The 54451-nt window shown below is 69.2% G+C and carries 56 protein-coding genes, 1 tRNA gene and 2 pseudogenes (1 of these 59 cut by a window edge); 42 read left to right on the forward strand and 17 right to left on the reverse strand.

Annotation, left to right across the window (positions count from 1 at the left end; translation table 11 throughout):
• Positions 1-68: 68 nt before the first annotated feature.
• From tuf to ACK4TH_RS01540, 13 genes and pseudogenes are all read left to right on the forward strand, one after another.
• A pseudogene (gene tuf, locus ACK4TH_RS01480) lies at positions 69-392 on the forward strand (elongation factor Tu); the annotation flags it as partial.
• A 10-nt stretch (positions 393-402) separates the two neighbouring features.
• Positions 403-714: a 30S ribosomal protein S10 gene (gene rpsJ / locus ACK4TH_RS01485; RefSeq protein WP_058615886.1), complete on the forward strand. Its 312-nt coding sequence runs from the start codon at positions 403-405 to the stop codon at positions 712-714.
• 157 nt (positions 715-871) lie between these two features.
• The gene (gene rplC / locus ACK4TH_RS01490; protein ID WP_068606878.1) at positions 872-1531 is read left to right on the forward strand and encodes a 50S ribosomal protein L3; all 660 of its coding nucleotides are present in this window, start codon (positions 872-874) and stop codon (positions 1529-1531) included.
• Positions 1532-1542: 11 nt separating this feature from the next.
• Positions 1543-2163, forward strand: coding sequence for a 50S ribosomal protein L4 (gene rplD / locus ACK4TH_RS01495; protein WP_068606876.1), 621 nt, complete (start codon positions 1543-1545; stop codon positions 2161-2163).
• On the forward strand, positions 2160-2474 hold the full coding sequence (gene rplW / locus ACK4TH_RS01500) for a 50S ribosomal protein L23 (protein WP_068606874.1): 315 nt from the start codon (positions 2160-2162) through the stop codon (positions 2472-2474). The genes rplD and rplW overlap by 4 nt, the downstream gene beginning before the upstream one ends.
• A 2-nt stretch (positions 2475-2476) precedes the next feature.
• Positions 2477-3301 carry a 50S ribosomal protein L2 gene (gene rplB / locus ACK4TH_RS01505; protein ID WP_409621672.1) on the forward strand — a complete coding sequence of 275 codons (825 nt, stop codon included), beginning with the start codon at positions 2477-2479 and terminating at the stop codon, positions 3299-3301.
• An 11-nt stretch (positions 3302-3312) separates the two neighbouring features.
• A complete protein-coding gene (gene rpsS, locus ACK4TH_RS01510; protein ID WP_409621675.1) occupies positions 3313-3588 on the forward strand; it encodes a 30S ribosomal protein S19 in 276 nt (91 codons plus the stop codon).
• A gap of 6 nt (positions 3589-3594) precedes the next feature.
• Positions 3595-3927, forward strand: coding sequence for a 50S ribosomal protein L22 (gene rplV / locus ACK4TH_RS01515; protein WP_185974540.1), 333 nt, complete (start codon positions 3595-3597; stop codon positions 3925-3927).
• Positions 3928-3943: 16 nt separating this feature from the next.
• Positions 3944-4804: a 30S ribosomal protein S3 gene (gene rpsC, locus ACK4TH_RS01520; protein WP_068606868.1), complete on the forward strand. Its 861-nt coding sequence runs from the start codon at positions 3944-3946 to the stop codon at positions 4802-4804.
• 2 nt (positions 4805-4806) lie between these two features.
• The gene (gene rplP / locus ACK4TH_RS01525) at positions 4807-5223 is read left to right on the forward strand and encodes a 50S ribosomal protein L16 (RefSeq protein WP_068606866.1); all 417 of its coding nucleotides are present in this window, start codon (positions 4807-4809) and stop codon (positions 5221-5223) included.
• Between the two features lie 14 nt (positions 5224-5237).
• On the forward strand, positions 5238-5435 hold the full coding sequence (rpmC, locus tag ACK4TH_RS01530) for a 50S ribosomal protein L29 (RefSeq protein WP_300845800.1): 198 nt from the start codon (positions 5238-5240) through the stop codon (positions 5433-5435).
• A 10-nt stretch (positions 5436-5445) separates the two neighbouring features.
• Positions 5446-5709, forward strand: coding sequence for a 30S ribosomal protein S17 (rpsQ, locus tag ACK4TH_RS01535; protein WP_300845798.1), 264 nt, complete (start codon positions 5446-5448; stop codon positions 5707-5709).
• 131 nt (positions 5710-5840) lie between these two features.
• Complete coding sequence (locus ACK4TH_RS01540) at positions 5841-6356, forward strand: peroxiredoxin (RefSeq protein WP_409621680.1); 516 nt, start codon at positions 5841-5843, stop codon at positions 6354-6356.
• 18 nt (positions 6357-6374) lie between these two features.
• On the opposite strand, the gene ACK4TH_RS01545 is transcribed toward ACK4TH_RS01540, so the two are convergent.
• Complete coding sequence (locus tag ACK4TH_RS01545; RefSeq protein WP_409621683.1) at positions 6375-6896, reverse strand: GNAT family N-acetyltransferase; 522 nt, start codon at positions 6894-6896, stop codon at positions 6375-6377.
• A gap of 46 nt (positions 6897-6942) precedes the next feature.
• The gene (locus ACK4TH_RS01550) at positions 6943-7632 is read right to left on the reverse strand and encodes a cytochrome b/b6 domain-containing protein (protein WP_409621685.1); all 690 of its coding nucleotides are present in this window, start codon (positions 7630-7632) and stop codon (positions 6943-6945) included.
• An 88-nt stretch (positions 7633-7720) separates the two neighbouring features.
• On the opposite strand from ACK4TH_RS01550, the gene ACK4TH_RS01555 reads away from it, so the two are divergent.
• On the forward strand, positions 7721-8164 hold the full coding sequence (locus tag ACK4TH_RS01555; RefSeq protein WP_409621687.1) for a c-type cytochrome: 444 nt from the start codon (positions 7721-7723) through the stop codon (positions 8162-8164).
• Positions 8165-8183: 19 nt separating this feature from the next.
• Here ACK4TH_RS01555 and ACK4TH_RS01560 read toward each other — a convergent pair whose 3' ends face one another.
• Positions 8184-8684: a TlpA family protein disulfide reductase gene (locus ACK4TH_RS01560; RefSeq protein WP_409621690.1), complete on the reverse strand. Its 501-nt coding sequence runs from the start codon at positions 8682-8684 to the stop codon at positions 8184-8186.
• 189 nt (positions 8685-8873) lie between these two features.
• Here ACK4TH_RS01560 and ACK4TH_RS01565 point away from each other — a divergent pair, with 189 nt between their 5' ends.
• The 3 genes from ACK4TH_RS01565 to ACK4TH_RS01575 are packed head-to-tail and all read left to right on the forward strand — an operon-like array spanning position 8874 to position 15591.
• Positions 8874-9248, forward strand: coding sequence for a response regulator (locus ACK4TH_RS01565; RefSeq protein ID WP_409621692.1), 375 nt, complete (start codon positions 8874-8876; stop codon positions 9246-9248).
• A 15-nt stretch (positions 9249-9263) separates the two neighbouring features.
• A complete protein-coding gene (locus ACK4TH_RS01570; protein WP_409621695.1) occupies positions 9264-14636 on the forward strand; it encodes a PAS domain S-box protein in 5373 nt (1790 codons plus the stop codon).
• A complete protein-coding gene (locus ACK4TH_RS01575) occupies positions 14623-15591 on the forward strand; it encodes a diguanylate cyclase domain-containing protein (protein WP_409621698.1) in 969 nt (322 codons plus the stop codon). The genes ACK4TH_RS01570 and ACK4TH_RS01575 overlap by 14 nt, the downstream gene beginning before the upstream one ends.
• An 18-nt stretch (positions 15592-15609) precedes the next feature.
• On the opposite strand, the gene ACK4TH_RS01580 is transcribed toward ACK4TH_RS01575, so the two are convergent.
• Together ACK4TH_RS01580 and ACK4TH_RS01585 are read right to left on the reverse strand one after the other, a co-directional pair.
• Entirely contained in the window at positions 15610-17982 is a 2373-nt protein-coding gene (locus tag ACK4TH_RS01580) for a methyl-accepting chemotaxis protein (protein ID WP_409621701.1), read from the reverse strand.
• Positions 17983-18045: 63 nt separating this feature from the next.
• Positions 18046-18483 carry a thioredoxin family protein gene (locus ACK4TH_RS01585; protein WP_409621704.1) on the reverse strand — a complete coding sequence of 146 codons (438 nt, stop codon included), beginning with the start codon at positions 18481-18483 and terminating at the stop codon, positions 18046-18048.
• A gap of 32 nt (positions 18484-18515) precedes the next feature.
• On the opposite strand from ACK4TH_RS01585, the gene ACK4TH_RS01590 reads away from it, so the two are divergent.
• The 4 genes from ACK4TH_RS01590 to ptsP are packed head-to-tail and all read left to right on the forward strand — an operon-like array spanning position 18516 to position 21538.
• The gene (locus ACK4TH_RS01590) at positions 18516-19109 is read left to right on the forward strand and encodes a hypothetical protein (RefSeq protein WP_409621706.1); all 594 of its coding nucleotides are present in this window, start codon (positions 18516-18518) and stop codon (positions 19107-19109) included.
• Positions 19110-19129: 20 nt separating this feature from the next.
• On the forward strand, positions 19130-19576 hold the full coding sequence (locus tag ACK4TH_RS01595; RefSeq protein ID WP_409621709.1) for a PTS sugar transporter subunit IIA: 447 nt from the start codon (positions 19130-19132) through the stop codon (positions 19574-19576).
• Positions 19545-19814 (forward strand): HPr family phosphocarrier protein, encoded by a 270-nt coding sequence (locus ACK4TH_RS01600; protein WP_409621712.1) that lies wholly within the window; start codon positions 19545-19547, stop codon positions 19812-19814. The genes ACK4TH_RS01595 and ACK4TH_RS01600 overlap by 32 nt, the downstream gene beginning before the upstream one ends.
• Positions 19811-21538: a phosphoenolpyruvate--protein phosphotransferase gene (ptsP, locus tag ACK4TH_RS01605; protein ID WP_409621715.1), complete on the forward strand. Its 1728-nt coding sequence runs from the start codon at positions 19811-19813 to the stop codon at positions 21536-21538. Before ACK4TH_RS01600 ends, ptsP begins: the two co-directional genes overlap by 4 nt.
• A 44-nt stretch (positions 21539-21582) precedes the next feature.
• Here the strand turns inward: ptsP and ACK4TH_RS01610 are convergent.
• From ACK4TH_RS01610 to ACK4TH_RS01625, 4 genes and pseudogenes are all read right to left on the reverse strand, one after another.
• A pseudogene (locus tag ACK4TH_RS01610) lies at positions 21583-22185 on the reverse strand (DDE-type integrase/transposase/recombinase).
• Between the two features lie 213 nt (positions 22186-22398).
• Positions 22399-23376, reverse strand: a complete 978-nt coding sequence (lipA, locus tag ACK4TH_RS01615) for a lipoyl synthase (protein ID WP_409622099.1) — start codon at positions 23374-23376, stop codon at positions 22399-22401.
• Between the two features lie 96 nt (positions 23377-23472).
• Complete coding sequence (gene lipB / locus ACK4TH_RS01620) at positions 23473-24153, reverse strand: lipoyl(octanoyl) transferase LipB (protein ID WP_409621718.1); 681 nt, start codon at positions 24151-24153, stop codon at positions 23473-23475.
• On the reverse strand, positions 24150-24416 hold the full coding sequence (locus ACK4TH_RS01625) for a YbeD family protein (RefSeq protein ID WP_409621721.1): 267 nt from the start codon (positions 24414-24416) through the stop codon (positions 24150-24152). The genes lipB and ACK4TH_RS01625 overlap by 4 nt, the downstream gene beginning before the upstream one ends.
• 182 nt (positions 24417-24598) lie before the next feature.
• On the opposite strand from ACK4TH_RS01625, the gene ACK4TH_RS01630 reads away from it, so the two are divergent.
• From ACK4TH_RS01630 to ACK4TH_RS01680, 11 genes are all read left to right on the forward strand, one after another.
• A complete protein-coding gene (locus ACK4TH_RS01630; protein WP_409621724.1) occupies positions 24599-25180 on the forward strand; it encodes an ATP synthase subunit I in 582 nt (193 codons plus the stop codon).
• A 3-nt stretch (positions 25181-25183) separates the two neighbouring features.
• A complete protein-coding gene (atpB, locus tag ACK4TH_RS01635; protein ID WP_409621727.1) occupies positions 25184-26053 on the forward strand; it encodes a F0F1 ATP synthase subunit A in 870 nt (289 codons plus the stop codon).
• A 47-nt stretch (positions 26054-26100) separates the two neighbouring features.
• A complete protein-coding gene (gene atpE, locus ACK4TH_RS01640) occupies positions 26101-26346 on the forward strand; it encodes a F0F1 ATP synthase subunit C (protein ID WP_043702567.1) in 246 nt (81 codons plus the stop codon).
• 105 nt (positions 26347-26451) lie between these two features.
• Complete coding sequence (locus ACK4TH_RS01645; protein WP_068607357.1) at positions 26452-26922, forward strand: F0F1 ATP synthase subunit B; 471 nt, start codon at positions 26452-26454, stop codon at positions 26920-26922.
• Positions 26923-26952: 30 nt separating this feature from the next.
• Positions 26953-27483, forward strand: coding sequence for a F0F1 ATP synthase subunit delta (locus ACK4TH_RS01650; RefSeq protein WP_409621731.1), 531 nt, complete (start codon positions 26953-26955; stop codon positions 27481-27483).
• A 45-nt stretch (positions 27484-27528) separates the two neighbouring features.
• Positions 27529-29085 carry a F0F1 ATP synthase subunit alpha gene (gene atpA / locus ACK4TH_RS01655; RefSeq protein ID WP_409621734.1) on the forward strand — a complete coding sequence of 519 codons (1557 nt, stop codon included), beginning with the start codon at positions 27529-27531 and terminating at the stop codon, positions 29083-29085.
• Between the two features lie 34 nt (positions 29086-29119).
• Positions 29120-29989, forward strand: coding sequence for a F0F1 ATP synthase subunit gamma (gene atpG / locus ACK4TH_RS01660; protein ID WP_334165978.1), 870 nt, complete (start codon positions 29120-29122; stop codon positions 29987-29989).
• A 44-nt stretch (positions 29990-30033) separates the two neighbouring features.
• Positions 30034-31443, forward strand: a complete 1410-nt coding sequence (gene atpD / locus ACK4TH_RS01665; protein WP_409621737.1) for a F0F1 ATP synthase subunit beta — start codon at positions 30034-30036, stop codon at positions 31441-31443.
• Positions 31444-31560: 117 nt separating this feature from the next.
• Positions 31561-31977: a F0F1 ATP synthase subunit epsilon gene (locus ACK4TH_RS01670; protein ID WP_068607348.1), complete on the forward strand. Its 417-nt coding sequence runs from the start codon at positions 31561-31563 to the stop codon at positions 31975-31977.
• A 6-nt stretch (positions 31978-31983) separates the two neighbouring features.
• A complete protein-coding gene (locus ACK4TH_RS01675) occupies positions 31984-33006 on the forward strand; it encodes a YheT family hydrolase (protein ID WP_409621741.1) in 1023 nt (340 codons plus the stop codon).
• Positions 33007-33043: 37 nt separating this feature from the next.
• On the forward strand, positions 33044-33610 hold the full coding sequence (locus ACK4TH_RS01680) for a DUF2946 family protein (RefSeq protein ID WP_409621744.1): 567 nt from the start codon (positions 33044-33046) through the stop codon (positions 33608-33610).
• Here ACK4TH_RS01680 and aroQ read toward each other — a convergent pair.
• Positions 33547-34020, reverse strand: coding sequence for a type II 3-dehydroquinate dehydratase (gene aroQ, locus ACK4TH_RS01685; protein ID WP_409621747.1), 474 nt, complete (start codon positions 34018-34020; stop codon positions 33547-33549). The two genes, ACK4TH_RS01680 and aroQ, sit on opposite strands and share 64 nt — an antisense overlap.
• Positions 34021-34065: 45 nt before the next feature.
• Positions 34066-34575, reverse strand: coding sequence for a c-type cytochrome (locus ACK4TH_RS01690; RefSeq protein ID WP_409621750.1), 510 nt, complete (start codon positions 34573-34575; stop codon positions 34066-34068).
• Between the two features lie 166 nt (positions 34576-34741).
• On the opposite strand from ACK4TH_RS01690, the gene ACK4TH_RS01695 reads away from it, so the two are divergent.
• Positions 34742-34817 (forward strand) — tRNA-Arg (locus ACK4TH_RS01695).
• A gap of 109 nt (positions 34818-34926) precedes the next feature.
• On the opposite strand, the gene ACK4TH_RS01700 is transcribed toward ACK4TH_RS01695, so the two are convergent.
• Positions 34927-36270: a glutamine synthetase family protein gene (locus tag ACK4TH_RS01700; RefSeq protein ID WP_409621753.1), complete on the reverse strand. Its 1344-nt coding sequence runs from the start codon at positions 36268-36270 to the stop codon at positions 34927-34929.
• 165 nt (positions 36271-36435) lie between these two features.
• Here ACK4TH_RS01700 and ACK4TH_RS01705 point away from each other — a divergent pair, with 165 nt between their 5' ends.
• From ACK4TH_RS01705 to gap, 7 genes are all read left to right on the forward strand, one after another.
• Positions 36436-37635: a threonine ammonia-lyase gene (locus tag ACK4TH_RS01705; RefSeq protein WP_409621756.1), complete on the forward strand. Its 1200-nt coding sequence runs from the start codon at positions 36436-36438 to the stop codon at positions 37633-37635.
• 75 nt (positions 37636-37710) lie between these two features.
• A complete protein-coding gene (locus ACK4TH_RS01710; protein WP_409621759.1) occupies positions 37711-38739 on the forward strand; it encodes a ligase-associated DNA damage response exonuclease in 1029 nt (342 codons plus the stop codon).
• Positions 38736-40448, forward strand: a complete 1713-nt coding sequence (locus ACK4TH_RS01715; RefSeq protein WP_409621762.1) for an ATP-dependent DNA ligase — start codon at positions 38736-38738, stop codon at positions 40446-40448. Before ACK4TH_RS01710 ends, ACK4TH_RS01715 begins: the two co-directional genes overlap by 4 nt.
• Complete coding sequence (locus ACK4TH_RS01720; RefSeq protein ID WP_409621765.1) at positions 40445-42970, forward strand: ligase-associated DNA damage response DEXH box helicase; 2526 nt, start codon at positions 40445-40447, stop codon at positions 42968-42970. Before ACK4TH_RS01715 ends, ACK4TH_RS01720 begins: the two co-directional genes overlap by 4 nt.
• Positions 42967-43707, forward strand: coding sequence for a ligase-associated DNA damage response endonuclease PdeM (pdeM, locus tag ACK4TH_RS01725; RefSeq protein WP_409621768.1), 741 nt, complete (start codon positions 42967-42969; stop codon positions 43705-43707). Before ACK4TH_RS01720 ends, pdeM begins: the two co-directional genes overlap by 4 nt.
• A gap of 40 nt (positions 43708-43747) precedes the next feature.
• Positions 43748-45838: a transketolase gene (gene tkt, locus ACK4TH_RS01730; RefSeq protein WP_409621771.1), complete on the forward strand. Its 2091-nt coding sequence runs from the start codon at positions 43748-43750 to the stop codon at positions 45836-45838.
• Between the two features lie 40 nt (positions 45839-45878).
• On the forward strand, positions 45879-46901 hold the full coding sequence (gene gap, locus ACK4TH_RS01735; protein WP_409621774.1) for a type I glyceraldehyde-3-phosphate dehydrogenase: 1023 nt from the start codon (positions 45879-45881) through the stop codon (positions 46899-46901).
• A gap of 41 nt (positions 46902-46942) precedes the next feature.
• On the opposite strand, the gene ACK4TH_RS01740 is transcribed toward gap, so the two are convergent.
• Both ACK4TH_RS01740 and ACK4TH_RS01745 read right to left on the reverse strand, forming a co-directional pair.
• Positions 46943-47695, reverse strand: coding sequence for an SPOR domain-containing protein (locus ACK4TH_RS01740; RefSeq protein ID WP_409621777.1), 753 nt, complete (start codon positions 47693-47695; stop codon positions 46943-46945).
• On the reverse strand, positions 47689-48540 hold the full coding sequence (locus ACK4TH_RS01745) for a biotin--[acetyl-CoA-carboxylase] ligase (protein ID WP_409621780.1): 852 nt from the start codon (positions 48538-48540) through the stop codon (positions 47689-47691). Before ACK4TH_RS01745 ends, ACK4TH_RS01740 begins: the two co-directional genes overlap by 7 nt.
• A 145-nt stretch (positions 48541-48685) precedes the next feature.
• Between ACK4TH_RS01745 and ACK4TH_RS01750 the strand changes: the two genes are divergently transcribed.
• A complete protein-coding gene (locus ACK4TH_RS01750) occupies positions 48686-51388 on the forward strand; it encodes a DNA topoisomerase III (protein WP_409621783.1) in 2703 nt (900 codons plus the stop codon).
• 23 nt (positions 51389-51411) lie between these two features.
• Positions 51412-52068, forward strand: a complete 657-nt coding sequence (locus ACK4TH_RS01755) for a glutathione S-transferase family protein (protein ID WP_409621786.1) — start codon at positions 51412-51414, stop codon at positions 52066-52068.
• Here ACK4TH_RS01755 and ACK4TH_RS01760 read toward each other — a convergent pair.
• The 3 genes from ACK4TH_RS01760 to ACK4TH_RS01770 all read right to left on the reverse strand — a co-directional run.
• Positions 52047-53444 carry a sensor histidine kinase N-terminal domain-containing protein gene (locus tag ACK4TH_RS01760; RefSeq protein ID WP_409622102.1) on the reverse strand — a complete coding sequence of 466 codons (1398 nt, stop codon included), beginning with the start codon at positions 53442-53444 and terminating at the stop codon, positions 52047-52049. The two genes, ACK4TH_RS01755 and ACK4TH_RS01760, sit on opposite strands and share 22 nt — an antisense overlap.
• A 73-nt stretch (positions 53445-53517) precedes the next feature.
• Positions 53518-54192: a response regulator gene (locus ACK4TH_RS01765; protein ID WP_409621788.1), complete on the reverse strand. Its 675-nt coding sequence runs from the start codon at positions 54190-54192 to the stop codon at positions 53518-53520.
• A 25-nt stretch (positions 54193-54217) separates the two neighbouring features.
• On the reverse strand, positions 54218-54451 hold the end of the coding sequence (locus tag ACK4TH_RS01770) for a MarR family winged helix-turn-helix transcriptional regulator (protein WP_409622105.1). The gene runs 297 nt beyond the window's last position; the window shows 234 of its 531 coding nt (coding positions 298-531); the start codon falls outside the window, past its right edge; the stop codon is at positions 54218-54220.

The following is a 54451-nucleotide window of genomic DNA, read 5'->3' on the forward strand; positions in this document are numbered from 1 at the left end:
TCTGGGCAGCTTCCAGTTCAGCGGCGACGCCGTGACGCAGCCCGTGGGCACGATGAGCGGTGGCGAGAAAGCGCGGCCAAGTGCTGGCCAAGCCCGGCTCGATCACGCCGCACACCCACTTCACGGGCGAGGTGTACGTGCTGAGCAAGGAAGAAGGCGGTCGCCACACGCCGTTCTTCAACAACTACCGGCCGCAGTTCTACTTCCGCACCACCGACGTCACGGGCTCCATCGAGCTGCCCAAGGACAAAGAGATGGTGATGCCGGGCGACAACGTCTCGATCACGGTCAAGCTGATTGCGCCGATCGCGATGGAAGAAGGCCTGCGCTTTGCGATCCGCGAGGGCGGCCGCACCGTCGGCGCCGGCGTCGTCGCCAAGATCATCGAGTGAGGCCGCGGTCATGAACAAGCAAAAGATCCGCATTCGCCTCAAGGCCTTCGACTACAAGCTGATCGATGCCTCCGCGGCCGAGATCGTCGACACCGCCAAGCGCACCGGCGCCATCGTCAAGGGCCCCGTGCCCCTGCCGACGCGCATGAAGCGCTTCGACATCCTGCGCTCGCCGCACGTCAACAAGACCAGCCGCGACCAGTTCGAGATCCGCACCCACCAGCGTCTGATGGACATCGTCGATCCCACCGACAAGACGGTGGACGCGCTGATGAAGCTGGATTTGCCGGCCGGCGTGGACGTCGAGATCAAGCTGCAGTAATCCGCAGCGCTTGACGCCGCGAAGCCCGCAAGGTAAACTTGCGGGCTTCGCTCTTTTTGCGGGCGAAGCAAACCTGTAACCTGCCCGCGCTTTCAGAAAGTTTTTCTGGGGGCGGGCCATCAGCCCCGGCCAATTGCAGTCGGGAACGGAGAAAACAATGAGTCTGAGCAACTCTCTCGGGTTGTTGGGCCGCAAGGTGGGCATGATGCGTCTGTTCACCGAGGACGGGGACGCGGTGCCCGTCACGGTGGTCGATGTGTCCAACAACCGGGTGGCACAAGTCAAGACCCAGGCCGCCGACGGCTACGACGCCCTGCAGGTGGCGTTCGGCAAGCGGCGTGCCACGCGGGTGACCAAGCCCATGGCCGGTCACTTCGCCAAGGCCGGCGTCGAAGCCGGCGAAATCCTCCAAGAGTTCCGCGTCAGCGCCGAGGTGGCGGCCAAGTACGCTCCGGGTGCGGTCATCCCCGTCGCCGAGCTGTTCCAGCCCGGCCAAAAGGTGGATGTGCAGGGCACGACCATCGGTAAAGGCTACGCCGGCACCATCAAGCGCCACAACTTCGGCTCGCAGCGCGCCTCGCACGGCAACAGCCGTTCGCACAACGTGCCGGGCTCGATCTCCATGGCGCAGGACCCGGGCCGCGTGTTCCCGGGCAAGCGCATGACCGGTCACATGGGCGACGAGACCGTCACCACCCAGAACCTGGACGTGGTGCGTGTCGACGCCGAACGTCAACTGCTCCTGATCAAGGGGGCCGTTCCGGGTGCCAAGGGCGGCTTCGTGACCGTCCGTCCGGCCGTCAAGGCTGCCAAGTAAGGAGCGAACGGATGCAAGTCGAACTCCTCAACGACCAGGGTCAGGCCGCGTCCACCGTGGACGTGCCCGAGACCGTGTTCGGTCGCGAATTCAACGAAGCGCTGGTGCACCAGCTGGTCGTGGCCTATCAGGCCAACGCCCGCCAGGGCACGCGCGCCCAGAAGGACCGTGGTGCCGTCAAGCACACGACCAAGAAGCCGTTCCGCCAAAAGGGCACCGGCAACGCCCGTGCCGGTATGGCCTCGTCGCCGCTGTGGCGCGGGGGCGGCAAGATCTTCCCGAGCAGCCCCAACGAAAACTTCAGCCAGAAGCTCAACAAGAAGATGTATCGCGCCGGCATGGCCGCCATCTTCTCGCAGCTGGTGCGCGAAGGCCGTCTGTCGGTGGTCGAGGGCCTGAAGGTCGATGCGCCCAAGACCAAGCTGCTGGCGAGCAAGCTCAAGGCCATGAACCTGAACTCGGTGCTGGTGATCGCCGACGAGGTCGATGAGAACCTGTACCTGGCGTCGCGCAACCTGCCCAACGTGCTGGTCGTCGAGCCGCGCTACGCCGACCCCGTGTCGCTGGTGCACTACAAGAAGGTGCTGGTCACCAAGGGTGCGCTCGACCAACTCAAGGAGATGTTCGCATGAGCCAGCCGAAGTTCGACGAAGGTCGCCTGATGCAAGTGCTGGTGGCGCCGATCATCTCGGAGAAGGCCACCCGTGTCGGCGAAAAGGCCAACACCGTCCTGTTCAAGGTGCTGCGCGATGCCAGCAAGCCCGAGATCAAGGCCGCGGTGGAGCTGCTGTTCAACGTGAAGGTGCAGGATGTCAACGTCCTGAACCAAAAGGGCAAGGTCAAGCGCTTCGGCAAGACCATCGGTCGCCGTGACCACGTGCGCAAGGCCTATGTGACCCTGGCCGAAGGTCAGGAGATCCAGTTCGGCGGAGAGGGTGTCTGATCATGGCAGTCATCAAGATGAAGCCGACCTCGCCGGGCCGTCGTGGCATGGTGAAGGTCTCGCGCGATAACCTGTACAAGGGCCCCGGTTACGCCCCGCTGCTGGAGCCGCTGGCCAAGACCGCCGGCCGCAACAACAACGGGCACATCACCGTGCGCCACAAGGGCGGCGGTGCCAAGCACCACTACCGCGTCGTGGACTTCCGTCGCAACAAGGACGGCATTCCGGCCAAGGTGGAGCGTCTGGAGTACGACCCCAACCGCACCGCGCACATCGCGCTGCTGTGCTACGCCGATGGCGAGCGCCGCTACATCATCGCGCCGCGCGGCATCGAAGTCGGCCAGACCGTGGTGAGCGGGGCCGAGTCGCCGATCCGCGTCGGCAACACGCTGCCGATTCGCAACATCCCCGTCGGCTCGACCATCCACTGCATCGAGCTCAAGCCGGGCAAGGGCGCGCAGCTGGCGCGCTCGGCCGGTGCTTCGGCCGTGCTGTTGGCGCGCGAAGGTGTCTATGCCCAGGTGCGGATGCGCTCGGGCGAAGTGCGCAAGGTGCACGTGGACTGCCGCGCCACCATCGGCGAAGTCTCCAACACCGAGCACAGCCTGCGCCAGCTCGGCAAGGCCGGCGTCAAGCGCCACATGGGCATTCGCCCGACGGTGCGAGGCGTGGCGATGAACCCGATCGATCACCCGCACGGTGGTGGTGAGGGCCGCACCGGCACCGGCAAGCCGCCGGTCGATCCGTGGGGCAACCTGACCAAGGGTTACCGCACCCGCAGCAACCGCCGCACGCAGAACATGATCGTGTCGCGCCGCAAGAAGTAAAGGGTTGAGCCATGTCTCGTTCTCTGAAAAAAGGTCCCTTCGTTGACCATCACCTGATGGCCAAGGTCGAGAAGGCGCAGTCCGCCAAGGACAAGAAGCCCATCAAGACCTGGTCGCGGCGCTCGACGATCCTGCCCGAGTTCATCGGCCTGACCATTGCCGTGCACAACGGCAAGCAGCATGTGCCGGTGTACGTGACCGAGCAGATGGTCGGCCACAAGCTGGGCGAGTTCTCGCTGACGCGCTCGTTCAAGGGCCACCCCGGCGACAAGAAAGCCAAGAAGTAAGGATTGATCATGGAAACCCGCTGTATCGTTCGCGGCGTGCGCCTGTCGGCCGACAAGGGCCGGCTGGTGGCCGACCTGATTCGCGGCAAGAAGGTGGACCAGGCCCTCCAGATCCTGACCTTCACGCCCAAGAAGGCTGCCGGCATCATCAAGAAGGCGCTGCTGTCCGCCATCGCCAACGCCGAGCACAACGACGGTGCCGACATCGACGAGCTGAAGGTCAAGACCATCCACGTCGAGCAGGGCACGACGCTCAAGCGCTTCACGGCGCGCGCCAAGGGCCGCGGCAACCGCATCAGCAAGCCGACCTGCCACATCTACGTGACCGTCGGCAACTGACCAGGAAAGGAAGACCATGGGGCAGAAAATCCATCCTACCGGCTTCCGTCTGTCGGTCAGCCGCAACTGGGCCAGCCGCTGGTACGCCAGCAACCGCGAGTTCGCCGGCATGCTCGCCGACGATATCAAGGTGCGTGAGTACCTGCGCGAAAAGCTCAAGAACGCCGCCGTCTCGCGTGTCGTGATCGAGCGTCCCGCCAAGAACGCGCGCATCACCATCTACTCGGCTCGCCCGGGCGTGGTGATCGGCAAGAAGGGTGAGGACATCGAACGCCTGAAGAAGGACCTCGCCACGATGCTGGGCGTGCCGGTGGCCGTCAACATCGAAGAGATCCGCAAGCCCGAAGTCGACGCGCAACTGATCGCCGACTCGATCACCCAGCAGCTCGAAAAGCGCATCATGTTCCGCCGCGCCATGAAGCGCGCGATGCAGAACGCCATGCGCCTGGGCGCGCAGGGCGTCAAGATCATGTCGTCGGGCCGTCTGAACGGCATCGAAATCGCGCGTACCGAGTGGTACCGCGAAGGCCGCGTGCCGCTGCACACCCTGCGCGCCGACATCGACTACGGCACCTCGGTGGCCAAGACCACCTACGGCACCATCGGTGTCAAGGTCTGGGTCTACAAGGGCGACAACCTGGGCCGCAACGACGTGCCGTCGTTGGACAGCACGCCGCGTCCCGACGATGAGCGCCGTCCCCGCGGCCCGCGCCGCGAAGGGGCCCGTCCCCCGCGTGGTGGCGCCCGCCGGGGTGGCAGCAATGCGGCGCCGGCCGACGGCAGCGACAAGCCGGCCGAGGCCACCGCACAACCCGCCGTTAAGCGCGTTCGTTCCGACGCACCCGCATCTGCAGCAGCGGACGGCAAAGGAGAATAACCATGTTGCAACCTGCTCGTCGCAAATACCGCAAAGAGCACAAGGGCCGCAACACCGGGGTCGCCACCAGCGGCACCACGGTGGTGTTTGGCGACTTTGGCCTGAAGGCCACCGACCGCGGCCGTCTGACGGCGCGCCAGATCGAGGCCGCTCGCCGTGCCATCAGCCGTCACGTCAAGCGCGGCGGCCGCATCTGGATCCGCGTCTTCCCGGACAAGCCGATCACCAAGAAGCCGGCCGAGGTTCGCATGGGCAACGGCAAGGGCGGTGTGGAGTTCTACGTGGCCGAGATCCAGCCCGGCAAGGTGCTGTACGAAATCGTCGGCGTGCCCGAGCAGCTGGCGCGTGAGGCGTTCCAGCTCGCGGCGGCCAAGTTGCCGCTGCGCACCACGTTCGTGACGCGCATGCTGGGCCAGTGAGGAAGGAGCACACCATGAAATCCGCTGAACTGCGCCAAAAGGACGTCGCCGCTCTGCAGGCCGAAATCAAGTCGCTGCAGAAGGCCCACTTCAACCTGCGCATGCAGAAGGCCACGCAACAGCTCGGCAACACGGCTGCGCTGCGTCAGACCCGCCGGGCCATCGCTCGCGCCAAGACCATCCTGGCCGAGAAGCAGGCCGCCGGCCAGTGAGGAGCACACCATGACGCAAGCCAAACTCAAGCGCACGCTGATCGGCAAGGTCGTCAGTGACAAGCGCGCCAAGACCATCACCGTGCTGGTCGAGCGCCGTGTCAAGCACGAGCTCTACGACAAGATCGTGATCAAGTCCAGCAAGTACCACGCCCACGACGAAAAGGGCGAGTACAAGCTGGGCGACATCGTCGAGATCACCGAGAGCCGTCCGCTGTCCAAGACCAAGAACTGGGTGGCCACGCGCCTGGTGCAAAAGGCCGCCGAGGTCTGATGCGCCGTCGCGGCGGCGGCCCGGATGGCTGCCGCTGGCTGGCTCCCATGCCAATGACCGGCCTCGTTGCCGGGTCAATCCGGGCGACCGACAATGCGGTCGCCCGTTTTTATTTGCGAGGAGTAATCGAGATGATCCAGGTTGGTGACACCCTGCCCGACGTGACCCTGATGGAGTACTGCGAGACGGAGGGCAATGGCTGCAGCATTGGCCCCAACCCTGTGCCCGTGCGCGCCGCCGCGGCTGGCAAGACGATTGCGCTGTTTGCCGTGCCCGGCGCTTTCACGCCGACCTGCTCGGCCAAGCATGTGCCGGGCTACATCGAACGCTACGACGAGCTGCGCGCCGCCGGCGTGGACGAAATCTGGTGCGTGAGCGTCAACGACCCCTTCGTCATGGGGGCGTGGGCCCGTGACCAGGGCACGGCCGGCAAAGTGCGCATGCTGGCCGATGGCAGCGCGCAGTTCGCCCAAGCCACGGGTTTGACGCTGGATCTGACGGCGCGCGGCCTGGGGCTGCGCAGCAACCGCTACTCCATGCTGGTGCAGGACGGGGTGGTCAAGGCGCTCAACATCGAGGCGCCGGGTCAGTTCGAGGTCAGCGACGCCGATACGCTGCTGGCGCAGGTGCGGCAATTGCGCGGATGATGCCGCGCCCGTGCGCGGTCAGAAGCTCAGCTTGAGGTAGTGCGCGCCCGGCAGGGGGTTGTGGTAGTAGGGGGGAATTTCCTCGAACCCCATCTCGTGGTACAGGGCGCGCGCGGCCTCCATGTCGCGCAGCGTGTCCAGCAGCACGCAGTCGTAGCCGCTCTGCTGCGCCAGCAGCAAAATCTGCTCGACCAGTTGGCGGCCCAAGCCAAATCCCCGGAACGCCCGCCGCACGAACAAGCGTTTCATCTCGCAGGCGTTGCCGTGGTCGCTGTCCAGCAAGGGGCGCAAGGCGCAGCAGCCAGCCGCTTCGCCGTCCACTGTGGCCAACACCAGCGCCCCCAGCGGGGGCGCGTAGGCGCCCGGCAAACCCGCAAGCTCATCTGCGAACCCCTGAAAACACAGGTCGATGCCGATGTCGTCCTGGTACTCCAGGAACAGGGTGCGAATGTGCTCCAGCGGCGCGCCTTCGGCGACGGTCTGCAGGCGAATGTCCGGCGCAGCGCCGGTGGGTGCGACCAAGGCGGAATCGTCGACCATGCGCCAATGATAGGGGCATCCGCCGCGCCGGGCGAGGGGGCCGTCCTCAGGGGGTGCCCAGGTTCACCACGGCCACCGTCGCCGCGACACTCGCCGCCGCTACCGCCACCGCCAGCAGGCGTTGCCGCCAACCGTCCGCACTGGCTGGCGTGTCCGGCGGCAGGGCCTTGTCGCCGTGCAGCATGGCCGGCAGCAGCGACTTGCCGCGCCGCAGCCGATAGTAGGCAATGGCCGCAATGTGCAAGGCGACCAGCCCCAGCACCAGCAGCTTGCCCCAGCCTTTGTGATAGGCCGTCGCGGCATACGCGGTGTCGGACGCGACGAAGCGCGCCAGCGGCCCCACGAAGGCGATCTCGTCGTCGCTGATGAGGCCGGTGCCCACCTGCGCCGCCAGCACCGCGAGCATGGCCAGTACCGACAGCGCCCCCAGCGGCGAGTGCCCGACCTCGTCGTGCGGGCGGCCGCGCCCGCGCAGGTAGTCCAGCACCGCGCCGGGCCCGCGCACGAAATGCCGAAAGCGCGACCAGCGACCGCCGACCAGCCCCCACAGCAGGCGGAACATCAGCAGCGCCAGTACCGCATAGCCCAGCCGCTGGTGCCAGGTCATCCAGTTGCCGCCCAGATTGCCGGTGACGACCAACCCCACCACGGCCGCAACCAGCAGCCAGTGGAACAGCCGGGTCGGCAAATCCCAGACCCGCACGGGGATGCGGTGGGGATGGGGGGTAGAAGTCATGGCGAACTCCCTGGTCGTGGCAATGTCACAGCAAATGCTTGAATATCAGCATACACTGGAGTTCCCGCTGTCCCGTTGGAGGTTTTTCATGAAGATTCGCATCCTGGTCGCCGCGGCGGCCGTGCTCCTCAGTGGTGCTGCCCATGCGCAGTTCCAAAAGCCGGAGGACGCCGTCAAATACCGCCAGTCGGCGTTCACCGTCCTGGGCGCCCATTTCAGCCGCATCGGGGCGATGGCGCAGGGGCGCGCGCCCTTCGATGCCAAGGTGGCGCAAGAGAACGCGGCCATCGTCGCGGCGATGTCCAAGCTGCCGTGGGCCGGTTTCACGCCCGACACCGAGAAGATCAAGAGCCGCACCAAGCCCGAAGCCTGGATGGAGATGGACAAGGTGCGCGCGGGCGCCGACAAAATGGTCAAGGCGATCGCCGATCTGGAGGCCGCCACCCGCACGGGCAGCCTGGATGCGGTGAAAAAGTCGTTTGGCGATGCGGCGGCCACCTGCAAGGCCTGCCACGACGCCTACCGCGAATGATCTGCCCGCCGCGCAGCCCTCAGCCTTCGGCGAGCAGTTTGTCCAGCAGACTCGCCAGTGCCGCAAAATCCGGCTCGCCGACGTAGCGTTTGACGATGCGCCCCTGCCGGTCCACGATGTACGTGGTGGGCGTCAGTTTGACCTCGCCCCAGTGGCGCGCCAGCGTGCCGTCGCTGTCGAGCGCCACCTTGAACGGCAACTGGCGCGTCCGGGCGAAGTTGGCCACCCATTCAGGCGGGTCGTAACTCATGGCGACCGCGACCGTTTCGAAGCCGCGCGCGGCAAAACGCCGGTGCGTCTCGATGAGCTGCGGCATTTCCTTGACGCAGCTGACGCAGGTGGTGGCCCAGAAATTGACCAGCAACACTTTGCCGCGCAGATCGGCGCTGGTCAGGGTGCTGCCGTCCAGCAGGCGAAAGGTGGACTCGGGGGCGCGCTCGGCGGACGTGCAGCCAGCCAAGCCCCCCACCGCAGCGAGTAGGGGCGTCGCCAGCAGCCAGGGGCGAATACGGGGGGTCATGCGCGAAAATCCTTGCGACGGTAACAGCATTGAACCACAGTCCGGCAGGTCACATCGCGCCCGGGACTGTGGCGTTTGTGAAACCGATGTCCCGAAAAAGTTCGAATTTGCCCCCGTTGCGGGCATGACGGGCTTGCCGCCCGGGGGAATGCGGGCACAATCCGCGACACGACCGCAACCGCTTCCCCCTTGCGGCCGCTGCGTGTGCTGGTGGCCGATGACAACCCCCTCAACCTGCGGCTGGCCACGCGCATTTTGCGCGAGATGGGGCACAGCGGGGTGCTGGTCCCGGATGGGCGCAAGGCGCTGGAGGCGCTGCGGGCCCAGACTTTCGATGTGGCGCTGTTCGACGTCACGATGCCCGACATGGGCGGACTGGAGGCGTTGGCCGAGCTGCGGACATGGGAGCGCTCGGGCCGCCGCCGCACGCCCGTCATCATGGTGACCGCCTACGACCTGCCCGAAGACCGCCGACGCATGCTGGACGCGGGCGCTGACGGCTATGTGGCCAAGCCGTTGGACGCCGAGCGGCTGCAGGTCGAGCTGCAGCGCGTGCTGGGCTGAAACCGCGGGGCCGCCATGCAACGTTTGGGCAAGCGTGACGGTCGAGCCATCCGGGGCAGCGGTTGGTTGGCCGTGCTGGTGGCGCTGCTGGTGATGGCGTTCGGTTTGGGGGCGGCGTTCTGGATTGAACAGCGGACGCGCGCGGAGTTGCAGGCGCATCTCGAGTATGAGCTCGAGACCGCGCAGAGCCGGTGGTCCGGCGTGGTCGAGCGCTATGGCGCGCTGCTGCTGGGGGTGCGCGGCTGGCTGCATGCGCATCCCCAAGCCGATTGGCGCGAGGCCCGCGCCTACATCGGCCCGCTGGAATTGGCGGAGCGCTACCCGGCTGCCAGCGGCGTAGCGTTCGTGCGCCGCTTGCCGGCCGACGGCGTGACCGAGTGGCTGAATCAGGCGCGCCAGCGGGGCATGTCGGTGGAGGTGCGCTACCGCACGCTGAGGCCGCTGCAGGATGCCAATGGCGACCGCTTCGTCATCGACTGGATCGAGCCATCGGGGCAGGAGCATCTGATCGGGCTGGAGTTGGGCTCCGACCCAGTGCGGCGCGAGGCGATGCAACGCGCCGCCGCCAGCGGCGACCTCGTGGTGACCGCGCCGCTGCGGCTGGCCAATACCGAGCAGGTGGAGTACGGGCTGCTGTTCGTGCTGCCGGTCTACCGCAGCGGGTGGATGCCAGCGTCCGTCGAGCAGCGGATGGCCGATTTGATGGGGTTTGCCGTCATGGGTGTGCCGGTGGCCGAACTGGCGCGAGAGTCGGGGCTGTTGAGTGAACGCTACGACTGGCACTGGGTCGATGCAGACGCATCGCTCGCCGCCGCAAACGCCCCACCGGGGCAAGCCGTCGCGCCGGATGCGGGGGATGGCTCCGCCGGCGTGGAGCTGCTCGATGGGGATGGCCACGGTGGCCACGCCATGCTCGCAGCGGGGCATGACTGGCGCGGGGGGGCGTGGGCCGGGGCGCACCGCCCAATCGAACTGGCCCAGCGCCGCTACGAGTTGTTCGTGCGCAGCACCCCCTTGCTGGAACGCCAGTGGCAGCCGGTGGCCGCGCCCATCATTGGTGTGGGGGCGTTGCCGATCGCGCTGTTGGCGGGCTGGGCCACGATGGCGGTGTTCCGCTTGCGCCGCGCCGAGCGCGATCGGTTGCAGGCGCTGGAGTCGGATGTCAATCGCCTGTCGCTGGTGGCGCGCCACACGCACAACGCCATCATCTTCACCGACCGCGCGGGGCGCATCACCTGGGTCAACGCTGCCTGCGAAGAACTGACCGGCTACACGCGCGAGGAGCTGCTCGGTCAGATCCCGGCCCGGCTGCTGCAGTCGCCGGCCACCGACCCGCAGGCGGTGGCGGTGCTGCGCGATGCGATGCGCCGCGGCGTCGGCTGCGAGGTCGACATCCTCAACCGCAGCAAGGACGGGCGCGAGTACTGGGTCTCGATCGAACTCGTGCCGCTGCACGACGAGGCCGGTGCCTGCAACGGCTTCATGGCGGTGGAGATCGACATCACCGAGCGCGTGCGCACGCAGGAGCGGCTGCAGGTGGCGCTCGCGGAGGCCGAGACGCTGATGGCCACCGTGCGCCAGCACGCCATCGTCAGCCAGGCCGCGCCGGACGGCACCATCGTCGATGTCAACGAGGCCTTCTGCGCCATCAGCGGCTACACGCGCGAGGAGCTGATCGGTGCACCGCACAACATCATCAACTCCGGCCACCACGATGCGGCGTTCTGGGCCGACTTCTGGGGCACGATCGGCAGTGGGCGCCCCTGGCGCGGCGAGATCTGCAACCGCGCCAAGGACGGCCGGCTGTACTGGGTCGACAGCATCGTGGCACCCCTGTTCGACAGCGGCGGCGGCATCGCGCGCTACCTGTCGATCCGCTTCGACATCACGCCGCGCAAGCAGGCCGAGGCGGCGCTGCAGGCGTCGCAGCAGCGGCTTGACAACATCCTGCGGGCCACCGGGGCCGGTACCTGGGTGCTCGATCCCACCACCGGCGAGGCCGAGGTGGACGAGCGCTGGCTGCGCATGCTGGGCCGCCCCGAGCCCGCGCCGCTGCGCATCGGCATGGCGACCTGGGCCGAGCATGTGCACCCGGAGGATTTGCCTGGGGTGATGCTGGGTCTGCATGGGCATGTGGAGGGCCTGAGCGACGCTTTCGAATACACCCTGCGCATGCGCCACACCGACGGTCGCTGGCTGTGGGTGCGCACGCGCGGTCAGGCCTTCGAGCGCGGCGCCGACGGACGTGCCACGCGCATCTATGGCACCAACCTCGACATCACCGACGTCAAGGTTGCCGAGGAAAGCGCCGCGCGCGCCGAGCGGCTGCTGCGCAGCGCCATCGAGGCCATCGGCGAGGGCTTTGCGCTCTACGACCCTCAGGACCGGCTGGTGTTCTGCAACGAGCGCTACCGCGAGCTCTACTCGGTGGCCGCGCCGTTGATGGAGCCGGGGCGCACGTTCGAGGAGATCATCCGCTACGGCGCCGAGCGCGGCGAGTACGCCGAGGCGATCGGCCGCGTCGAGGCCTGGGTGGCCGAGCGCCTGGCGCAGCACCGCACCGCCGACCGCGACGTGATCCAGCATCTGGCCAGCGGCCGCGTCCTGCGCATCATCGAGCGGCGCACGCTCGACGGCTACGTGGTGGGCTTTCGCGTCGACATCACCGAGCTGGAGCAGGCACGCGCCGAGGCCGAGGCCAACCGCGAGCTGCTGGTCAGCGCCCTGGACGCGGTCGGCGCGGCGGTGTCGGTGTTCGACGCCCAGGAGCGGCTGGTCTGGGCCAACGAGCGCTTCTACCGGCTGCACGCGCAGCTGTCGGACATCCTGCAGCCGGGTGTGACCTTCGAGACCTTCATCCGGGCCGGTGTCGAGCGCCGCAGCATCGATCTGCAGGGCGAGGACCCCGAGGCGTGGCTCGCGCAGCGGATCGCGGACTTCCGCGCCGGTACCACCGACCGCACCGTTCACCGCCCCAACGGCCAGGCGCTGCGCATCGTCGAGCGCCTCACGTCAACCGGCCTGCATGTGGGCCTGCGCTACGACGTCACCGACATCGAGAACGCTCGTCGCGCCGCCGAGGAGGCCAGCCGCGCCAAGAGCCAGTTCGTGGCCAACATGAGCCACGAGATCCGCACGCCGATGAACGCGGTGCTGGGCATGCTGCAGCTGCTGCTGGGCACGGCGCTGGATGCACGCCAGCGCGACTATGCGGACAAGGCCGAGTCGGCGGCCAAGTCGCTGCTGGGCATCATCAACGACATCCTGGACTTCTCCAAGATCGAGGCGGGCAAGCTCGAACTCGACCCGGGGCCGTTTGCGGTCGATCGCCTGTGGCGGGATCTGGCCACCATCATGGCCGCCAACCTCAAGGGCAAGCGGCTGGAGCTGCTGTTTGATCTGGACCCCGCCATTCCGCGCGTGCTGGTGGGCGATGCCATGCGGCTGCAGCAGGTGCTCATCAACCTGACCGGCAACGCCATCAAGTTCACCGCCGAGGGCAGCGTCACGCTGCAGGCGCGGCTGCTCGAGCGTCATGTCGAGCCGGACGGCGCCGAGCGCGTGCGGCTGCGGCTGGCGGTCATCGACACTGGCATCGGCATCGCGCCGGAGGCACAGGCGCGGCTGTTTTCGGCCTTCACGCAGGCGGAGAGCTCCACCACGCGGCGCTTTGGCGGCACGGGGCTGGGGCTGGCGATCAGCCAGCGGCTGGTGCAGATGATGGGTGGCACCATCACGGTGGACAGCGCGCCGGGGCGGGGCAGCACCTTTGCCTTCGAGATCGAGCTGCCGGTGGCGCGCGACGTGCCGGCGGCGCTGGCCGCCGAAGCCATTCCGCGCGAACTGGCGGCGCTGCGCTGCCTGGTGGTGGACGACCACCCGCTGGCGCGCGAGCTGCTGTGCGGGGCGGTTCGCCAGCTTGGCTGGAGTTGCACCGCGGTGGCCGATGCCGAGGCCGCGCTGCAGCAGGTACGTGCAGCCGAACGTCCGTTCGATGCGGTGTTCGTCGACTGGTCGCTGCCGGGCATGGACGGGCTCGCGTTGTCGTTGGCGCTGCGCCAGGACGTGCCGCCCGACCGCCGTGCCGCCATCGTCATGGTCACCGCCAGCGGCCGCGAGGTGTTGGCGCAGGTGCCGCCGGAGCGCCAGGCGGCGCTGGACGGCTTTCTGGTCAAGCCGGTCACCGCGTCGATGCTGCTGGAGGCGGTGCGCGCCGCGCGCGCGGCGGCTCAGGGACAGGCGCCCGCCGCCGCGCCCACGCCGGGCGCCCGGCGTCTGGCCGGTATGCGCATCCTGGTGGTGGAAGACAACGCCATCAACCAGCAGGTCGCGCGCGACCTGCTTCGGCGCGAGGGCGCCGAGGTGACCCTGGCCGAACACGGCCAGCAGGCGCTGGACGTGCTCAAAGCCCACCCGGACGGCTGGGACGTGGTGCTGATGGACATGCAAATGCCGGTCATGGACGGCCTGCAGGCCACGCAGGCCATCCGCCAGCGCCTGGGGCTGACGGCATTGCCCATCGTGGCGATGACCGCCAACGCCATGGCCAGCGACCGCGAGGCGTGCCTGGCTGCCGGCATGAACGACCACGTCGGCAAGCCATTTGCCATCGACCAACTGGTGCGCGTGCTGCTGCACTGGGCGCCGCACGCGGTGCGCTCGTCCGCCGCCGGCGCCGAGGCCGAGCCGCCCGCCCCTGCCCCCGCCGAGGCCGCCGTGAGCGCGCCGTGGCCCGAGGCCGAGCGTGTGGACGTTCCGGCGGCGCTGGCCCGCCTGGGCGACGACCCGGCGCTGTACGCGCGCATCGTGCGCGGCTTTGTGCAGGGGCTGGCGCAGACCCAGGCGCAGCTGCAGGCGCAACTGGACGCCGGGGCCGACGAGCGGCTGGCCGCGCTGCTGCACACGCTCAAGGGCACCGCTGGCACGGTGGGGGCGGTGCGGCTGGCCGAGCGCGCCGCCGAGGCCGAGCGCGCCGTCAAGGCGGCGCTGGCCGACCCGACGGCCCCGCGCGTGCCGCTGCCGCCGTGGTGGGCGCCGCTGGCCGAGGAGCTCGGCGCCACCGAGCGCGCGCTGCAGCACGTGCTGGCCGAGCTGCAGGCGCGCGGGCTGATCGCCGCCGAAGCGCCCGCGGGCGAGCAAGCCCAGGAACAAGCCGACCCGGCGCGCTGGCGCGAGACGCTGGAGCGCCTGGCGGCGCTGCTGGCCGCCAGCGACATGGAGGCGCTGGAGGTGCACGATGCGCTGCTGGCCGAGTCGGCGGTGGCGCAGGACGAGCGCTGGGCCGCGCTGCACCGCGCGATGGAGGCGATGGACTTCGAGGCGGCGCAGGCGGCGGTGCAGGCGCTGCTGCAGGCCGCGTCGCCGGAGGGGCACGATGGCGCCGCTTGACGCTGCCGCCCCGGCCTGGCCGGCGCGCAAGCCGCGCCTGCTGCTGGTGGACGACCAGCCGGTGCATCTGCAGGTGCTGTACCGCACGCTCGCGGCGGAGCACCAGCTCTTCATGGCCACCGGCGGCGAGCAGGCGCTCAAGGTCGCACGCGAGCAGCTGCCCGACCTGATTCTGCTGGACGTCGTGATGCCGGGGTTGGACGGCTTTGCGGTGCTGCGTGCGCTGCGCGCCGAGCGCGATACCGCCGACATCCCGGTCATCTTCGTCACCGCCCACAGCGGCGAGGACATCGAGACGCAGTGCCTGGAGGCCGGCGCGGTCGACTTCATTCCCAAGCCGGTCAATCCCAGCGTCGTGCGGGCTCGGGTCCACACGCACCTCACGCTGAAGTTCCAGTCCGACCTGTTGCGCGCGCTGGCCTTCGTCGATGGGCTGACGGGCGTGGCCAACCGGCGCCAGTTCGACGAGCGGCTGGCGGTGGAATGGGCGCGCGCGCAGCGCCACGGCAGCGTGCTCAGCCTCATCCTGGTGGACGTCGACCACTTCAAGGCCTACAACGACCACTACGGCCACCAGGCCGGCGACGACGCGCTGCGGCGCGTGGCCGGCTGCTTGCGCGAGCATGTGCGCCGCAGCACCGACTTGGTGGCGCGCTACGGCGGCGAGGAGTTCGCCTGCCTGCTGCCCGACACCGCGCTGGACGACGCGCGCCGGCTGGCGGAGCAGCTGCTGGAGGCGGTGCGCGCCCTGGCGATCCCACACCGCCACGGCAGCCCGGGCGGGGTGCTGACTGCCAGCTTTGGCGTGGCCACGCGTGCTGGTCCGCCCCAGCCCGGCTGGCAGCCGGCCGCCCTGCTGGGCTTGGCCGACGCCCAGCTCTACGAGGCCAAGCGGCTGGGCCGCGCGCGCGTGTGCGCCGCTGCCCTGAACGATGACGGGCACGGCACCGGCTGATGCACGCCCGTTGCCCGTTCAGGCGCCGCTGGCATGGGCTTGGCGCAGCCGCTCGCTGACCATGCGGTAGGCCCCTACCCCCACCAGACGCTGGGCATCGACCGGCAGCACATACGAGGTCTTGGCCCGGATATCGCCCGTGACGGGGTTGACGATGGTGTAGTCCACCCAGCCGCCGCCCCGCTCGATGCGATACCACGCATCTCGCAGCAGGCGTTCGGCATCCAACCCGGGCGCCGCCGACAACGGCGTGCCGGCCTTGGCGGGGTCGGCCGAGTGCACGCGGTAGATGCCGTCGCGGTCGAAGACGAACACATACAGATCACGGTCCACCCACTGCGCCGGCTGGGTGTGGAAGTCCCGCTCCGCTTGGGCATAGCCCACGCGCTGGATGTGCGCCAACGCGCGTTGGGCCATCGCCTTAGCCTCGTCTGCGGTGCCCAGCCGCAGGCGGATGTTGCCCACCGCGTCGGCCATGTCCTGCGCCCGCTCGATCAGCCGCCGCGAACGGTGCTGCGTACGCTCCACCAGCGCCGAATTTTCGGCGGTCACGGCATCCAAGTCGCCCACGGCGGTGACCACTTCGCCCAGTGCCGTGCTTTGCCGCTCGCTGGCGTGGGCGATCTGGTCCATGCGGGTGGAGACCTCGCGGATGCGCCCGAGCAGTTCGTGCATCACCGCGTTGACCTCGCCGATGGCGTGCACCGACGCGCCGACGCGCTGGCGCGAGGCCTCGATCAGACCGCGCACCTCGTTCGCGGCGGTCTGGCTGCGCTGTGCCAGCGAGCGCACTTCGCTGGCCACGACGGCAAAGCCGCGGCCGGCCTCGCCGGCGCGCGCCGCCTCCACCGCCGCATTGAGCGCCAGGATATTGGTCTGGAAGGCGATGGCGTCGATGGTGCCGATGATCTCGCTCATGCGCGTCGAGGTGGCCTGCAGCGTGTCCATCTCGGCCACGGTGCGATCCATGACCTCGCCCGCGTGGTCGGTTTGTTCTTGCAGCGAACGCGTGGACTGGCTGACCTCCTGGGCGGTCTGTGCGTTGAGCCGCACCATGTCTCCCACGCTGCGCACGGCGCTGGTGGTCTCTTCCAGGCTGGCGGCCTGCGCCTGCGTGCGGTCGGCCAGGTGGTTGCTGTCCTCGACCAGGGACGATCCCACGTCCGTGACCATCGCCGATGCGCTGCGCACTTCCGCCACCAAATCCGACAGCTTGCCCAGCATCGCCTCGAAGGTGCGGCCGATGCGGGCCATTTCGTCATGGCCATCGACACTGACGTGGGTGGTCAGATCGCCATGGGCCGCTTGCTCCATGGTGCGTGACAGGTTATGCAGGCTGTTCAGCGTGGCCCAGCTGAATGCCGCGATGCCGTACACCAGCAACCCCATGCCCAGGATGCTGGCGACGCTAACCACCAAGCCCTGCTGTAACAGCCCCGCTTGCCGCTTGGCGAGCAAGGCGTCCAGACGGTCGATCGCCTCCCGCTGGGTGGTGCGAATGGCGGTCAGGGCTTGCGTGCCGCTGGTGTACACCTCATTGGGGTCGCCTTCTGGGGCTGTGGCGCCGTAGATCACGGCGATGGCCGTGGCGAAGGTGGTGGTGGCGCTTTCAGCGTCGGTCCAGCTCGCTGGTGGCTCCTCGTCCTGAAGCTGCAGCGACCGCATGCGCTGCTGCACCCCGCGCAAGTGGCTCTCGACGGCCTGGGTGAGGCCCAGAATCCGGGCATCGTCCACCGAGGTGCCGTCGTCACCGGCCAGCAGGCCACTGGCATCGCCGCGCAAGGTGCTGACGCTGTCGGCCAGCTTGGGCAATCGGGTGACGGTCAGATCCATCAGGAAGTAGGTGTGCGCCTGTGGGTCGAGCAACAGGCCGGACACTTCGCCGATGCGGTCCATCACGTCGAGCACGGCCTGCACCGCCTTGCCATTGCGCTCGAAGGTGGCGGCGCGGTCCGCCGGCGGGGCCGCAGCGAGGGCGCGCTCCACCGTCGGCTGAGCGCGATCCCACCCCCAGTCGGGGTTGGCCGCCGCGAGCGGCTGCAGTTGGGCCAGCGCCGCCCGCAGCGCAGAGGCCGCCGCGTCGCGCGACTGGGCTGCCCCGGGGTGCCCATCGGCCGCATGACGGTGGGCGGCGTCGCGCAAATCTTGTAGGTGGTCGGCCACGGTGCTTAGCGCCCGTATCCCCTCCAAACCCGCGCGCTCGCCCGCGGTGTAGCGCCAATCCGACCAGATGTCGTGCAGCAGCATCGAGCCGATCAGCAGCGAAGGAATCAACAGCACCAGCGCCAGCCCCATGAGCTTGAGGCGCATGGGCAGTCGCCGCATCAACATCACCCCGGGGCGCAGCAGCCACGGCGGGGTGGAGATGGGGTCGGCAGGCAAACCAGACATGGCGGAAATCCCCGGGGGTGTCAGGCAGGTGACCGCGGGATTGTGCCGCAGCCGCTGTGCCCCTCAGCGCCGCTGGCCCAATTGCGCGCGGGCCGTTCGCAGCCGCTCGTCCAGATAGGGGCCGTAAAAGTCCGCCACGCCGATGCCCTCGAGCCGTTCGGCCAGCTCGCGCCCGCGCTCGTCCAAAAACAGCACGGTCGGCGCCACGCGCACGCGCCAGGCTCGGGCCTGGTCATAGCCCGTGGTGGAGCGCCCTTGCAGATCCAGCAAGGGTGTGCGGCGGTCCAGCATGTCGATCTGCACGGCGTGAATGTCGCCGCGCTGCAGCATGGGCCCCAGGTAGTGGTTGCGCACCACCTCGCAAAATGCGCAGCCCGCCAGCGTCACCATCACCACGAGCGGCTCTTTCCGTGCGACGGCCGTCTGGGCCGCCGTCTGCAACGACGCCGGCACCGGCAATGCGGCGGCGGGGCGGGGCGCGGTGGTGGCGGGTGTACTCATGGCGCGTCAGGGGCTGCGGTACGATGCTCGGCATGGCATTGTGCCCCGCTTTTCTTCGTCCCGCCATCGCCCGTCTGCCGGGTGCCGTGGTGGCGCTGCTGATGGCCCTGCTGGGATCGGGGTGCAGTCCGGCGCTCGACTGGCGCACCGTGCGGCAGGAGGCCACCCCGGTGACGGCCGTGCTGCCCTGCAAGCCTGAGCGCGCCACGCGCGACGTGCCCTTGCGCGGCCCGCAACAGCCGCCGGTGACCCTGCACATGCTGAGTTGCGAAGCGGCGGGCCACACCTTCGCCGTGGCGGCGGTGCGCCTGCCCGACGCCTGGCCTGCGGGCGAGGGGCCTGCCGGTTGGATCGACGACTGGCAGCGCGCCAGTTGGGCCACCCTGCAACTGCAGCCGGGGCCGGACGGGGCCCCGCCCGGCTGGGTTGCCGTGCCGTGTGTCACGCGCGCGGCCGCGGTGCAGCGCTGCTGGCGCGGTCCCGGGCGCACCCCCACCGGCGCTTCGGTACAAGCGGAGTTGCACTGGGCCGGCGACGGCCGTTGGTTGGCCCAGGTGGCGCTCTACGGGCCCGGTCTGTCGCCCGACGCCCACGAAACCTATTTCGGGGGACTTGCCCTGCGCTGATCGGGCGGATAATTTTTACTGTGAACGCCATCCTCGTCATCGCCCACGCACCCCTGGCCTCCGCGTTGCGGCAGTGCGTGCTGCACGTCTTTCCGGACGCGCACCAGGTCGTCGATGCGTTGGATGTGCCCCCGCATCAGGCCCCGGAGGAGACGCTGGCCCAGGCCCGCCAGATGATGGCCCTGCACGGCGCGGACGATACCCTGGTGCTGACCGACATCTTTGGCGCGACACCCTGCAACATCGCCACGCAATTGCTCGATGGCGCCCACACCCGCCTGGTCACGGGGGTCAACCTGCCCATGCTGCTGCGCGCCGTCACGTACCGCCACGAGCCCATCGACACTCTGGTGTCGCGTGCCACGCTGGGGGGCACCCAGGGCGTCATGCCGCTGGCCCCCACCGCGCCGCAGAATCAATTCCGCAGGCCTTCCCATGATCCAACGCACCGTGACCATCAGCAATAAGCTCGGGCTGCACGCCCGCGCCTCGGCCAAACTCACCAAGCTGGCTGGGGGATTTGCGTGCGACGTGTGGCTCAGTCGCAACGGCCGGCGCGTCAACGCCAAAAGCATCATGGGGGTGATGATGCTGGCCGCCGGTTTGGGCGCCACGGTGGATATCGAGACCGACGGCCCCGACGAACAGGCGGCCATGGACGCCATCGTCGCCCTCATCGACGACAAATTCGGGGAGGGCGAATGACCTTCACGCTGCACGGGCAGGCCGTCTCGCGCGGCGTGGCGATCGGCCGGGCGGTGCTGGTCGCCTCCAGCCGCCTGGATGTGGCGCACTACTTCATTGCGCCCGATCAGGCCGACGCGGAATTGGCCCGCCTGCGGCGGGCCCGGGACGTCGTCGCCGAGGAAATCGCCCGCCTGCGCCAGGGCCTGGTGCACGACGGGGTGGAGGCCCATACCGAACTGGCCGCCCTGCTGGAGGTGCACCTGATGCTGTTGCAGGACGAGCACCTGCAAGACGGCGTCAAGCACTGGGTGATCGAGCGCCACTACAACGCCGAATGGGCGCTGACCGCGCAGCTCGAGCTGGTGGCCAAGCAGTTCGACGAGATGGAGGACCCCTACCTGCGCGAGCGCAAGGCGGATCTCGAGCAGGTGGTCGAGCGCATGTTGCGCGTCATGCGTGGGGTGGCCTCGCCCGTGACGGCCGCGCCCGCCCCCGGGGTGGAGACGCAGCCGCTCGTGTTGGTGGCGCACGACCTCGCCCCGGCGGATATGCTGCAGTTCAAGCAGAGCGTCTTTGCCGGTTTCGTCACCGATGTGGGCGGCAAGACCAGCCACACCGCCATCGTCGCGCGCAGCCTGGACATCCCGGCGGTGGTGGGGGCGCGCAACGCCAGCCAGCTCGTTCGGCAGGACGACTGGGTCATCGTCGATGGCGACGCGGGCGTGCTCATCGTCAATCCCACGCCCATGGTGCTGGCCGAGTACGGCTACAAGCAGCGCCAGGGGGTCATCGAGCGCGAGCGGCTCGCGCGCATCAAGAACACCCCGGCCGTCACGTTGGATGGCGAGCGCATCGAGCTGCTGGCCAACATCGAGCAGCCGGAGGACACCTTGCCGGCCCTGTCCGTGGGGGCGGTCGGCGTCGGGCTGTTCCGCACGGAGTTCCTGTTTATGGGCCGCGGCGGCCAGCTGCCGGACGAGGAGGAGCAGTACGACGCCTACCGTCGCGCCGTCGAGGGCATGCACGGCTTGCCGGTGACCATCCGCACCGTCGACGTGGGCGCCGACAAGCCGCTGGACCACCATCGGCGCGACGAGCACCTCAACCCCGCGCTGGGGCTGCGGGCGATCCGCTGGAGCCTGGCCGAGCCGGCCATGTTTCTGACCCAGTTGCGCGCCATCCTGCGGGCGGCCGCGCACGGCAAGGTCAACGTCCTGATCCCGATGCTGGCCCACTTGGGCGAGATCCGCCAGGTGCAGGCCATGCTGGCCAAGGCGCGCGAGCAGCTCGACCGGCGCGGGGCGGTCTATGGCCCCGTGCGCCTGGGGGCCATGATCGAGGTGCCGGCCGCCGCGCTGGCGGTGCGGCTGTTCGTGCGCCACTTCGATTACCTGTCCATCGGCACCAACGACCTGATCCAGTACGCTCTGGCCATCGACCGGGTGGACGAATCGGTGGCCCATCTGTACGACCCCCTGCACCCGGCCGTCCTGCGCATGGTGGCCGACACCATCGCCGCCTGCCGCGAGGCGGGCAAGCCCGTCAGCGTCTGCGGGGAGATGGCCGGCGACGTCACCATGACCCGTCTGTTGCTGGGGCTGGGCTTGCGCAGCTTTTCCATGCATCCGACGCAAATCCTGGCCGTCAAGCAACAGGTGCTGCGCAGCGACACCCGCAAGCTGCGCGCCTGGGCGCAAAATGTCATCGCCAGCGACGAGCCGGCCCTGCTGCTGGCCGATTGAACGGCGCTATACTCATTTGACCTTGCCCCTGTTTCGTGGAGCTCTTAACCCCCGGCGCACGCGGCATCGTTGCGCTGTGCCTCGTGCCAGCGTTGCTCGAACTGCATCGGGCTGAGATCGCCTAGCGACGAATGCAGCCGACGGTGATGGTAGCAAGCCACCCAGTCCAGCACCGCCCGCCGGGCCTGCTGGAACTCATGGCTGCAGTATGGGCTGCCCCGGTCGCTGTGGAAGATCAGCCCAGGCGGCGGACGGCGGCGCCAGCATGCCATGGCCAGGGCACCCTGGACCAAGCCCGTGTGCATGGGTTCCTGCAGGCTCCAGCCCACCACCTGGCGAGCCAAGTGGTCGATGACCGCAGCCAGGTACAGCCAGCCCTCGTCGTTGGCGATGGAGGAGATGTCGCCGCTGCAGAGCCGATTGGGTGCCTCGGGGGTAAAAGCGCCGCTGCACCAGGTCGGGCGCCATGCGAAGGCGCGCTACCTCCGCCCGCAGCCGGGCGATCTCCATCTGCTTGGGCGAGACCCGATCGGCTTTGTCTGTGCCGTCCAAACCACCGAGTGCACCTTTGGCGGCCAGCCGCACCCAGTTGCCCAGGCTAGTTTGAACTCCCGCGTGTGCTGCGCACGCACCTGCTTGTCTCTCATCGCTTCTGTCCTTGTCGACATTTTCAACAAGGGCTAAGCACTCTCCTTTGCAGGGGCAAGGTCAGAGTTGTGCCCGTTCGAAACTCCGCTGCTGTTCGAGATCGACAAGGCCAAGGCCTTGGCCGAGGCGCCCGCGGCGGCTCCGGCCCCGGCGGCCGCTCCCGCCGCGCCGCAGCGGTGAAACGCCGGGCGTTGATTCCCGGGGCGTGGGCGTCAGACGCCCACGCCAGCCGCGTGGGCTTGCCGGTCGGCATGGTAGCTGCTGCGCACCATGGCCCCCACGGCCGCGTGGGTGAAGCCCATCGCGTAGGCCTGGGTCTCGAACATCTTGAACGTGTCCGGGTGCACATAGCGCCGCACCGGCAGGTGGTGGCTGCTGGGGGCCAGATACTGGCCGATCGTCAGCATGTCGATGCCGTGCGCGCGCATGTCGCGCATGACGTCCAGGATTTCCTCGTCCGTCTCGCCCAGGCCGACCATCAGCCCGCTCTTGGTCGGCACGTGGGGGAACAGCGCCTTGAATTTTTTGAGCAGGTTGAGGCTGAACGCGTAATCCGAGCCGGGGCGCGCCTGCTTGTAGAGTCGTGGCACCGTCTCCAGGTTGTGGTTCATCACATCCGGCGGGGCGGCCTTGAGGATTTCCAGCGCCCGATCGTCGCGACCGCGGAAGTCGGGCACCAGGATTTCGATGCGGGTGGCAGGTGAGAGCGCGCGCACGCGCTGGATGCAGGCGACGAAATGCCCCGCCCCGCCGTCGCGCAGGTCGTCGCGGTCCACGCTGGTGATGACGACGTACTGCAACTTGAGCGCGGCGATGGTGCGCGCCAGGTTTTCGGGCTCGTCGGGGTCGAGCGGGTCCGGGCGGCCATGGCCCACGTCGCAGAACGGGCAGCGCCGGGTGCACTTGTCGCCCATGATCATGAACGTCGCCGTGCCCTTGCCAAAGCACTCGCCGATGTTGGGGCAGGACGCCTCTTCGCACACGGTCACCAGTTTGTTGGCGCGCAGGATGTCCTTGATCTCGTAAAACCGTGTGCTGGGGCTGCCGGCCTTGACCCGAATCCAGTCCGGTTTCTTGAGCGCGGGGGCGGACTCGACCTTGATGGGGATGCGGGCGGTTTTGGCCGCGCTCTTTTGCTTGGCGGTCGGGTCGTAGCCGGCGGTCGGGGGCGTGGAGGTTTCGGCGTTCATCGGGAGTCCTGGCCGCGAAGGAGCGGCGTCGGTGGCGGTGTCGTTGACAGCGTCATGGGCGGCGTTGGGCAGCGTCATGGGCGGCGTTGGGCAGCGTCATAGGCGGGGTGCGAGCAACCGCAGGAGCTGCTGCGCCAGCTCGGCGCGCACAGCGGACAATGGCGCATCGACGCCGATGGTAGCAAGGTCCACCGTGCGCAGGCCGGCATAGCCGCAGGGGTTGATACGGGAAAAGGGGCTCAGGTCCATCGCGACGTTGAGTGCCACCCCGTGATAGGTGCAATGTCGGTGCACCTTGATGCCGAGGGCGCTGATCTTGCCCAGTCCGGCGAACGGGTCGCCGCCCGGGCGCGGCCCCGCCAGCGCGGCATGCGCATGGGGGTCGTCCAATCGCACATAGATGCCGGGAGCCCCGGCCACCCGGTGCCCGGTGATGCCCCAAGCGGCCAGCGTGCGGATGACGGCTTCCTCCAGCCGGTACACATACTCTTTGACGAAGTAGCCGGCGCGGCGCAGGTCGATCAGCGGGTAGGCCACCACCTGGCCGGGGCCGTGGTAGGTGACCTGACCGCCGCGGTTGGTGGCCACGACCGGAATGTCGCCCGGATGCAACAGATGCTCCGCGTGGCCCGCCAGCCCCTGGGTGAAGACGGGGGGGTGTTCGCAGAGCCAGATTTCGTCCGGGGTGTGCGGCCCGCGCCCTTCGGTGAAGGCGCGCATGGCCGCGTAGATGGCGTCATATTCCGCCCGCCCCAGATCGCGCAGGACCGCGCTCACAGCACCACCCGCACCATCGGGTGGGTGGTCAGCGTGCGGTAGAGCTCGTCGAGCTGCTCGCGCGATGTCACCCGCACCGTGATGGTCAGACCCAGGTAGCGGCCGCCGCGGCTGACGCGCTGCTCGACGCCCGCTTCGTCGAAGTCGGGGTCGAACTGGCGCGCAACGTGCGCCACGGCGCTGACGAAGCCGTCGACGTGCGCGCCCATCACCTTGATCGGGAAGCGGCACGGAAACTGAAGCAGGGGTGGGACGTCGGACATGCGCAACGGAACGATAATTGGGGTTTATCCATATAATAAAGAGCTTTGCCAGCGTGGCCAAAAGCAGCGCAGGCGCCACGTTCGCTGTCAGGCGTGCGTCATTCGAGGTGTCGATAATCGCAGGTTTGGTGGTGTCAGCAGACCGGTCCGCTCCTCCCGCTGCATCCCGGCCGTCGTCGGTGGTGGCGCCTCCTCGTCCGCAGTTGGTCGAGGGGGCCGAAGGCACCGAAGGGCGATGGCCCGATGACGAGGCAATTGAGGGCGATGCCGCCGAATTCAAGCCCCTGACGCCCGAAGAGGCGCGTCTGTGGCGGCAGCGGCATCCGGCGCTGTCCGTGTGGCGCGTCGTGGCGTGGCAAGCGGCGCTGGCGTTGCTGGTGTCGGCGGTGACGGCCATAGGGGTCTTCGTCGCGGGCGATGGGCGTTGGTTCCTCGTGGCCTCGGTGGCGTATGGCGCGCTGTGCGCCGTGCTGCCGTCGGCGGTCATGGCCTGGGGGATGACGTCGAGCGCGCTGGCGCGTTGGCTGAGCGCGGCATTCCCCGGGGTGGCGCGGGCGTCGCTGGCGGGTTGGTTGTGGTGGGAAGGGGTCAAGGTGCTGCTGGTGCTGGCGATGCTGGCGTCGGCGCCGCGCTGGATCCCGGATCTGAGCTGGCTGGGCCTCGTGGTCGGGCTGGTGGTGGTCCTCAAGTCGTACTGGCTGGCGTGGATCGTGCGGCCGGCGGCACGGGACCGATCGGTTTGTTCAAGAACGGGAATGGGTTGACGAATGGCAGCTGAAGGACAAGGACCGACCGCAGGTGAGTACATCCGGCATCACCTGATGCACCTGACCAACAAGAAGCAGGAATTCATCGTCGACTTTTCGGTGATCAACATCGACTCGGTGGTGTTTTCCGTGCTGATGGGGCTGCTGGGCGTGTGGCTGCTGTGGCTGGGGGCGCGTCGTGCCACGGCGGGTGTGCCGGGGCGCTTTCAGGCCGCCGTCGAGATCCTGGTCGAGATGGTCGAAACCCAGGCCAAGGGTGTGATCCACAACGCCGCCAGCCGCAAGGTCATCGCGCCGATGGCGTTGACCGTGTTCGTGTGGATCTTCTTCATGAACGCCATGGACCTGCTGCCGGTGGATCTGCTGCCGGCGCTGTGGCACTCGGCGGGGCCTGCGCTGGGCTTCAAGGACTATCTGCGCGTCGTGCCGACGGCCGACCTCTCGACGACCCTGGGTCTGTCGGTGTCGGTGCTGCTGATGTGTCTGTTCTACAACATCAAGATCAAGGGCTTGGGCGGTTGGACGCACGAGCTGGTGACGGCACCGTTTGGCACCAGCAAGAACCCGTTCTGGGCGCTGCTGTTGGGCGTGGTGAACTTCCTGATGCAAATGATCGAGTTCGTGGCGAAGACCGTCTCCCACGGCATGCGGTTGTTTGGCAACATGTTCGCGGGTGAGTTGGTCTTCATGCTGATCGCGCTGCTCGGCGGTTTCGCCGCGCTGTCGTTCAGCGGCGGACTGCTCTTCGTCGGGCACCTGATCGCCGGTACGGTGTGGGCCATCTTCCACATCCTGGTGATCACCCTGCAGGCGTTCATTTTCATGATGCTGGCCCTGATCTACCTGGGGCAGGCACATGATGCGCACTGAGTTCGTTTCCCCCTAAACCTTCCTCTCAACCTCAAAAGGAAACCATCATGGAAAATATTCTGGGTCTCGTTGCTCTGGCTTGCGGCATCATCGTCGGTCTGGGCGCCATCGGCGCGTCGATCGGCATCGCCCTCATGGGTGGCAAGTTCCTCGAGTCGTCCGCTCGTCAGCCCGAGCTGATGAACGACCTGCAGACCAAGATGTTCATTCTGGCCGGTCTGATCGACGCGGCCTTCCTGATCGGCGTGGCCATCGCGCTGCTGTTCGCGTTCGCCAACCCCTTCGCGATCTGATCGTCCTGCGGTGAGGAAGGGTGCGCCCGGGTCAGCCCGGGCGCACGCCGATCGAACCCGGCTCCCTCTCGCTCCACCCCCGCACACATTCAGAAAGGCGTTGCGATGAACATCAATGCAACCCTCTTTGCGCAGGCCATCGTCTTCGCGATCCTGGTGTGGTTCACGATGAAGTTCGTGTGGCCGCCGATCGCCAAGGCGCTGGATGAGCGTGCGCAGAAGATTTCCGAAGGTCTGGCCGCCGCAGAGAAGGCCAAGACCGAGCTCGCCGTGGCCAACAAGCGTGTCGAGGACGCGCTGGTGCAGTCGCGCAACGAATCCGCCGCCCGCCTGGCCGACGCCGAGCGCCGTGCGCAGGCCATGATCGAAGAGGCCAAGGCCCGCGCCGCCGAGGAAGCCGCCAAGATCATCGCCGCTGCCAAAGCCGAGGCCGAGCAGCAGGCCGTGCAGGCCCGCGAAGCCCTGCGCGAGCAGGTGGCCGTGCTCGCCGTCAAGGGCGCCGAGCAGATTCTGCAGCGCGAGGTCAACGCCGGCGTGCATGCCGAGCTGCTGCAGCGGCTCAAGACCGAACTCTAATTTCCGAACCGCGCGTCCGAAGGTTGAACCATGGCCGAACTTGCCACCATTGCACGACCCTACGCCGAAGCGCTGTTCAAGGCCGCCGCAGCGCAGGCGGCCGATGCCAGCGAATGGCTGGACGAGCTTGCCGCGATTGCCGGCCAGGAGCAGCTTCAGGCCTTTGCGGCCGATCCCAAGGTCCGCGCCGAGCAGGTGTTCGACGTCATCACCGGGGTGATGAAGACGTCGTTGCCGGAGATCGGTCGCAACTTCCTGCGCACCGTCATCGACAACGACCGTGTGGCGGCTCTGCCCGAGATCGCGCGCCAGTTCCGCGAGCTGGTCAATGCGCAGCGGGGCGTGGCCGATGCCACCGTGGAGAGCGCCTTCCCGATCGAGACGGCCCAGCTCGCCGATCTGCAGGGCGTCCTTGAAAAGCGTTTTGGCCGCCAGTTGCGCCTGCAGGTGCAGCTGCGCCCCGAACTGATTGGCGGCGTGCGCGTGGTGGTGGGCGACGAGGTGCTGGACACCTCGGTCAAGGCCCGTCTGGAACAAATGCGTGTGGCGCTGACGGCCTGACGGCTGGCCCCAACGCCCTGTCGAACATCCGAAAAGGAAAGCGTCATGCAACTCAATCCCGCTGAAATCTCCGAACTGATCAAGTCCCGCATCGAGGGGCTGGCCCCGTCGGCCGACGTGCGCAACCAGGGCACCGTGGTGTCGGTGACCGACGGCATCGTGCGCATCCACGGCCTGTCGGATGCGATGCAGGGCGAAATGCTCGAATTCCCCGCCGGCAAGGACGGGCAGCCGACGTTCGGTCTGGCGCTCAACCTGGAGCGCGACTCGGTCGGCGCCGTGATTCTGGGCGAGTACGAGCACATCTCCGAAGGCGACACGGTCAAGTGCACCGGCCGCATTCTGGAAGTGCCGGTGGGTCCCGAGCTGATCGGCCGTGTGGTCGATGCGCTGGGCCGCCCGATCGACGGCAAGGGCCCGATCAACGCCAAGCTGACCGACGTGGTCGAAAAGGTCGCCCCGGGCGTGATCGCGCGCAAGAGCGTGGACCAGCCGGTGCAGACGGGTCTGAAGGCCATCGACTCGATGGTGCCGATTGGCCGCGGCCAGCGCGAGCTGATCATCGGTGACCGCCAGACCGGCAAGACCGCGGTGGCCATCGACACCATCATCAACCAAAAGGGCCAGAACATGGTCTGTATCTACGTCGCCATCGGTCAGAAGGCGTCGTCGATCAAGAGCGTGGTGCGGGCCCTGGAGCAGCACGGGGCGATGGACTACACCATCGTCGTGGCGGCTTCCGCTTCCGAGTCGGCGGCGATGCAGTTCCTGGCGCCGTACTCCGGCTGCACGATGGGCGAGTACTTCCGCGACCGCGGTCAGGACGCGCTCATCATCTACGACGACCTGTCCAAGCAGGCCGTGGCCTACCGCCAAGTGTCGCTGCTGCTGCGCCGCCCGCCGGGGCGCGAGGCTTTCCCGGGCGACATCTTCTACCTGCACAGCCGCCTGCTGGAGCGTGCCGCGCGCGTCAATGCCGACTACGTCGAGGCCTTCACCAAGGGCGAGGTCAAGGGCAAGACCGGCTCGCTGACCGCGCTGCCGATCATCGAGACGCAAGCCGGTGACGTCTCGGCGTTCGTGCCGACGAACGTGATCTCGATCACCGACGGTCAGATCTTCCTGGAAACCAACCTGTTCAACTCGGGCATCCGCCCCGCGATCAACGCCGGTATCTCGGTGTCGCGCGTCGGTGGTGCGGCGCAGACCAAGCTGATCAAGAGCCTGTCGGGCGGTATTCGGACCGACTTGGCGCAGTACCGCGAGCTGGCGGCGTTCGCGCAGTTCGCTTCCGACCTCGACGAGGCGACCCGCAAGCAGCTCGACCGCGGTGCGCGCGTGACCGAGCTGCTCAAGCAGCCGCAGTACAGCCCGCTGCCGATCAGCCTGATGGCCGCGTCGCTGTATGCCGCCAACAAGGGCTATCTGGACGACATCGACGTCAAGAAGGTGCTGCCTTTCGAGAGCGGTCTGCACGCCTACCTGAAGGACAAGCACGCGGCGTTGCTGTCGAAGCTCGAGACGCAGAAGGCCATGGACAAGGACGCCGAGGCCGAACTCGACGCCGCCATCCGCGCCTTCAAGCAGACCGGCACCTACTGATCGGCCCGGCAGCGGACCGTTCCAAGGAGCAGCGATGGCAGCAGGCAAGGAAATACGCGGCAAGATCAAGTCGGTGGAAAACACCAAGAAGATCACCAAGGCCATGGAGATGGTCGCCGCCTCCAAGATGCGCAAGGCGCAGGAGCGCATGCGCACGGCCCGGCCGTACAGCGAGAAGGTGCGCCAGATTGCGGCGAACCTGAGCCGTGCCAACCCGGAGTACGTGCACCCCTTCATGGTGGCCCACCCCGATGCGACCGTCAGCGGGATGATCGTGGTGACCACCGACAAGGGCCTGTGCGGCGGCCTCAACACCAACCTGCTGCGCGCGGTGACCAACCAGTTCCGCGAGCTGCAGGGGCAGGGCAAAACGGCGCAGGTGGTCGCGATCGGCAACAAGGGCTTCGGTTTCATGAACCGCATCGGCGCCCAGGTCGTCTCGCACGTCACCGGGCTGGGCGACACCCCCCATCTGGAGCGCCTGATCGGACCGGTCAAGGTGCTGCTCGATGCGTATGCCGAGGGCAAGCTCAACGCGGTGTACCTGTGCTACACGAAGTTCATCAACACGATGAAGCAGGAGCCGGTGGTGCAGCAACTGCTGCCGCTGTCGGCGCAGGATCTGGAGCAGGGTGACGCGGGCTACGACTGGGACTACATCTACGAGCCCGACGCCCCCACCGTGATCGACGAGCTGCTCGTGCGCTACGTGGAGTCGCAGGTCTACCAGGCCGTGGCCGAGAACATGGCGTCCGAGCAGTCGGCGCGCATGGTGGCCATGAAGGCCGCCACGGACAACGCCGGCAACCTGATCAACGAGCTCAAGCTGGTCTACAACAAGACGCGTCAGGCCGGCATCACCAAGGAGCTGTCCGAAATCGTCGCCGGCGCTGCCGCCGTCTGACGTCGCCGGGTTCTCGTCTATCTTTCATCGACAAGGTTTCAATCATGGCTCAAGTTCAAGGCAAGATCGTTCAGTGCATCGGCGCCGTGGTGGACGTGGAATTCCCGCGTGACCAAATGCCCAAGGTGTATGACGCGCTGAAGATGGAGGGGTCGCCCCTGACGCTGGAAGTGCAGCAGCAGCTCGGCGACGGCGTCGTGCGCACCATTGCGCTGGGTTCGTCCGACGGCCTGCGCCGCGGCATGACCGTCTACAACACCAACGCCCCGATCACCGTGCCGGTGGGCAAAGCGACGCTGGGCCGCATCATGGATGTGCTGGGCAACCCGATCGACGAGCGCGGCCCGATCGATCAGTCGCTGACCAGCTCCATCCACCGCAAGGCGCCGGCCTACGACGAGCTGTCGCCCTCCACCGAGCTGCTGGAGACCGGCATCAAGGTGATCGACCTGATCTGCCCGTTCGCCAAGGGCGGCAAGGTCGGTCTGTTCGGCGGCGCCGGCGTGGGCAAGACCGTCAACATGATGGAGCTGATCAACAACATCGCCAAGGCGCACTCGGGCCTGTCGGTGTTTGCCGGTGTGGGTGAGCGCACCCGCGAGGGCAACGACTTCTACCACGAGATGATGGAGTCCAAGGTCGTCGTCGCCGACAACCTGAGCGAGTCGAAGGTGTCGATGGTGTACGGCCAGATGAACGAGCCGCCGGGCAACCGTCTGCGCGTGGCGCTGACCGGCCTGACGATTGCCGAGTCGTTCCGCGACGAGGGCCGCGACGTGCTGTTCTTCGTGGACAACATCTACCGCTACACGCTGGCCGGTACCGAGGTGTCGGCGCTGCTGGGCCGCATGCCCTCCGCCGTGGGTTACCAGCCCACGCTGGCCGAGGAGATGGGCAAGCTGCAGGAGCGCATCACGTCGACCAAGGTCGGCTCGATCACCTCGATCCAGGCCGTCTACGTGCCCGCGGACGACCTGACCGACCCGTCGCCGGCGACCACCTTCGCGCACCTGGACGCCACCGTGGTGCTGTCGCGCGACATCGCGGCGCTGGGTATTTATCCCGCGGTGGACCCGCTGGACTCCACCAGCCGCCAGGTAGACCCCAACATCGTGGGCGAAGAGCACTACAACACCACCCGCGCGGTGCAGGCCGTGCTGCAGCGCTACAAGGAACTGCGCGACATCATCGCGATTCTGGGGATGGACGAACTGTCGCCGGAAGACAAGCTGGCCGTCGCGCGCGCGCGCAAGATCCAGCGCTTCCTGTCGCAGCCCTTCCATGTGGCCGAGGTGTTCACCGGCGCGCCGGGCAAATACGTGCCGCTGAAGGAGACCATCCGCGGCTTCAAGATGATCGTCAACGGCGAGTGCGACCACCTGCCCGAGCAGGCGTTCTACATGGTCGGCACGATCGACGACGCCTTCGAGAAGGCCAAGAAGCTGGCCGGCTGATGCCCGACCCCCGAAGCGCCTGCGGCGCCTCCCCCTCGAGGGGGCGCCTCCGGTGGTCCGGCATAGCCGGTTCGGTGGCGGCCCCAGACAGCCCGCGTCGCGCAAAGGAGATCTGAGATGAGTACCATTCAAGTGGAGGTCGTGAGCGCCGAGGAGTCCATCTTCAGCGGCCCCGCCAAGTTTGTGGCCCTGCCGGGCGAAGCCGGTGAACTGGGCATTCTGCCCGGCCACGTGCCGCTGATCACCCGCATCAAGCCCGGTGCTGTGCGCATCGAAAAGGCGGATGGGGAGGAGGAGTTCGTCTTCGTGGCCGGTGGCATCCTCGAGGTGCAGCCCAAGGTGGTGACGGTGCTCTCGGACACGGCCATCCGTGGCAAGGATCTGGACGAGGCCAAAGCCAGCGAAGCGCGCAAGGCGGCCGAAGAGGCGCTCAAAAACGCCAAGAGCGAGGTGGATCTGGCCAAGGCGCAGTCAGAGCTGGCCGTCATGGCCGCCCAGATCGCGGCCCTGCGCAAATTCCGCCAGAAGCGCTGAGTCGCGTTGGCCCCGGTACCGGCCGCCGCGGCGGACGTCTGGCCGCGCCCCCCTGGTTGGCAGCGCAACGGGCATTGGCAGACCATCGGTGCGGCGCTGTGGGCGCGGCGCGGGGTGGCGGCCCCGTTGGGGTGGCAGCGCGAGCGCTGGAGCACGCCGGACGGCGACTTCATCGATGTCGACCACATCGTCCCGCCCGGGGCGGTGGCCCTGCTGGTGCTGTTTCACGGGCTGGAGGGTTCGTCGGCCAGCCACTATGCGCAGGCGTTTGCCGCCGAGGCCCAGCGCCGTGGCTGGGCGATCGCCGTGCCGCATTTTCGTGGGTGCTCAGGCGAGCCCAACCATGCGCCGCGCGCCTACCACTCGGGGGATTTCGAGGAAATCGCCTGGATGCTCGCGCGCGTGGCGCAGCGCTGGCCCGACTGGCCTCGGGTCGCGGTGGGGGTGTCGCTGGGGGGCAATGCGCTGTTGCGTTGGTTGCAGGAGGCTGGCGCGGGCGCCGCGGCGTCCGTACGGGCGGCGGCGGCCATCTCGGCACCGCTGGACCTGGCAGCGGCTGGGGCCGCCATCGATCGGGGCCTGAACCGCGTGCTGTATGCGCGCATGTTTTTGCGCACCATGCGGCGCAAGGCGCGGGAGAAGTGGGCGCGCTTTCCCGGCCTGTTCGATCTGGAGCGGGCGCTGGCGGCGCGGACGCTGCGCGCCTTCGACGATGCGTTTACCGCGCCGTTGCACGGGTTTCGCGGCGTGGAGGACTACTGGCGGCGCGCATCGAGCCGGCCTCACCTGTGCGCGGTGCGGGTGCCGACCCTGGTGCTCAATGCGCGCAACGATCCCTTTGTGCCCGCGTCGAGTCTGCCGGATGCGGCGGAAGCGGGATCGTACGTCCAACTGTGGCAGCCCGCCCGGGGCGGGCATGTGGGCTTTGCCGAGCCATCTGCCCCGTGGGACCTGCGTGGCGACGTCGCCGCGCTGCCGCGCCAGGTGATACCGTGGTTGACGGAGGCGGCGGGCTGGCCCGGGCGGTGACACAATCGCCCCACGCAGAGCAGAAAGAGGTCCCGACATGGACGACATCGTCAAGGCGGCGATGGCCAAGTGGCCGAACGTCCCCGATTGTTACGGCTGGCTGGGGCTGGATGCGCGCGGGCGCTGGTGGATGCGAGACGACCGGGCCCAGGCAGCCGGTCCGTTCGCGGGGGAAGGGGCCAATGCCGTCAGCCGGGGGGTGGAGCTGCGCCACGACAAGCTGATCGCCTTCATCGGCCGCAACTACGGGGTGGATGGGCAGGGGCAGTGGTTTTTTCAGAACGGGCCGCAGCGGGTGTATGTGGAGCTGGAGCTGACGCCGTGGGTGTGGCGCCTGGCGCCCGATGGCGGGGTGTTCAGCCACACGGGGGTGCCGGTGCGGGTGGGAGAGGCGTGGCTGGACGAGGCTGGGCGTCTGTACCTGGCGGGGGACGTGGGCCTCGGCGTGGTCCACACGCAGGACATGCACCTGGCGGCGGAGGCGGTGGAGGCGGGCCACTGGGCGCCCCAGCCCTGCCGAGCGGCGGAGTTGCCGGCGCGTTACGGCTTCGTGCCCAGCCCCGCGGCCGCGCGGCGGGCCAGCGCATCGAGCGCGAGCAGATAACCCTCGGGCCCGAAGCCGATGATGCTGCCCGCAGCCACCGGCGCCACCCACGAGTGGTGCCGGAAGGCCTCCCGGGCATGCACATTGGAGAGGTGGACTTCGATCACCGGCATGGGCGCGACACCCTTGATGGCGTCGTGCAGCGCGATCGAGGTGTGGGTGTAGGCGCCGGGGTTGAACACCACGCCGATGGCCTGACCTGCACGATGCAGCGCACCCCAGGCGTGGAGGTGATCGATCAACACCCCCTCGTGGTTGCTTTGCACCGTCTCGACGGTCAGCCCCAGGCGCGCGCCGTACTCGCGACAGCGGGCCTCCAGATCGGCCAGCGTGTCGGCCCCATACACACCGGGCTCGCGCGTGCCCAACAAGTTGAGGTTGGGGCCGTTGAGAACCAGGACGCGGGTCACGATGGGGCTGGCGATGGCGGTCCCGTCGTCGATGCCTTCGGGCGCTTACTTGGACTCGGCCGCGGGCGCCGCCGGCTCGGTGAAGTTGGCGCCCCCCTGGTTGGCCAGATAGGCCACGGCGCGGGCGATTTCGATGTCGCGGAAAGCACCGCCACCCTGAGCGCCCATCGCGCCCTTGCCCTTGAGGGCGGAGTTGACCAGCGCGTCGTACCCCTGGGCGATGCGCGGTGCCCACGCGGCCTTGTCGCCGTGTTTGGGGGCGCCGACCAGACCAGCCTCGTGGCACGCGGCGCACTGTGCCTTGTACACGTCAACCCCAGCAGCCAGCGGACGGTTGGCGTCGCGCAGCTCGACCGTGCCCACCTTTTGGATGCGCTGGGCCGTGGCCAGTTCGGGGTTGACCGCGCCGGCCTGGGGTTTGTCGGCCTTGGTCACGTAAAACACCAGCCCGATGATCAGGAATACCGGAACGACGAACGCGAAGAAGGCCGTCCACCACAGTTGCTTCGGGGTCTTGATCGGCCCGGTGTGATTGTCGTGCGCGTGCTCGCTCATGGTGTCCCTTTGGAGGCGTGTAGCGGGAATCCGGTTGCCCGTGGCGCGGGGCGCCATCCGGTGCATGCGGGGGTTGCCAAACCCGCGCATTATATCGAGGGGTTCCCTGGGGCTGGCCGCATGGTCGCCGCGCCAGCGCCGGGCTGATAGAATGCGCGTCTGGACTGCGGCTGTAGCTCAGTGGATAGAGTATCGGCCTCCGAAGCCGAGGGTCGTGGGTTCGATCCCCGCCAGCCGCGCCACCGCTCTGCTCCCCTCGACGAACGGCGGCGAAACCCCCTCCGTCCTGCAAAAATCGCCCCGATCAGGTCAGATCCCGTCATGCCCGAAGCCGTTTCCGGAACGGGCCGCTCATACGCTCAGCAGCAAAAAGCGCCGCTCCCATGGGCTGATGACGTCGAAGTATTTGCGGTATTCGGCCTCTTTGATGGCGGCGTAGGTGCGCAGAAAGTGTTCGCCGAACAGTTCGGCCAGCGGCTCGCAGGCCAGCAGGCGGTCGACGGCATCGTCCAGGTGCCGCGGCAACTGGTGGGGGTGTTCGTAGGCGCTGCCGGTGAGCGGCTCGGTGGGTTGCAGGCGCTCGCGCATGCCCAGGTAGCCGCAGGCCAGGCTGGCCGCGATGGCCAGATAGGGGTTGACGTCCACGCCGGCCAGGCGGTTTTCGACACGCCGCGCCTGCGGCGGCGAGTGCGGCACGCGCAGCCCGCAGGTGCGGTTGTCGTAACCCCAGCTTAGATTGATGGGGGCGGCGGTGTAGCGGGACAAACGCCGGTAGCTGTTGATGTAGGGCGCGAAAAAGGCCATCGCCGCAGGCAGGTAGGTCTGCAGGCCGCCGATGAAGTGCAAGAAGGCCGGGGACGGCGAGCCGTCGGCCTGGCTGAAGACGTTGTGCCCACTGGCGCGGTCGATGACGCTTTGGTGGATGTGCATGGCACTGCCCGGCTGCCCCTGCATGGGCTTGGCCATGAAGGTGGCGTACATGCGGTGGCGGATCGCCACTTCGCGCACGGTGCGCTTGAACAGGAACACCTGGTCGGCCAGAGCGAGCGGCTCGCCGTGGTCCAGATTGATTTCCATCTGGGCGGTGCCCATCTCGTGGATCAGGGTGTCGAGCTGCAGGCCCTGCGCTTCGCACCAGTCGTAGATGACGTCGAAGATGTCATCGTATTCGTTGACGGCGTCGATGGAAAAGCTCTGCATCCCGGCTTCGGTGCGGCGGGTGCGGCCGATCGGGGGTTTGAGGGGGATGTCCTCGTCGGGCTCGACCTCGACCAGGTAGAACTCCATCTCGGGCGCCACGATGGGCTGCAGGCCCTCGCGTTCGTAGAATGAGAGGATGCGGCGCAGCACGTTGCGCGGTGCCAGTTCGGCCGCGCTGCCGTCGAAGTGCACGCAGTCGTGGATGATCTGGGCGGTGGGCTCCTTGGCCCAGGGGACGATGCGCAGCGTCGATGGGTCGGGCAGCAGCCGCATGTCCGGGTCCGCGACGGGGGTGAAGTCCTGCTCCGGGTAGTCGCCGGTGACGGTCATGGTCAGCACGGCTTCGGGCAGGCGCAGGCCGACGGCGGGGTCGTATTTGTGGCGTGGCACGATCTTGCCGCGGGCCTGGCCGGTCATGTCCGGGATCAGGCACTCGACTTCGGTGATGCGGCGCTCGTCGAGCCACTGCTGGATGCGCTGGACGTCATCGTTCATGGGCGGAGAGGGTATCGGAGAGTGACCACCAGTATGCGGCGATGATGGCGCGGGCGTGGTGCCAGCCGCCGCGGCCGGGGCGGCTCCATTGCGCAGCGCCCGGCAGCGACAATCGTGGGCATATTGCGGGCATCGCGCCCGTGTCGTCTTTGGAGGGGTTTGGGCATGATCGGTTTGTCCGATATCGAAGCCGCAGCCGAGCGGCTGGCGGGCCAGGTGCTGGCCACGCCGTGCCTGGAGTCGCGTACCCTGTCGCAGATCACCGGGGCACAGGTTTTCCTCAAGTTCGAGAACCTGCAGTACACCGCCTCGTTCAAGGAGCGGGGGGCGTGCAACAAGCTGGCGCAGCTCACGCCGCAGGAGCGCGCGCGGGGCGTGATCGCCATGTCGGCTGGCAACCATGCACAGGGGGTGGCCTACCACGCCCAGCGCCTGGGGCTGCGCGCGGTGATCGTGATGCCGCGTTTCACCCCGGGAGTGAAGGTCGAGCGCACGCGCGGCTTTGGCGCCGAGGTGGTGCTGCACGGCGACACGCTGGAGGAGGCGCGCGCCCATGCCCGGACGTTGGCGGCCGAGCAGGGCCTGACCTTCGTGCACCCGTACGACGACGATGCCATCATCGCCGGCCAGGGGACGATCGGGCTGGAGATGCTGCGCGCCCAGCCCGATCTGGAGGTGCTGGCGATTGCCGTCGGCGGGGGCGGCCTGATCGGCGGCGTGGCCGTGGCGGCCAAGGCGATCAAGCCCGACATCGAGGTGATCGGCGTGCAGACGCGGCGCTTTCCGGCCATGGTCAATGCGGTGACCGGCAGCCACTGGCCGCAGGGCACGAACACGATTGCCGAGGGCATTGCCGTAGGCAGCCCCGGGGAGCACAACCTGGCCTTGGCGCGGCGCTATGTGGACGACTGGCTGTTGGTCGATGAGGAGGACATCGAGCAGGCCATCGTGATGCTGTTGGAGATCGAAAAGACCCTGGTCGAGGGGGCGGGGGCAGCCGGGCTGGCGGCGCTGCTGCGCCATCCGGCGCGGTTTGCGGGGCGCAAGGTGGGGCTGGTGCTGTGCGGCGGCAACATCGATCCGCTGCTGCTGGCTTCGATCATCGAGCGGGGCATGGTGCGCGCCGGGCGGCTGGTGCGGTTGGTGGTCAATACGCGCGATTTGCCGGGGCAACTGGCGCGCATCGCCGCAGTGGTGGCCGAGGCAGGGGCCAACATCGACCAGGTGCACCACCAGCGGGCCTTTACGCTGCTGGCCGCGCAAAGCGTGGAAATCGAGCTGGTGTTGCAGACGCGCGGGCCGCAGCATGTGGAGCAGGTGATGCAGGCCCTGCGCACCGCCGGCTACGAGGTGGCGCGCCACTGATGCGCGCGGAGGGTCGGGCGTCGGATCAGAGACCCCGCGGCTGCGGGCCCCAGAGCGGCTGGCTACACTGCGCGCATGGCGCAGGAGCGGGCTCTGGTGGTGGTGCGGCCGCAGGGGCTGTACTGCCCGGCAGGCGACTTCTACATCGATCCATGGCGGCCGGTGGCGCGCGCCGTCCTCACCCATGCCCACGCCGATCACGCGCGGCGCGGGCACGGCGCCTATCTGGCCCACGCGCAGGCGGCGGGTGTGTTGCGCGCGCGGCTGGGCGACGACATCGCGCTGCAGACCGTTGCCTATGGCGAGATCGTGAACTGCGGTGGGGTGCGCGTGTCGCTGCATCCCGCAGGGCACATATTGGGTTCGGCCCAGGTGCGGCTGGAGCACCGGGGCGAGGTGTGGATCGTCTCGGGCGACTACAAGGTGGAAGCCGATCCCACCTGCACCCCATTCGAGCCGGTGCGCTGCCACACCTTCATCACCGAATCGACCTTTGGTTTGCCGCTGTACCGCTGGCGGCCGCAGGCAGCGGTGCTGGCCGACATCCAAGCCTGGTGGCAGACCAATGCTGCGGCCGGCCGCGCCAGCGTCCTGTACGCCTATGCGCTGGGTAAGGCGCAGCGCTTGCTTGCAGGTCTGGACACGACCACCGGGCCTGTGGTGGTACACGGCGCGGTGGAGGCCGTCAATCACGCCTACCGCGCGGCCGGTGTGCCCCTGCCCGCCACCCACCGCCTGGGGGACGGGCTGGACACCGCGGCCCTGCGGCGCGCGCTGGTGATCGCGCCCCCATCGGTCCAGGGCACGCCGTGGCTGCGGCGCCTGGGCGCTTACGCCGACGCGATGGTCAGCGGCTGGATGCAACTGCGCGGTACACGCCGGCGACGCGGTGTCGACCGGGGCTTTGCGCTGTCGGACCATGCCGACTGGCCCGGCCTGTTGCAGGCGATCGGCGCTTGCGGCGCGCAGCGGGTGTGGGTCACCCACGGGCACGTGGCGCCGCTGGTGCGGTACCTGGCGGAGCAAGGGCTGGAAGCCGATGCGCTGCACACCCTGTACAGCGGCGAGGCGGGCGCCGATGCGGCGGAGGGGGACGACGCATGAAGGCGTTTGCGGCGCTGTATCAGGCGCTGGATGCGACCACGTCCACCGCGGCCAAGCAGGCGGCGCTGCAGGCCTATTTTCGGGGGGCGCAGCCCGCGGATGCCGCCTGGGCGGTGTACTTGCTGGCGGGGGGCAAGCCGCGCCAGACCGTGCCTGCGCGCCGCCTGCGCGAGCTGGCGCGTGCCGCGGCGGGCTTGCCGGAGTGGCTGTTCGACGAGTGCTACCAAACGGCCGGCGACTTGGCCGAGACGATTGCCTTGCTGCTGCCGCCGCCCGCCGGGCCCGAGGAGCACGGACTGGCGCACTGGATGGCCCAGGTGCTGGCGCTGCGTGCGCTGCCGGTGCACGAGCGCGACGCTGCTTTGCGCGCGCAGTGGGACCGCCTGCCCGCCGAGCAGCGCCTGCTGCACGGCAAACTGATCACTGGCGGTCTGCGTGTGGGCGTGTCGCGCCAGCAGGTGACGCAGGCGCTGGCGGCCGTGGCCGGCGTGCCGCCCCCGCTCGTGGCCCAGCGGCTGATGGGCTACACCCGCGCCGATGCCCGCCCCGGGCCGCAGGATTACCAGGCCCTGCTGGCACCGCCTGGGGCCGTGGCCGGACCGGGCGCGACGCCCCCCGCAGAGGCGGTGACGGGCGCAGCGGCCCCCGTGCCGGATGCGCAGCCCTACCCCTTCTTTTTGGCGCATCCGCTGCCGGCCGAGCCCGAGGCTCCCGAGGCGCTGCTGGGCGCACCGGCGGACTGGATCGTGGAGTGGAAGTGGGATGGCATCCGCGCCCAACTGGTGCGCCGGGGCGGAGTGGCGCTGTGGACCCGGGGTGAGGAGCTGGTCACCGACCGTTACCCCGAACTGGCCGCGCTGGGACAGCGTCTGCCCCCGGGCACCGTGTTGGATGGCGAGATCGTGGTCGTGGCGGGCGATGCGGTACGGCCGTTCGGCGCGCTGCAGCGGCGCATTGGGCGCCAACGCCTGACCGCCGCGTTGCTGCGGGAATGCCCTGTGGCGCTGATCGCCTACGACCTGTTGGAAGCCGACGGCCGCGACTGCCGCGCCGAGCCCCAGTGGCAGCGGCGCGAGCGCTTGCAGGCGCTGGTGGCGGCGCAGGGCGATCCGGTGTTGCGTTTGAGCCCCGCCCTGCCCGTGAGCGCCGATGCCGATTGGGCCACGCTGTCCGCCCTCCGCCGCGCCGCGCGCGAACGGGGAGCCGAGGGGCTGATGCTCAAGCAGCGCGATGGCCAGTACGGCATCGGCCGCACGCGGGCCGTTGGCACCTGGTGGAAGTGGAAGGCCGACCCCTGGACCGTGGATGCGGTGCTGGTCTACGCGCAAAAAGGCCACGGGCGTCGCGCGGGGCTGTATTCCGACTACACCTTTGCGGTCTGGAGCCATGCCCCCGGCCACCCGCAGCGGCACCTGGTGCCGTTCGCCAAAGCCTATTCCGGCCTGAGCGACGCCGAAATGGCGCGGGTGGATGCCATCATCCGCCGCACCACGCGCGAGAGCTTTGGCCCCGTGCGGGCGGTGGAGCCGACCCTGGTGTTCGAGCTGGGCTTCGAGGGCATTGCGCGCAGCCCCCGCCACAAGAGTGGCGTGGCGGTGCGGTTTCCGCGCATGCTGCGCTGGCGCACCGACAAGCGGGTGGAAGATGCCGACTGCCTGCCCGTCCTGCTGACCTGGCTGGATGCTGACAGCCCCGGGGGTGTGCCATGAGCCGTTCCCGACCGACCCGAGCAGCGGCGAGTGCACCAACCGCGACCGCCGAGGACTGGATGCGGGCGCAGGGCTGGTCGCCCCTGGCCTTCCAGCGCGAGACCTGGGCCGCCATCCAGGCCGGGCGCAGCGGGCTGGTGCATGCCACCACCGGCGCGGGCAAGACCTATGCCGTCTGGCTGGGGCTGCTGCAGCGGCATGCTCCGGCGTTTTTTGCGGCGGACGGGCCGCGGTTGCTGTGGATCACGCCGCTGCGCGCGTTGGCCAGCGACACGGCGGCGGCTCTGCAGGCGCCACTGCCGGCCCTGGCCCCGGGGTGGCGGCTGGGCGTGCGCACTGGGGACACGCCCGACGCCGAACGGGCTGCCCAGCAGCGGCGCTGGCCGAAGGCCCTCGTCACCACCCCCGAAAGCCTGAGCCTGCTGATCGCCCGCGCCGATGCACCGGCCCTGCTGGCCGGCGTGGCGGCCGTGGTGGTGGACGAGTGGCACGAGCTGCTGCCCAGCAAGCGCGGGGTGCAGGTGCAACTGGCGCTGGCACGCCTGCGCGGCTGGCAGCCCAAGCTGCAGGTCTGGGGCCTGTCGGCCACGCTGGCCCATCTGGACGAGGCGGCGGCGGCCTTGCTCGGGCCGGCCTGTGCTCCGGGGGCTGCCCTGGTGCGGGCTGGCCAGCCCAAGCCGCTGGTCATCGACACGTTGCTGCCCGCGCGCCTGGAACGCTTCCCGTGGGCGGGACACCTGGGTGGGAGCATGGTGCCAGCCGTGGTGGCCGAGATCGGTGCCTGTCGCAGCGCGCTGCTGTTCACCAACACCCGATCCCAGACCGAATGGTGGTACCAGGCCCTGCTGTCGGCGCGGCCCGACTGGGCCGGTCAGATCGCGCTGCACCATGGGTCGCTCGATCCCCAGGTACGGCGCTGGGTGGAGCAGGGCCTCAAAGACGGGACGCTGCGCGCCGTGGTCTGCACCTCCAGCTTGGATCTGGGGGTGGACTTCGCGCCCGTGGAGCGCGTGCTGCAGATCGGCTCGCCCAAGGGTGTGGCGCGGCTGTTGCAGCGGGCCGGCCGCAGCGGCCACGGCCCGGGGCAGGCCTCGCGCGTGACGCTGGTGCCCACGCATGCGCTGGAGCTGGTCGAAGCCGCCGCCGCGCGCGATGCGGTGCAGGCTGGCCGCATCGAGCCGCGTACCCCCCTGCGTGCCCCGCTGGATGTGTTGGTGCAGCACCTGGTCACGGTGGCGTTGGGGGGTGGCTTCCGGCCGGAGGCGCTGCTGGCCGAGGTGCGCTCCACCCACGCCTACGCCGACCTGTCGGACGAGGACTGGCGCTGGTGCCTGGATTTCGTGCGCCATGGCGGGCCGTCGCTGCAGGCTTACCCCGAATACCGCCGCGTCCAGCCCGACGAGGCGGGCGTCTGGCGCGTGCCGGATGGCCGTCAGGCGCGCCGCCACCGCCTCAACATCGGCACCATCGTGGCCGATGCGCAACTGGAGGTGCGGTTTTTGCAGGGCGCTCGTCTGGGGGTGGTGGAGGAGGGCTTTGCCGCCCGCCTGCGGCCGGGGGACCGGTTTCTGTTCGCCGGCCGCACGCTGGAGCTGGTGCGCCTGCGCGATCTGACGGTCTGGGTGCGGGACGCGCGCGGCCAGCAGCCCCGCGTGCCGCGCTGGCAGGGCGGACGCATGGCCCTGTCCACCACGCTGGCCGATGCCGTGCTGGCGCGCTTGGCCACCGCCGCCCGAGGCGAGGCCGACGGGCCCGAGCTGGCGGCGTTGCAGCCGCTGCTGGCTTTGCAGGCGCGCTGGTCCCACCTGCCCACCCCCGAGCGGTTGCTGGTGGAGGTGTTGCACGACCGGGAAGGCTGCCACCTGTTCCTCTACCCGTTTGCGGGGCGCGACGTGCACCTGGGACTGGCCGGCTGGCTGGCGTGGCGGGCCGCGCAGGCGCAGCCGCGCACCTTTTCGATGGCGGTCAACGACTATGGGCTGACCCTGCTGAGCGCCCAGCCCGTCGATTGGGCGGCCGAGCTGCCGCGCTGGCTGCAGCCGCCCGATCTCGACACGCTGACTGCCGAGCTGCTGGCCAGCTTGAACGCGACGGAGCTGGCCCAGCGGCGTTTTCGCGAGATCGCCCGCGTGGCCGGTCTTGTCGTGCAGGCCCATCCGGGTGAGCGCCGCAGCCCGCGACAGTTGCAGGCATCGGCGGCGCTGTTCTGGGACGTGTTGGCCCGCCACGATCCGGACAACCGATTGCTGCACCAGGCGCGGGCCGAGGTGCTGGCGCAGGAGCTGGAGGTGCAGCGTCTGCATGCCACGCTGCTGCGCATGGCCCGCCAGTCGTGGCAGGTGCAGCCGCTGCGGCGGCCGACGCCGCTGGCGTTCCCCTTGCTGGTCGAGCGCCTGCGCGAGCGTGTGTCCAGCGAGACCCTGAGCGCGCGCCTGCAGCGGCTGGTCGCGCAGCTCGAACGCGCGGCGGATGCCCCCGCGTCCCGCCGGCGCCGCGCCGCTGCGTCGGGGGCTGCCGCATGAGGGCGGCGTCGGCTTCGGCGCCGGTCGTGCTGCAGGCGCCGCACCATGGGCCCGAGGCGGCCGTGTGCCTGTTGTCGCAGCGGGCCGTCTGGTGGCCGTCCGGGGCCACGCTGTTCGTGGCCGATGTCCACCTGGGCAAAGCGGCCGCCTTCCGCAGCGCTGGGTTGGCGGTCCCCGGGGGTACCACCGGGGACAATCTGCAGCGGCTGGAGGCGTTGGTGCGCCGGCACGGCGCGCGCCGTCTGGTTGTGCTGGGTGACCTGCTGCACGCTCGCGCCGCCCGCACGCCGGCCGTGCTGCAGGCGCTGCGCGACTGGCGCGGCCGCCACCCCGATCTGGTCTGGGTGCTGGTGCGCGGCAATCACGACGACCGCGCGGGCGATCCACCGCCAGACCTGGGTATCGCCGTCGTGGAGGAGCCGTGGACCTTGGGGCCCTGGCACTGCCGGCACGAGCCGCCGGCCGAGGGGGAAGGCGAGGGCGCCCCGCCGGGGCCCGTCCTGTGCGGACATGTGCATCCGGTGTGCGTGCTGCGTGGCGCTGCGCGCGAGCGCCTGCGGCTGCCGTGCTTCGTGCTCACGCCGTCGGCGCTGTGGTTGCCGGCTTTTGGGGCCTTCACTGGAGGATATGCCGTACCGTCCGCTGCCGGTCAGGCGCGCTGGGCGATCGCCGACGGCGCCGTGTGGCCGGTGGATGGCCCGCCGCCTGCGCCTTGGCAGATCGGACCTGGCCGGTAAAATTCCGGGGTTTACCCTGACCCCCCACGGGAACCCTTTCATGACCACTTCGCGCGTTTCCCCGGCCGCCATGGCCAATGCCATCCGGGCGTTGGCCATGGACGCCGTTCAGCAGGCCAACAGCGGCCACCCCGGCGCCCCGATGGGCATGGCCGAGATGGCCGTCGCGCTCTGGGGCCGCCACCTCAAGCACAACCCGGCCAACCCGGCCTGGGCCGACCGCGACCGCTTCGTGCTGTCCAACGGCCACGGCTCGATGCTGATCTACGCGCTGCTGCACCTGACCGGCTACGACCTGCCGATCGAGGAACTCCAGGCCTTCCGCCAGCTGCACAGCCAGACGCCGGGCCACCCGGAGGTCGGCATCACCCCGGGGGTGGAGACCACCACCGGGCCGCTGGGGCAGGGGCTTGCCAATGCGGTCGGCATGGCGCTGGCCGAAAAGCTGCTGGCCGCCGAGTTCAACCGTCCTGGCCACACCATCGTCGACCACCACACCTACGTGTTCCTGGGCGACGGTTGCATGATGGAGGGCATCAGCCACGAGGCGTGCGCCCTGGCCGGGGCGTGGCGGCTGTCCAAGCTGATCGCGCTGTACGACGACAACGGCATTTCCATCGACGGCCAGGTCCAGCCGTGGTTCGTGGACGATACGCCGGCGCGCTTCCGCGCTTACGGCTGGCAGGTGATCGGGCCGGTGGACGGCCACGATGTCGAGGCGGTGGATGCCGCCATCGCCGCCGCCAAGGCGCAGGGCGCGCGTGTCGATGGGCGGCCCGCCCTGATCGTCTGCCGCACCCGCATCGGCCAGGGCAGCCCCAACCGCGTCGGTACCGCCAAGGCGCACGGCGAGCCTCTGGGGGCCGAGGAGGTGCAGCGCACCCGCGAGGCGATCGGCTGGCCGCACCCGCCGTTCGAAGTGCCGGCCGACATCCGCGCGGCCTGGGATGCGCGCCCGGCCGGTGCCCGGGCCGAATCGGACTGGGCCCAGCGCGTTGCGGCCTATCGCCAGGCACACCCGGTGCTGGCCGCCGAGCTGGAGCGTCGCCTGCGCGGCGAGCTGCCCGCCGACTTCCACCAACGCATGGTGGACCTGATCGTCGGTCTGCACGAGCAGGCGCAGACCGTGGCCAGCCGCAAGGCCAGCCAGTTGGCGCTGGAGGCCCTGACCGCCGCGCTGCCGGAGCTGCTGGGCGGCTCGGCCGACCTGACTGGCTCCAACCTGACGCAGACGGCCGCCACGCCGGCGCTGCGCTTCGGCGCCGATGGCCAGCCCGTACCGGACGGGCAGGGCCGCCTGGGTCGGCACATCAACTACGGCGTGCGCGAGTTCGGCATGGCCGCGGTCATGAACGGCATCGCGCTGCATGGCGGCTACATCCCCTACGGCGGCACGTTCCTGACCTTCAGCGACTACAGCCGCAACGCCATCCGCATGGCGGCGCTGATGAAGCAGCGCGTCATCCACGTCTTTACGCACGACTCGATCGGCCTGGGCGAGGATGGCCCCACCCACCAACCGGTGGAGCACGCGGCCAGCCTGCGCCTGATCCCCAACCTGGATGTCTGGCGTCCGGCGGACACGGCCGAGACGGCCGTCGCCTGGGGCGTGGCGCTGCAGCAGCGCGAGCGGCCCACGGCATTGCTGCTCAGCCGCCAGAATCTGCCGTATGCGGCCAAGCCGACGTCGGCGCTGGCCCCCGATGCGTCCGGGTTGGATGCGATCGCCCGTGGCGGGTACATCCTGGCCGAGCCCGTGGCGGTCGGCTTCAAGCCCAACAAGAAGGCCAAGGCCGTCATCTTGGCCACGGGCTCCGAGGTGGCGCTGGCGCTGCAGGCGCAGCGGCTGCTCGCGGCCGAGGGTATCCCGGTGCGCGTGGTGTCGCTGCCCAGCACGACCGTGTTCGACCGCCAGCCGCTGGACTATCGCCTGGCCGTGCTGCCGCCCAAGCTGCCGCGCATCGCCGTCGAGGCGGGGTGCAGCGACTTCTGGTGGAAATACGGCTGCGCCGCCGTGGTCGGCCTGGACCGTTTTGGCGAGTCGGCGCCGGCGGCCCAGTTGTTCGACCTGTTCGGCTTCACGGCCGACAACGTGGCCGCGACCGTGCGCGCGGTGCTCGGGCGTTCGTGACGCGCACCTTTTCCGATCTCATCCACTCAGGGACCACACCATGACCATCCGCGTTGGCATCAACGGTTTTGGCCGCATAGGGCGCCTGTCGCTGCGCGCGGCGCTGCAAGGGGGCTTTGACGACATCGAAGTCGTCGGCATCAACGACCCCAAGGGCGCCGACTACCTGGCCTACATGCTGCAGTACGACAGCGTGCACGGGCGCTTTCGCGGCAGCGTCGCGCACGACGGTGACGACGCGCTCATCGTCAACGGCCGGCGCATTGCGCTGAGCCACGAGCGCGACAACCCCCAACTGCGCTGGGGCGACATGGGCGTGGACGTGGTGCTGGAGTGCACGGGCCAATTCCTGACCACCGAGAGCTGCCGGGTGCACCTCGACGCTGGCGCGAAGAAAGTCGTCATCTCCGCCCCCAGCAAAGACGACACCCCCATGTTCGTCTACGGCGTCAACCACGGCAGCTACGCGGGCGAAGCCGTCATCAGCAACGCCTCGTGCACGACCAACTGCCTGGCGCCCGTGGCCAAGGTGCTGCACGACCGCTGGGGTCTCAAGCGCGGACTCATGACCACTGTGCACGCCGCCACCGCCAGCCAAAAGACCGTGGACGGCTCCTCGCGCAAGGACTGGCGCGGCGGGCGCGGCATCCTGGAAAACATCATCCCCAGCAGCACCGGTGCGGCCAAGGCCGTGGGCAAAGTCATCCCGGCGCTCAACAAAAAGCTCACCGGCATGTCGCTGCGCGTGCCCACCAGCGACGTCTCGGTGGTGGACCTCACGTGCGAGCTGGAGCGCCCGGCCAGCTACGCCGAGATCTGTGCCGAGATGCGCGCCATGAGCCAGCGGCCGGTGGCCGAAGGCGGCATGGCGGGCGTGCTGGGTTACACCGAAGACATGGTGGTGTCCACCGACTTCCGGGGCGAGAGCTGCACCAGTGTCTTCGACGCCAAGGCCGGCATGGCGCTGGACGAGACGTTCGTGAAGGTGGTGGCCTGGTACGACAACGAATGGGGCTACGCCGCCAAGTGTCTGGAGATGGCGCGCATCGTCGCGCGCGGCTGAGTCCGCGGCGTCGCCGTTGACCGCTCACCGCTGAAGCGCCGTCAGGGGCAGGCCTGCAGGCCCCGCCCCGCTCCGCCGAGCGCGGCCTGCAGGCGGCCGTGCTCGGCCTCGGTCAGGTCGGGCCAGCGCAGGGTGATCGTGCGGGTTTCGGGCCGCTCCTGCACCACACGGGCGTCGCGCACGCCCAGGCGCTGCGCGTCCTGCAGCGCTTTGCGGGCCGCTTCCTCGCTCGAATAAGTGCCCAGCGCCAGCCCGGGGGTCAGGGCGGGTACGGTCACCTCGCGCTGGTCGATGCCGGCTTGGCGCAATTCGGCGCGGCGCCGCTGCAGTGCGTCGGCGCTCGGGAATTTGCCCAGATAGACGATCCAGCGCTCGGGCAGCGTCGTCGCGGTCTCGGTGCTGCGCCCCCGCAGCCCGGTTTCGGCATCGGCGCTGCGCCGCACGGCATCGGCCTGCGCCGGTGTCAGCGCCGCCAATTGCCAGCAGCGGCGCGGCGCCACCGGCGCGGGTGGTTCGGGCCGTGATTCGGCGGCGGCACTGCCCGTGCCCGTACCGTCCGCAGCCTGCGCGGTCTCGGCGGGCGGCGGGTCCGCCTGGGCGGCCAGGTTGGCCGGGTGGCTGCCCGGGGCGTTGAGCAGGCGCAGCCGCTCTGGTGCCACCTGTTGCGCCAGCCGCTGCGGCTCGCGCGCGGCGTCGGCGGCGCCGGGGCCACCCGCCGGGCCGAGCCAGCCGCTCTGCCAGGCCCACAGGGCGCCGTTGGCCACCAGCAGCAGAACGACGAGTGCCCTCAGCATGGCCGCACACTCACTTCGCCCTGCTGCACCCGCTGCAGTCCGGCAGCCGTGCGCAGCCGCAGGGCGCCATCGGGGTCCACGCCCTCGGCCGTTCCTTCGGTGCCGTCGCTCAGGCGCACCGCGCAGCCGCGCAGCGCATCCCGCGCGGCGTAGCGCAGGGTCAGGGGGCCAAACCCCTCGCGCTCGAACGCCTGCGCCGCCCGCAGCACGGCCGCCCCCAGTGCGGCCAGTGCATACCCCAAATCCCACGGCGTATGTCCCTGCGCTTGCGCGATCGCATCCAGCCCCACCGGGGGCAGGGCATGGGGCGGGGCGTCGGGGGGCAGCGTCGGGGTGGCCAGGTTGACCCCGACGCCGATGACGCAGTGGCGACCGGGCTCGCCCGTGGTCGCGTTGGCCGTCTCGATCAGGATGCCACCGAGCTTGCGGCCGTCCCACCACAGGTCGTTGGGCCATTTGAGCTGCACGGTGGGATCCAGCGCCTCGGCCACGGCCAGCCCCACCGCGAGCGACAGACCCGACCAGTCGGCCGGCGCCAGCCGCACACCGACCGAAAAAGCCAGCGACGCGCCGGGCAGCGTCACCCAGCTTCGCCCCAGGCGTCCACGGCCGGCGGTTTGCTCCAGAGCGGTCAGCACGACGGGGGCGTTCTCAGGGCCGATATGGCCGGCGCGCGCGCGGCGCATCAGCTCGGCGTTGGTGGAGTCGATGGTGGGCACCACCTCCACCGACAGGCCCGGCCACTGCGGGCTGGCGGCCTGCCACAGGGCCTCGGCGCCGGCGTGCAAGCGCGCTAGCGCAGCGGTCGTCGCGGGGGCGGAGACGGGCGGGGCGGAGGCGGACATCGGGCGGTGCCGAGGCGTTGGGCGGACGAAGACGGCGTGAAAGTTTGCTAAGGTAACTGCATGGGTGCGCATGCGTGCGCGCGCGCGAGGGAGGGCGATTCGACCCGTCCGCGACGCGCCACACCGCGCCCGGAGCATTGTAGAGATGAATACCGCTGGTTCTGCCCAAACCCCGGGGGCCCTCAAGACCCTGGTGATCGCCGAGAAGCCGTCCGTCGCGCTGGACATCGTGCGCGCGCTCACGCCCGTCTCCGGCAAGTTCGAGAAGCACGACGACTACCACGAGAACGACCACTACATCGTCACCTCCGCCGTTGGCCACCTGGTCGAAATCGCCGCCCCCGAAGCCTACGACGTCAAGCGTGGCAAGTGGAGTTTTGCCCACCTGCCGGTGATCCCGCCGCACTTCGAGCTCAAGCCCATCGACAAGACCAAGTCGCGGCTCAATGCCGTGGTCAAGCTGGCCCGGCGCAAGGACGTGGGCACCCTGGTCAACGCCTGCGACGCGGGGCGCGAGGGGGAGCTGATTTTTCGCCTGATCGAACAGTACGCGGGCGGCACCGACAAGGCCGGCCATCCCAAGCCGCTGGGCAAGCCCGTCAAGCGCCTGTGGCTGCAGTCGATGACGCCGCAGGCGATCCGCGAAGGCTTCGAGCAGTTGCGCAGCGACGAGCAAATGCGCCCCCTGGCCGATGCCGCGCGCAGCCGCTCCGAGGCGGATTGGCTGGTGGGCATCAACGGCACGCGCGCCATGACGGCCTTCAATTCGCGCGATGGCGGCTTTTTCCTGACCACGGTGGGCCGGGTGCAGACGCCGACGCTGGCCATCGTGGTGGAGCGCGAGGAGCAGATCCGCGCCTTTCGCGCCCGCGACTACTGGGAGGTGCACGCCACCTTTGCGGCGCAGGCTGGCACCTACCCCGGGCGCTGGTTCGATCCGGCTTTTCGCAAACCCCAGGGCGATGCCGCCGACCCCGAGCGCAAGCCCGAGCGGCTGTGGACCGAGGCCGAGGCGCAGGCCATCGCGCAGGCCGTGCGCGGCCAGCCCGCGCAGGTCAGCGAGGAATCCAAGCCCACCACCCAGGCCTGTGGCCTGTTGTACGACCTCACCAGCCTGCAGCGCGAGGCCAACGGGCGCTTTGGTTTTTCGGCCAAGACCACGCTGGCCCTGGCGCAAAGCCTGTACGAAAAGCACAAGGCCCTGACATACCCCCGGACCGACTCGCGGGCGCTGCCCGAGGACTACCTGGGCACGGTCCGCCACACGCTGGAGGCCCTGGCCGGCAGCCCGCTGGCACACCTGGCGCCGCATGCGCGGGTGGCGCTCGACCAGGGCTATGTGCGGCCCACCAAGCGCGTGTTCGACAACGCCAAGGTCAGCGATCACTTTGCCATCATTCCCACCCTGCAGGTGCCGCACGGGCTGAGCGAGGCCGAGCAAAAACTCTACGACCTGGTGGTGCGCCGCTTCATCGCGGTGTTTTATCCAGCGGCCGAATTTCTGGTCACCACCCGCATCACCCAGGTGCCGGTCGATGGGGTCACCCACCACTTCAAGACCGAGGGCAAGGTGCTCGTCAAGCCTGGCTGGATGGCCGTCTACGGTAAGGAAGCCGCCGAGGATGTGGAGGGCGCGCGCGCCGGGGACAAAGGCCAAAGCCTGGTGCCCGTGCAGCCGGGCGAGGTGGTGCGCACCGAGGCCGTGCGCGTGGACGCCAAGCAGACCCGCCCGCCCGCGCGCTACAACGAAGCCACGCTGCTCGCCGCGATGGAAGGCGCGGGCAAGATGGTGGACGACGAGGAATTGCGCAGCGCCATGGCCGACAAGGGGCTGGGCACGCCCGCCACGCGCGCGGCCATCATCGAAGGGCTGATCGCCGAGAAATACCTGTTGCGCGAGGGCCGCGAGCTGATCCCCACCGCCAAGGCCTTTCAGCTCATGACCCTGTTGCGCGGCCTGGGCGTGGAGGAGCTCTCGCGCCCCGAGCTGACCGGCGAGTGGGAACACAAGCTGTCGCTGATGGAACGTGGACAGCTCAGCCGTGAGGCCTTCATGCGCGAGATCGCGTCCATGACCGAGCGCATCGTGCGCAAGGCCAAGGAATACGACCGCGACACGGTGCCCGGCGACTACGCCACCCTGACCACTCCGTGCCCGCAATGCGGCGGCGTGGTCAAGGAAAACTACCGCCGTTATGCCTGCACGGGCCCCGACGGCGCGGGGGCGGGCTGCGGCTTTTCCCTGCCCAAGTCGCCCGGTGGCCGCGTGTTCGAGCTGGACGAGGTGGAAGCCCTGCTGCGCAAGCACCGCATCGGCCCGCTGGAGGGCTTTCGCTCCAAGGCGGGTTGGCCGTTCAGCGCCGAGCTGACCTTGGCGCCCGACGCCAGCGGGCAGTGGAAGCTGGAGTTCGACTTTGGCGACGACGAAAAAGCCGAAGACGGCACCCTGGCGGATCTGAGCGGCCGCGAACCCCTGGGGCCCTGCCCCAAGTGCGGGGCGCCCGTGGTCGAGCACGGCAGCCACTACGTCTGCAGCCGCGCCGTCCCGACTGCCGAGCAGCCCACGCCGTCCTGCGACTTCAAGAGCGCGACCACCATCCTGCAGCAGCCGATCGCGCCCGAGCAAATGGCCAAGCTGCTGGCCACCGGCAAAACCGACTGGCTGGAGGGCTTCGTCTCCAACCGCACCCGGCGCCCGTTCAAGGCCGCGCTGGTGTGGGATGCCGAGGCCGGCCGGGTCAACTTCGCCTTCGAGCCGCGCGAGGGCGGGCGCGCTCCCGCCCGCCGCAGCGGGGCACGCACCGCATCCCGCACCACGGCCGTCCGCCGCGGCACACCCAAACGTTGACGTCCACCCCCGAGGAGACCCCCATGAGCCTGAAGCTGTACTACGCCCCCGGCGCCTGCTCGTTCGTGCCGCATGCCGCGCTCGAGCTGGCCGGCGCCGATTTCGAGCCGGTGCTTGTCAAGCTCCACAAGGGCGAGCACCAGACGCCGGAGTTTCTTGCCCTCAACCCGCGCGGGCAGGTGCCGGTGCTGGTGGACGGGGATACCCCGGTGACGCAGATCGTCGCCATCTGCCTGCATCTGGATGCGCGCTTCCCGCAGGCGGGCCTGCTGCCGGCGCAGGGGATGGCGCGCACTCGGGCGCTGGAGACGCTGCTGTGGATGAACAACACAGTGCACCCGACGTTCACCCATGTGTTCATGCCCGCCAAGTTTGCCGACGAGGCCGAGGCGCAGGCGGCCGTCAAGGCCCGCGCGCTGGGACAGTACCGCCGGCTCCTGGGTGAGCTGGAGGCGCTCGTGGCCGCTGGGCCTGGCCCGTGGCTGGGCGGTGCGCAGCCCGGAGTGCTCGACGCCTACGCCCTGACGCTGCTGCGCTGGGGGGGATTTGCCGGCATCGACCCAACCACCTTGCCGCAGACCTGGGCGCTGTCCCAGGCCTTCGCGGCGCTGCCGGCGGTGGCGCGCGTCATCGAGCGCGAGCGCTTGCAGCTCAACGTCTATCGCCCCACCGTGGCCTGAAACCGCACCGACACCCGCAGGCCGCGCGCCTGCGGGCGCTGCGGGTCGGCGTCTTCCATCTCCAGCGCCGCGCCGTGCTGCTGGACGATTTCGTGCACGATCGCCAGGCCCAGCCCGGAGCCGTCCACATTGGTCCCCAGCGCGCGGTAGAACGGGGCCAGCACCCGCTCGCGCTCGTCTGCCGGGATGCCGGGGCCGCTGTCTTCCACCTGCAGCACCTGCACTCCGCTGAACGGATCGGTCAGCACGCGTACCGTCACCACGCCCCCGCGCGGTGTGTAGCGCAGGGCGTTGTCCGCCAGGTTGCGCACCAGCTCCGCCAGCAGGGTGGGGTTGCCCAGCAGACGGATGGGGGGCGATGCGGGCAGGCTGTCCACCGGCCGGGTCTCGAAGCCCAGATCGATTGCCTTGTCCAACGCCAGCGGCACCAGCTCCTCGACCACCTCGCGCGCCACCGCCACCAGATCGACCGGCTCGCGCGGCAGGGCGTGGCCAGTGGCCTCGGCCCGCGCCAGGGCCAGCAACTGGTTGACCGTGTGCGTCGCGCGCACGCTGGAGGTGGCGATCTGGCGCAGCGACCGCTCGACCTCCTCCCCCGCGCCCGGGGGGAGCTGCTGTTGCGCCATCTCGGCCTGCATGCGCAGCCCGGCCAGCGGGGTCTTGAGCTGGTGCGCCGCATCGGCCAAAAAGCGCTTCTGGTTCGACAGCGTCGCTTTGAGGCGCTGCAGCAGATCGTTGATCGACGACACGAGCGGCGCGACCTCCTGCGGCACATGCTCGTCGTCGATGGGGCTGAGGTCGTCGGGGCGGCGGGCGCGGATGCGCTGCTCCAGCTCGGACAGCGGCCGGATGCCATGCACCAGCGCCAGCCAGACCAGCAGCACCGCCAGCGGCAGGATGATGAACTGCGGCACCATCACGCCCTTGATGATCTCGGTGGCGAGTTTGGAGCGCTTGCCGCGCGTTTCGGCCACCTGCATCAGCACGATGTGATCGCGCGCCGGGCCGCGCGCCAGCCAGGTGTAGGCGACGCGCACGTCCTCGTCGCGGATGACATCGTCGCGCAGTTGGATGTCGCCCGGATGTGAGGTGCGGGTATCGGGCGGGGCTGGGAATTCCGGATCGCCGCTGACCAGGCGACCATCGCGGTCCATCACTTGGTAAAAGACCAGATCGGTGTCGTCCGCTCGCAGCAGGTCGCGTGCTTGCGGGGTCAGCGCGAAGACCGCGCGCCCCTCGTCCACGGTGACGAACTGCGTGAGCGCCTGCAGGTTGAACTCCAGCGCGCGGTCGTAGGGGCGGTCGGCGATGCCCTGGGCCACGAACCAAGTGAGGCCCAGCGACAGCGGCCACAGCAGCAGCAGGGGCGTGAGCATCCAGTCCAGGATCTCGCCAAACAAGCTGTGCTGCCCGCGCTGGAACAGCCCGCGCCAGCCGCGCTGCGGTCCGTCAGCCGGGGATTTTTTCAAGGCAGTACCCCAGTCCGCGCACGGTGGCGATGCGGATCGGGCCGCGCTCGATCTTTTTGCGCAGGCGGTGGATGTACACCTCGATGGCGTTGTTGCTGACCTCGTCGCCCCATTCGCACAGGCGCTCGACCAGCTGTTCCTTGCTGACCAGCCGCCCCGCCCGCTGCAGCAGCACCTCCAGCAGCCCCAGCTCGCGCGCGGACAGTTCGATCATCTTGCCGTCGATGGAGGCCACGCGGCCGGCCTGGTCGTAGACCAGAGGACCGTGCTGGATGATGCTGGAGACCGCCCCGTTGCCGCGCCGCACGAGCGCGCGCACACGGGCCTCCAGCTCCGCCAGCGCAAACGGCTTGGCCATGTAGTCGTCGGCCCCCAGGTCGAGGCCGCGCACCCGGTCGTCCACGCTGTCCGCCGCGGTCAGGATCAGCACCGGCAGGCGCGAGCCGCGCGCGCGCAGCCGCTTGAGCACCTCCAGCCCGCTCAGCTTGGGCAGCCCCAAGTCCAGGATCAACAGATCGAAGCCGTCGTGCATCAGCAGCGCCGCGTCGGCTTCGTCGCCGCTGGCGACGTGATCGACGGCGGCGCCCGCGGCGCGCAGCGTGCGCAGCAGCCCGTCGGCCAGCACCTGGTCGTCTTCGGCGATGAGGATACGCATGGCGTGTCTCCGTCCGGGGCTGTCGTTAGGGCGTCCGCTCCCGGTGCGCCACATTGTAGGGGCCGACCCGTGCGGCGCCATCCCCCTCGGCATAGGCCTCCAGCCCCAGGGCGACGACGGCGGCCACGGCATCACCGACGGCGGTGCGGAACTCCTGCTCGGCCTGCGCCACCGCGCGGCGAAAGGCCTGCAGCCAGTCCAGACCCGTGGGGGTGAAGACGATGCGGCGCGCACGCGCGTCGCGCGGGTCGGGCTCGCG

The sequence above is a fragment of the Tepidimonas sp. genome (assembly GCF_046292505.1).
Taxonomy (GTDB): domain Bacteria; phylum Pseudomonadota; class Gammaproteobacteria; order Burkholderiales; family Burkholderiaceae_C; genus Tepidimonas.

Excerpts from the sequence above, each read along its gene's own strand:
- rpsJ (WP_058615886.1), top strand. The coding sequence starts at position 403 with ATGAACAAGCAAAAGATCCGCATTCGCCTCAAGGCCTTCGACTACAAG.
- rplC (WP_068606878.1), top strand. The coding sequence starts at position 872 with ATGAGTCTGAGCAACTCTCTCGGGTTGTTGGGCCGCAAGGTGGGCATG.
- rplD (WP_068606876.1), top strand. The coding sequence starts at position 1,543 with ATGCAAGTCGAACTCCTCAACGACCAGGGTCAGGCCGCGTCCACCGTG.
- rplW (WP_068606874.1), top strand. The coding sequence starts at position 2,160 with ATGAGCCAGCCGAAGTTCGACGAAGGTCGCCTGATGCAAGTGCTGGTG.
- rplB (WP_409621672.1), top strand. The coding sequence starts at position 2,477 with ATGGCAGTCATCAAGATGAAGCCGACCTCGCCGGGCCGTCGTGGCATG.
- rpsS (WP_409621675.1), top strand. The coding sequence starts at position 3,313 with ATGTCTCGTTCTCTGAAAAAAGGTCCCTTCGTTGACCATCACCTGATG.
- rpsC (WP_068606868.1), top strand. The coding sequence starts at position 3,944 with ATGGGGCAGAAAATCCATCCTACCGGCTTCCGTCTGTCGGTCAGCCGC.
- rplP (WP_068606866.1), top strand. The coding sequence starts at position 4,807 with ATGTTGCAACCTGCTCGTCGCAAATACCGCAAAGAGCACAAGGGCCGC.
- rpmC (WP_300845800.1), top strand. The coding sequence starts at position 5,238 with ATGAAATCCGCTGAACTGCGCCAAAAGGACGTCGCCGCTCTGCAGGCC.
- rpsQ (WP_300845798.1), top strand. The coding sequence starts at position 5,446 with ATGACGCAAGCCAAACTCAAGCGCACGCTGATCGGCAAGGTCGTCAGT.
- ACK4TH_RS01540 (WP_409621680.1), top strand. The coding sequence starts at position 5,841 with ATGATCCAGGTTGGTGACACCCTGCCCGACGTGACCCTGATGGAGTAC.
- ACK4TH_RS01545 (WP_409621683.1), bottom strand. The coding sequence starts at position 6,896 with ATGGTCGACGATTCCGCCTTGGTCGCACCCACCGGCGCTGCGCCGGAC.
- ACK4TH_RS01550 (WP_409621685.1), bottom strand. The coding sequence starts at position 7,632 with ATGACTTCTACCCCCCATCCCCACCGCATCCCCGTGCGGGTCTGGGAT.
- ACK4TH_RS01555 (WP_409621687.1), top strand. The coding sequence starts at position 7,721 with ATGAAGATTCGCATCCTGGTCGCCGCGGCGGCCGTGCTCCTCAGTGGT.
- ACK4TH_RS01560 (WP_409621690.1), bottom strand. The coding sequence starts at position 8,684 with ATGACCCCCCGTATTCGCCCCTGGCTGCTGGCGACGCCCCTACTCGCT.
- ACK4TH_RS01570 (WP_409621695.1), top strand. The coding sequence starts at position 9,264 with ATGCAACGTTTGGGCAAGCGTGACGGTCGAGCCATCCGGGGCAGCGGT.
- ACK4TH_RS01575 (WP_409621698.1), top strand. The coding sequence starts at position 14,623 with ATGGCGCCGCTTGACGCTGCCGCCCCGGCCTGGCCGGCGCGCAAGCCG.
- ACK4TH_RS01580 (WP_409621701.1), bottom strand. The coding sequence starts at position 17,982 with ATGTCTGGTTTGCCTGCCGACCCCATCTCCACCCCGCCGTGGCTGCTG.
- ACK4TH_RS01585 (WP_409621704.1), bottom strand. The coding sequence starts at position 18,483 with ATGAGTACACCCGCCACCACCGCGCCCCGCCCCGCCGCCGCATTGCCG.
- ACK4TH_RS01590 (WP_409621706.1), top strand. The coding sequence starts at position 18,516 with ATGGCATTGTGCCCCGCTTTTCTTCGTCCCGCCATCGCCCGTCTGCCG.
- ACK4TH_RS01600 (WP_409621712.1), top strand. The coding sequence starts at position 19,545 with ATGATCCAACGCACCGTGACCATCAGCAATAAGCTCGGGCTGCACGCC.
- ptsP (WP_409621715.1), top strand. The coding sequence starts at position 19,811 with ATGACCTTCACGCTGCACGGGCAGGCCGTCTCGCGCGGCGTGGCGATC.
- lipA (WP_409622099.1), bottom strand. The coding sequence starts at position 23,376 with ATGAACGCCGAAACCTCCACGCCCCCGACCGCCGGCTACGACCCGACC.
- ACK4TH_RS01625 (WP_409621721.1), bottom strand. The coding sequence starts at position 24,416 with ATGTCCGACGTCCCACCCCTGCTTCAGTTTCCGTGCCGCTTCCCGATC.
- atpB (WP_409621727.1), top strand. The coding sequence starts at position 25,184 with ATGGCAGCTGAAGGACAAGGACCGACCGCAGGTGAGTACATCCGGCAT.
- atpE (WP_043702567.1), top strand. The coding sequence starts at position 26,101 with ATGGAAAATATTCTGGGTCTCGTTGCTCTGGCTTGCGGCATCATCGTC.
- ACK4TH_RS01645 (WP_068607357.1), top strand. The coding sequence starts at position 26,452 with ATGAACATCAATGCAACCCTCTTTGCGCAGGCCATCGTCTTCGCGATC.
- ACK4TH_RS01650 (WP_409621731.1), top strand. The coding sequence starts at position 26,953 with ATGGCCGAACTTGCCACCATTGCACGACCCTACGCCGAAGCGCTGTTC.
- atpA (WP_409621734.1), top strand. The coding sequence starts at position 27,529 with ATGCAACTCAATCCCGCTGAAATCTCCGAACTGATCAAGTCCCGCATC.
- atpG (WP_334165978.1), top strand. The coding sequence starts at position 29,120 with ATGGCAGCAGGCAAGGAAATACGCGGCAAGATCAAGTCGGTGGAAAAC.
- atpD (WP_409621737.1), top strand. The coding sequence starts at position 30,034 with ATGGCTCAAGTTCAAGGCAAGATCGTTCAGTGCATCGGCGCCGTGGTG.
- ACK4TH_RS01670 (WP_068607348.1), top strand. The coding sequence starts at position 31,561 with ATGAGTACCATTCAAGTGGAGGTCGTGAGCGCCGAGGAGTCCATCTTC.
- ACK4TH_RS01680 (WP_409621744.1), top strand. The coding sequence starts at position 33,044 with ATGGACGACATCGTCAAGGCGGCGATGGCCAAGTGGCCGAACGTCCCC.
- ACK4TH_RS01690 (WP_409621750.1), bottom strand. The coding sequence starts at position 34,575 with ATGAGCGAGCACGCGCACGACAATCACACCGGGCCGATCAAGACCCCG.
- ACK4TH_RS01700 (WP_409621753.1), bottom strand. The coding sequence starts at position 36,270 with ATGAACGATGACGTCCAGCGCATCCAGCAGTGGCTCGACGAGCGCCGC.
- ACK4TH_RS01705 (WP_409621756.1), top strand. The coding sequence starts at position 36,436 with ATGATCGGTTTGTCCGATATCGAAGCCGCAGCCGAGCGGCTGGCGGGC.
- ACK4TH_RS01710 (WP_409621759.1), top strand. The coding sequence starts at position 37,711 with ATGGCGCAGGAGCGGGCTCTGGTGGTGGTGCGGCCGCAGGGGCTGTAC.
- ACK4TH_RS01715 (WP_409621762.1), top strand. The coding sequence starts at position 38,736 with ATGAAGGCGTTTGCGGCGCTGTATCAGGCGCTGGATGCGACCACGTCC.
- ACK4TH_RS01720 (WP_409621765.1), top strand. The coding sequence starts at position 40,445 with ATGAGCCGTTCCCGACCGACCCGAGCAGCGGCGAGTGCACCAACCGCG.
- pdeM (WP_409621768.1), top strand. The coding sequence starts at position 42,967 with ATGAGGGCGGCGTCGGCTTCGGCGCCGGTCGTGCTGCAGGCGCCGCAC.
- tkt (WP_409621771.1), top strand. The coding sequence starts at position 43,748 with ATGACCACTTCGCGCGTTTCCCCGGCCGCCATGGCCAATGCCATCCGG.
- gap (WP_409621774.1), top strand. The coding sequence starts at position 45,879 with ATGACCATCCGCGTTGGCATCAACGGTTTTGGCCGCATAGGGCGCCTG.
- ACK4TH_RS01740 (WP_409621777.1), bottom strand. The coding sequence starts at position 47,695 with ATGCTGAGGGCACTCGTCGTTCTGCTGCTGGTGGCCAACGGCGCCCTG.
- ACK4TH_RS01745 (WP_409621780.1), bottom strand. The coding sequence starts at position 48,540 with ATGTCCGCCTCCGCCCCGCCCGTCTCCGCCCCCGCGACGACCGCTGCG.
- ACK4TH_RS01750 (WP_409621783.1), top strand. The coding sequence starts at position 48,686 with ATGAATACCGCTGGTTCTGCCCAAACCCCGGGGGCCCTCAAGACCCTG.
- ACK4TH_RS01755 (WP_409621786.1), top strand. The coding sequence starts at position 51,412 with ATGAGCCTGAAGCTGTACTACGCCCCCGGCGCCTGCTCGTTCGTGCCG.
- ACK4TH_RS01760 (WP_409622102.1), bottom strand. The coding sequence starts at position 53,444 with ATGCTCACGCCCCTGCTGCTGCTGTGGCCGCTGTCGCTGGGCCTCACT.
- ACK4TH_RS01765 (WP_409621788.1), bottom strand. The coding sequence starts at position 54,192 with ATGCGTATCCTCATCGCCGAAGACGACCAGGTGCTGGCCGACGGGCTG.